Genomic DNA, 47,118 nt, shown 5'->3' on the forward strand with positions numbered 1-47,118 from the left:
GGGTTACCCCTCCACCGCTTCGCGGTCCCCCTCCCCATCGCTTCGCGACAGGGAGGAGACGTCAGGTTCCGATCAACGCCAGCCACTCGTCTTCAGTCAGCACGGTGACATCGTGCTTGAGCGCGTCGGCCACCTTTGACCCGGCCCCGGGACCGGCCACCAGATAATCGGTCTTCTTCGACACCGAGCCCGAGACCTTTGCTCCGAGGGACTCAGCCCGGGCCTTGGCCTCGTCGCGGGTGAACCGTTCCAGCGCCCCGGTGAAGACCACGGTCTTGCCGGCGACGGGAGTGTCGGCTTTCGGCAGTTCAGCGTCCTCGATCCGGTCCAGTTCGGCGACCAACGCGTCGACCATGGCCCGGTTGTGGCTCTCGCGGAAAAACAGGGCCAGGGCCCGGGCCGCGACGGGGCCGACGCCCGATACTCCGGCGATCAAACCCAGGGCCGGGGAGGGGCCCTCGGTCCGCGCGACAGCCGCCAGTCGCGTTAGTCCGGACCAGTCGTCGGCCAGTCCCGCCAGCGCGCGTCGGGCCGGGCTGGCCAGACCGGGGAAGGCGTGGCTGATCTTCATGTCCATCGGCGCGTCGGGCCACGGATCACTGGCCCGGGCCGGAGCCTCAGCCAACACGGCCAGCACCCGGGCCGAGACGCCGGGGGTGTCCGCCAGCGCCACCCAGTCGTCGCTGGGCAGGCCGGTCGAGGCGGTGACGCAGGCGGCCTCGAAAGCAGCCCAGCTTTCGAAGGCTCGCGCCAGTACCAGTGACGTCTGTTCGCCGATGTCGCGTATGCCCAGTCCATAGATGAACCGGTCCAGGCTGATGGTGCGTCGTGCCGTGATCCCGGCAACCAGATTGGTCACGCTGGTCTCGCCATAGCCGTCCTCGGTGCGCAGGACGTCCAGTTTCTCCGTGTCGCGGGCCAGACGGAAGATGTCGGCCGGCTCGTGAATCCAGCCGCGATCGACGAAGCCGATGATCTGTTTTTCTCCTAAACCTTCAATGTCGAAGGCACGGCGGCTGACAAAATGCTTCAAGTGTTCAATGCGCTGGAACGGGCAGGCCAGTTCTCCGGTGCAGCGTCGCACCACGCTTTCCTCGCCGGACGCATTGGTTTCCTTCACCAGCGCCGTCTTCAGCGGACAGACGCAGGTCGTGGGAAACACATAGGCCGGTCCGCGGCCGGGGCGGTCGGCGTCGACCACACCGACGATCTGGGGGATCACGTCGCCGGCGCGCTGCAGGGTCACGGTGTCGCCGATGCGCACATCCTTGCGGGCGATCTCGTCGGCATTGTGCAGGGTGGCATTGCGCACGACCACGCCGCCGACGGTGACCGGGTGAAGGCGTGCCACCGGCGTGTGCGAGCCGGTGCGGCCGACCTGGATGTCGATGCCTTCCAGCACGGTGGTCGCCTGTTCGGCCGGGAATTTGTGGGCGATGGCCCAGCGCGGGCTGCGGGCGACAAAGCCCAGCCGGTCCTGCCAGTCCAGCCGGTCGACCTTGTAGACCACGCCGTCGATGTCATAGCCCAGTCGCGCCCGGTCACGCTCCAGCCCGCGATAGACATCCAGCAGGCCGGCGGTCCCCTCGACCTGCCGCGAGCGGTCGTTGACGACGAACCCCCAGTCCGCCAGCCGCGCCATTGCCTCATGCTGGGTCGCGGCGAACGGGGTCGAGGTCTCGCCCCAGGCGTAGGCGAAGAACCGCAGCGGCCGCTGCGCCGTGATCGCCGGGTCCTTCTGGCGCAACGATCCGGCGGCGAAATTGCGCGGATTGGCATAGGTGCGGCGACCGGCGGCCTCGGCCTCGGCATTGAAGGCGGCGAAGGCGTCGCCGGGGGCATAGACCTCGCCGCGTACCTCGATGACATCCGGCCAGCCCGAGCCCTTCAGGCGTGGCGGAATGTCGTCCAGGGTGCGCAGATTAGCGGTCACGTCCTCGCCGGTGCGACCGTCGCCACGCGTGGCTCCGACCACCAGTACCCCGTTCTCGTAGCGCAGGCTGGCTGACAGGCCGTCGATCTTGGGTTCGGCGACGAAGACGACGGGGGCGTCGGACAGTTTCAGGAAACGCCGGATACGGGCGACGAAATCGGTGACCTCGCCGTCGTCGAAGGCATTGTCCAGCGACAGCATCGGCACGCCGTGGCGCACCTCGGCGAACTGGGTCGACACCGGGGTGCCGACGGTCTGCGACGGGGTGCCTGTCCCGCTGAACGCCGGGAACCGGGCCTCGATCGCCAGGGCCCGTCGCTTCAGCGTGTCATAATCGGCGTCGCTGATCTGCGGCGCGTCCTCGGTGAAATAAAGGGCGTCGTGACCGGCGATCTCGGTCGCCAGCTGATCCAGCTCGGCGCGGGCCTGGTCTTCGGAGAGCTGGTCGACGGGAAGCTGGGGCATGGGAATCGCGCGGGGGTCCAGAGTGAGGCCTGTTCTAGCATTCCGTCGGGCTCGTGCGAGACCGCACGGGCAGAAGGGGACTATTGCCGCTCCATGACAGCAAGTTAAGCTGACGACACGGGTGGCGCTCACTAGTCTGCCGCCCTGATCCAGGAGCCTGTATGTCCCCTTCGTTCCTTCGCCTGTCTCTGGCTCCGCTCGGCGCGGCCCTGCTGCTGTCGGCCTGTTCCGCTCTGCCGTGGATGGAGTCGCCTCCGGCCGCACCGACAGAGGCGGTCATATCGAGCGCTGACCATGTCCAGCTGCTGACCGACCTGCGGATTCTGTCGGCCGATGACATGGAGGGCCGTGACACCGGCGCGCCGGGCGGCGAGCGGGCGCGGGCCTATATCGTGTCCCGGCTCGAGGCCCTCGGCGTCGCCCCGCCGGCCACGGGGCGGTTGCAACCGTTCGAGGCCCAGGGCCGAACCCGGGAAGGGGTGAAGACTTTCAACGGCACCAATATCATTGGCCTGATCCCCGGGACCCGGGTCGGTGACCGCTATATCGTCGTCACTGCCCACTATGACCACGTCGGCGTCAATGGCGGCGAGATCTACAACGGAGCCGACGATAACGCCTCGGGCGTCGCCACCATGCTGGCGCTGGCGGCCGAACTGAAGCGCCAACCGCCCGAACACAGTGTGCTGATCGTCGCCGTCGATGGTGAGGAGCGCGGGCTGCTGGGCGCGAAACATTTCGTCGAGGTCCCGCCGGTCCCGCTCTCGTCGATCACCATGAACCTGAATTTCGACATGACCGCCCGGGCCGAGACCGACGGCAAGCTGTGGGTCACCGGCACCTGGCAGAACCCGACCCTGCGGCCGATCCTCGAACCCATTCCCGCCGACGGCGCGGTGGCCCTGGCCTTCGGCAAGGACACGCCCCAGGACACCGGCGAGGACAATTGGGTCGAGGCCTCTGACCATGCGGCATTCTATCGCGCCGGGATTCCGTTCCTGTACCTGGGGGTCAACTATCACCCCGACTATCACCGCCCCAGTGACGATTATGAGCGTGTAACCCCCTCGGTTTTCATCAGCGCCACCCAGCTGTCGATCGTTTCCTTCCGGGCCCTGGATCGCGCCCTCGATCGCTAACTGGCCGGTTGCGCCGGGCCTCAATCCGGTTCATCCCCTGTTCGACTTGGTGAAGGGGGAGCGTATGGCGGCGACACAGGGGCTGGATCTGCAGAAGGTCCAGTTGATCCGAAAGGCGGTTCTGCTTGTCGGGATTATCGCCTTGCTGGCCCTCGCGGCGGTGACGGGAACGATCGGCGGAGAGACCAGACTGCATGAAGGTCTCGAGACCTTCGGTCTGGTCCTGATCGCCGTCTGCATCGTTGGCCGGGCCTGGTGCTCGCTCTATATCGGTGGGCGCAAGAAGGCCGAGATCGTCGACCGCGGTCCCTATTCGATCAGCCGCAATCCCCTCTATGTGTTCAGCTTCATAGGGGCGTTCGGCATGGGAGCCCAGTCCGGCAGCTTCAGCATTGCGGCCCTGTTCCTGCTGGTCACCTTCGTAGTCTTTTACTCGACCGTGAAGCGGGAAGAGGCCTGGCTCGCCGGCGAATTCGGCGAGCCCTATCTGGCCTATATGAAACGCACGCCGCGGTTCGGGCCCAATTTCTCCCGCTGGCAGGACAAGGCTACGCTCGAGATCCGCCCGACCTTCTTCCTGACCACCTTGCGCGACGGCGCGGTCATGCTGCTGGCGGTGCCGTTGTTCGAATTGATCGAACGCAGCCAGACCTCGGGCTGGCTGGCTACCCTGATCCACCTGCCCTGAGGGCTGCTGTGCACCGGATTCTGCGGTCGACTGCCGTCGTTTCGGCCCTGTTGCTGGCCCTGACCGGCTGTGACCGGCCGGCGGTGGAAGGCGATCCCGCCCGGCCTGCGGGCTTCAGCCACGATATCAGTCAGGACCAGTCGGGCTATTACATTCCGCTCGCGCCGGTGCGCGCCGGGGACTGGTCGATCAATCACCTGTTTCTCGGCCAGACGGCCGACTTCACCGCCTGGGAAGCCGGTGCGCAGGGCTCGACCTTCGCGCCGGTGATGATCGAGTTCGAGGATGCGGCGGGGAGGCGGACCCGGGCTTTGCCGACCCGCTATACGGTCACCGACACCGTCGTTCACTTCGAGGGGCAGTCGGCGCAGTTGGGGACGGTGGTATTTGACGGGCGACTGGATGCGGACGCCGTGGCGACTGCGAAGCGCAATCTCGGCGACGAGGGCGCTGTCCTGACGGGAACGCTTCGCGTCGGCGGAAAATCGCTCGGTGGCGTGCGCTTCCGCTGGTGGGCGGGGGACTGAGCCCCCGCCGTCTTCAGATCAGCTGACCGTCGCCTTGACGATCTTGCCCGGCGCGCGGGGCGGCTCGCCCTTGGGCAGGGCGTCGACGTGATCCATGCCTTCGGTGACTTCACCCCAGACGGTGTACTGGCCGTCGAGGAAGGAGGCGTCGTCCAGGCAGATGAAGAATTGGCTGTTGGCGCTGTTGGGATCGGCGGTCCGGGCCATGGAGCAGACGCCGCGGGCGTGCTTCTCTTTCGAGAACTCGGCCTTCAGGTTCGGCTTGCTCGAACCCGAGGTGCCGGTGCCGGTCGGATCACCGCCCTGGGCCATGAAGCCGGGGATGACGCGGTGGAAGACCACGTCGTCATAAAAGCCTTCGGCGGCCAGCTCGGAAATGCGGGCGACATGGCCGGGGGCCAGGTCGGGACGCAGCTTGATGACGACGTCACCTTCGCCGGATCCGGTGTCGAGAGTGAAGGTCAGGGTTTGATCGGCCATCGGCACGCTCCATTTGATTGTGCGGGGGACATAGCCCGCAAACGTCGTGGGGGCTATGTGGGAACGATGAGTGAAGACGAAAAGCCCGCTGACAAGCCGCCCGAACGCCGCCGTATGGTGAAATTGCCTACGGGCGGCACCGCTGCCGGTCGCAGCATGGGCGCAAAAATGAAGACGGCCGACGACAAGTCGATGTCGAGCCAGCAGTGGATCAAGCGGCAGTTGTCGGACAAATGGTCGGTGCGCGCCCGGGCCGAGGGCTATCGCAGCCGCGCCGCCTTCAAGCTGACCGGCATCGATGACCGCTTCCATCTGATCCGCAAGGGCAGCCGGGTTATCGACCTGGGCGCGGCCCCCGGCGGCTGGGTCCAGGTGGCCCTGGCGCGGGGTGCGGCGGCCGTGGTCGGCGTCGACCTGCTGATGATCGAACCGATCCCCGGCGCGACTCTGATCCAGGCCGACTTCACCCATCCGGGCGTCGATGAGGAGATGCTCGAGCTGCTGGGCGGCCCCCCCGACCTGGTGCTGTCCGACATGGCCCACAATACCGTCGGCCACCGCCAGACCGATCACCTGAAGATCATCGCCCTGATCGAGATCGCCGCCGATTTCGCCATTCGTACCCTGCGGCCCGGCGGGCATTTCGTGACCAAGAATTTCCAGGGCGGCGACGCCGGCGGGGTCCTGGCCCGGCTGCGCGAGGAGTTCCAGACCGTCAAATACGTCAAGCCCGAAGCCAGCCGCAAGGACAGCGCCGAGGTCTTCCTGGTGGCGATGAACAAGCGCTAGGGTCCGCCCCCGGACGCGAGCCGGGAATCCCTTTCGACACGATAGATTCCAAGAGCTCTTGCGGTTCCGGGGGTGAGACCGCTATACGCGGCCCGCAAAACGGAGACTCCTCATGGAGATACGCGAAGGCCTCACCTTCGACGATGTTTTGCTTGAACCCGGCCCGTCGGACATCATGCCTGCTGACGCAGATGTGTCGACGCACCTGACTCGCGACATTCGTCTGAACATCCCGCTGACCTCGTCGGCGATGGACACTGTGACCGAGAGCCGGCTGGCCATCGCCATGGCCCAGGCCGGCGGTCTCGGCGTGCTGCACCGGAACATGACGATCGACGAACAGGCCGAGCAGGTCCGTGTCGTCAAACGCTATGAGAGCGGCATGGTCATCAATCCGGTGACCATCACCCCGCAGACCACACTGGGCGAGGTTCGCGAGATCGTGGCCCGCAAGAAGATCTCCGGATTCCCCGTGGTCGACCCTGCGACCGGCCGGTTGGTTGGTATCCTGACCAACCGGGACACGCGCTTCGATACCGATCCGAACCGCAAGGCCGCCGAGATGATGACCACCGGTGATCTGATCACCGTGCGCGAAGGGGCCGGTCGCGACGAGGCCCTGGCCCTGCTGCGCGATCGCAAGATCGAGCGGGTCATCGTCGTCGACGAGGCCTATCGCGCCACCGGTCTGATCACGATGAAGGACATCGAGAAGGCCCAGGCCCATCCCCACGCCGCCAAGGACGAGCAGGGCCGACTGCTGGTCGGGGCCGCCTCGACCGTCGGCGACGCCGGTTACGAGCGCGCCATGGCCCTGGCCGAGGCCGGGGTCGACGTCGTCGTCATCGATACCGCCCACGGCCATTCGATCCAGGTCGCGCGCGTGGTCGAGCGGATCAAGCGCGAATCCAATCGCATCCAGATCATCGCCGGCAACATCGCGACCTATGACGCCGCCCGCGCCCTGATTGACGCCGGAGCCGATGCCGTGAAGGTCGGCATCGGTCCGGGCAGTATCTGCACCACCCGCATCGTCGCCGGCGTCGGCGTGCCGCAGCTGACCGCCATCATGGAGGCCGTTCGGGCCGCGAAGGACTCCGGAGCTCCGGTCATCGCCGACGGCGGCATAAAATATTCCGGCGATCTGGCCAAGGCCATCGCCGCCGGGGCCAGTGTGGCTATGATGGGATCGATGTTCGCCGGCACGGACGAGAGCCCGGGCGAAACCTTCCTGTATCAGGGTCGGTCCTACAAATCGTACCGCGGCATGGGCTCGGTCGGGGCCATGGGAGCCGGCTCGGCCGACCGCTATTTCCAGAAGGACGTGGCCGACACCCAGAAGCTGGTGCCCGAGGGTATCGAGGGCCAGACGGCCTACAAGGGACCGATCGCGCCGGTACTGCACCAGATGGTCGGCGGCCTGCGCGCCGCCATGGGCTATGTCGGGGCCGCCACCATCGCCGACTTTCAGGACCGGGCCCGTTTCGTGCGCATCACCGGAGCCGGTCTGCGCGAGAGCCATGTCCACGATGTCATGATCACCCGCGAAGCGCCGAACTACCGGCAGGGCTAGGGAGAGCACCATGCAGATGACCCCGGAATTCATGGCCCTGGCCGGAACCCTGATCCTGGCCCTGGTCCAGATCCTGCTGGCCGCCGGGGCGCGAACCGCCGAACTGGGCCTGAAATGGAATGCCGGAGCCCGTGACGGCGAGCCCACCCCTCCGGGCAAGCTGGCCGGGCGTCTGCTGCGGGCGCAGGCCAATCTGTTCGAAACCCTGCCGATCTTCATCGCCGCCATCCTTATGGCGCAGATGACGGCCAGAGACGGCACGGTCCTGACCCTGGTCGGCAGCCACCTTTATCTGTTCGGGCGGCTGCTCCATCTGCCGCTCTACGCCCTCGGCGTGTCCTACATCCGCTCTCTGGCCTGGGGTGTATCCTTCGTCGGGCTGGTGATGGTTCTCGCCGCCCTTTTTGTTTGAAAGCCTGATTTGACCCCCGCCGCCCGTCTCGCCGCCGCCGCCTCCGTTCTCGACAGCATCGCCCAGGGCCGTTCACCGGCCGAGGTCGTGCTCAAGGCCTGGGGGCAGGCCAACCGCTATGCCGGCTCCGGCGATCGCCGCGCCGTGGCCGAGCGCGTCTATCTGGTGCTCCGGGCGCGCGGGCGGCTGGTCTGGACCATGGGCGGCCGCGAGGACGGTCGCGCGCTGGTGATCGGCTCCCTGTCGGTTCAGGACCACCTCAGCCTTGAAGAGATCGAGGCCCTGCACAGCGGCGACGGCTACGGCCCGCGTCCGTTGTCGAAGCAGGAGCGTGCCCGCCTGACGGCCGAGCCCGGTGACATGCCCGAGGGCGTGGCCGCCGGTGTGCCTGAATTCGTGGCCGAGGATTTCAAGACCACCTATGGCGACCGCTGGTTCGAGGAGGCGCACGCCCTGATGGATCGGGCCCCGGTTGACCTGCGGGTCAACGGAGCCCTGTCCACGGTCGAGGGTGCCATGGCCGAGCTGCGCGACGCCGGTCTGCAGCCGCAGCGCACGCCCTGGTCGACCTGGGGCCTGCGTCTGTCTGCGGATCCGGCCCCCAACATTCAGGCGCTGGAAGCCTTTCATGCCGGTCGTATCGAGATCCAGGACGAGGGCAGCCAGCTGGTCTGCTGGCTGGCCGGGGCCGCGCCGGGTCTAACGGTGGTCGACTATTGCGCCGGCGGCGGCGGCAAAACCGTCGGTCTGGCCCAGGCCATGGCCGGGCAGGGCACCCTGATCGGCTGTGACGTGGTGCAGAAGCGGCTGGACAATATCCGCCCGCGCCTGGCCCGGGCCGGGGTCGAGGCCGACCTGCGTCTGCTGGGTCCCAACGGCGGCGGGGTCGAGGATCTGAACGGCAAGGCCGATCTGGTCTTCGTCGACGCGCCCTGCAGCGGCGTGGGCACCTGGCGACGTCATCCCGAGGACGCCTCGCGGATGAAGGTCGAGGAAGTCGAACGCATGAACGGCCTGCAGACCCGCATTCTGGCCCAGGCCGCCCGTCTGGTGCGACCCGGTGGTCGTCTGGCCTATGTCACCTGTTCGATGCTGCGCGGTGAGAACGAGGCGACGATGGACGGGTTCGAGGAGGACTTCCCCGGCTTCCGTCCGGTGCCGATCGCCCGTCTGCTGGACGCGCCGGGACTGACCCCGGCCGCCCGCACCCGTCTGACCGAACTGGCCGACGGCGGCACCCGTCTGCGGATGTCCCCGGCCTCGACCGGCACCGACGGCTTCTTCTTCGCCCTGTTCGAGCGGCAGGCGTGAGCCCGGACTGGAGCCTCACCCGCTTCGGTCCGCTGACGGCCCTGTGTGTCATGGCTGCCGAACCGGAATACGGCCCGGCGCTGCGAGCCCGCATTCAGCCGTTGATCAGTGGCGTCGGTCCGGTTGAGGCCGCGGCGGCCACCGCTCAGGCCCTGGCGCAGCTGGCGGCGAGCAAAAGCCTGCCGGATGTGATCGTCTCGCTCGGCTCGGCCGGGTCGCGCACGCTGGAGCATGCCCAGGTCTATCGCGCCACCGAGGTCAGCTATCGCGACATGGACGCCAGCGCCCTGGGCTTCCCGAGGGGCGAGACCCCGTATCCCCGTCTGCCCGCCATACTGCCGCTGGCCGAGGGCCCGGCAACCCTGGCCCCCGTCCGCCTGTCCAGCGGTGGCGGTGTCGTCTCCGGGGCAGCCTATGACGCCATCGACGCCGACATGGTCGATATGGAGACCTTCGCCGTCGTCCGCGCCGCCGCGCGTTTCGGTCTGCCGGTGATCGGTCTGCGCGGCGTCAGCGACGGTCGCACCGACCTGTCCGTTCTGGAACACTGGACCGACGCCCTGGCCGAGATTGACCAGCGACTGGCCGAGGCGCTGGACCTGCTGCCTGCCCATTTCACGACCACGCCGATCCTGCAGACGGAGCCCGCATGACCCCGCAAAACCACCAGAAGGTTCTGATCGTCGACTTCGGCAGCCAGGTGACCCAGCTGATCGCGCGGCGCCTGCGCGAGGCCAACGTCTATTGCGAGATTCATCCCTACGCCAAGGCCGAAGCGGCGCTTGCGGCCATGCAACCGGCGGCGATTATCCTGTCGGGTGGACCCGAGAGCGTGCACGAGGCAGGCAGCCCCCGGGCCCCGCAGGGGGTGTTCGAGGCCGGGGTCCCGGTGCTGGGCATCTGCTACGGCGAGATGACGATGTGCGAACAGCTGGGTGGCAAGGTCGAGGGCGGCCACCACCGCGAATTCGGTCGGGCCGAGATCACCGTGCAGACCGGGTCCCCCCTGCTGGCCGGCCTCGCCGCCGTCGGTGAGGATGAGACCGTCTGGATGAGCCACGGCGACAAGATCGTCGCCATCCCCGAGGGCTTTGCGGCCGTCGCCACCTCGGCCGGCTCGCCCTATGCCGTTATCGCCGACGAGGCGCGCCGCTTCTACGGCGTCCAGTTCCACCCCGAGGTGATGCACACCCCGCGCGGCGCGACGATGCTGAAGAATTTCACCCATGGCATCGCCGGTCTGTCCGGCGACTGGACCATGGCCGCCTATCGCGACGAGAAGATCGCCCAGATCCGCGAACAGGTCGGATCGGCCAGGGTCATCTGCGGGCTGTCGGGCGGGGTCGACTCGTCGGTTGCGGCGGTGCTGATCCATGAGGCCATCGGCGACCAGCTGACCTGCGTCTTCGTCGACACCGGCCTGCTGCGTCAGGATGAGGCCACCCAGGTCACCACTCTCTTCCGGGAACACTATAACATCCCGCTGATCCACGTTGATGCATCTAAGGAATTTCTCGGCGAACTGGCCGGGGTTTCGGACCCAGAGACCAAACGCAAGATCATCGGCCGGGTCTTCATCGAAATCTTTGATCGCGAAGCAAACAAGATCGACGGGGCCGAATTCCTCGCCCAGGGCACCCTCTATCCCGACGTGATCGAGAGCGTGTCGTCCTCCAGCGGCAAGGCCCATGTCATCAAGAGCCACCACAATGTCGGCGGCCTGCCGGACTTCATGAAGCTGAAGCTGGTCGAGCCGCTGCGCGAACTGTTCAAGGACGAGGTCCGCGCCCTCGGCCGCGAGCTGGGGCTGACGGATGCTTTCGTGGGACGTCACCCGTTCCCGGGACCGGGTCTGGCCATCCGTATCCCCGGCGAGATCACCCCCGAGGCCGTGGCCACCCTGCAGCAGGCCGACGCCATCTATCTGGACGAGATCCGCAAGGCCGGCCTGTACGACAGCATCTGGCAGGCCTTTGCCGTGCTGCTGCCGGTCAAGACCGTCGGCGTCATGGGCGACGCCCGCACTTATGAAAAGGTGCTGGCCCTGCGCGCCGTCAGCTCGACCGACGGCATGACCGCCGACTTCTACGAGTTCCCCTGGGCCGTGCTGGGCAAATGCGCGACGCGGATCGTCAATGAGGTGAGGGGCGTCAACCGTGTGGTCTATGACGTGACCAGCAAGCCGCCCGGCACCATCGAGTGGGAGTAGGGGGCAGGGCTTTTCAGCACCAGGCTTTCTGCCACCCGTCAGGACAATGACATGACCGATCCAACCGACAGCGAACCGACGCCCGTCACCGACCCCGCGGAGACCCCGGTCCAGCGTGCCCTGCGGATGAAGCAGGCGGTGATCGACGCCCGGCCCAAGGCCCCGCGCGGCGGTCGCTTCCAGCGCGAGCAGTCGGCCAGTATCGCCTCCGGGAAATCCAAGCCCTGGATGCAGCGATAGGGACAGGCGGCTACATCCGGGTGGCCTGGTTCTGCATGATCCGGTCCGCGGTCTGTAGCGCTGCAACGCGGATTTCGCTTGCCAGATCGGCATCCGGCAAGGTCCTGGCCAGGATCATCCCGCCGACGCAAAGGGCGGCGAGCGACAGGGCGTTTTGCCGTGTTTCGCAGCCCTGCTCGTCCAGTCCCGTTTCGAACAGTCCGACCATGGACGTGAGCAGTTTCTGATAGGATTCCTGGACGGCGGGGCTCGCCCGGGCGACATCGGACGGCAGGGCGATCATCGGGCACTGGCCGTCCAGATCGCCGAGGTGCTCATTCGACAGATAGCTCTGGATCATCTGGCGCGTCATGTCGGGGTCAGGGCGGCTTGGGTCGATACCTGCATCGGCCCGCCATTCTGCACCGCGGCCCATCAGGAAGCTCGACACGGCTTCGCTGTAGAGCGCGTCCTTGCTTTTGAAATGGTTGTAGAATCCGCCGCGCGTCAGGCCGGCCGCCTCCATCAGGGCATCAATGGTGACGCCGTCAAAGCCGTGGCGGTTGAACAGGACGCGTGCGGACTCCACGATCTTCGCGCGGGTCTGTCGCTTGTGGTCATCACTGTACGGCACCGGCGTTCTCCTGCGGGTGGAGCAATAGCGGACTTCAGAATATGTTCTTTATCATATGTTGCGGGGTGCAATAACGGTGTTCTGTTTTGGCAATCAGGAGCTGATCATGAGCAAATTTGTATTCGCCTATCACGGCGGTCCGTCATCCATGACGCCGGAAGAGGGCAAGGCCCACATGGGAAAATGGATGGGCTGGATGGAAAGCCTCGGTGACGCGGTGGTTGATCGCGGTCTTCCGGTCGGAAAGTCCAAGACCGTCGGCCCGCGCGGCGTGACCGATGACGGCGGATCGAATCCGTTGTCAGGCTTCACCATCGTTCAGGCGGACAGTATCGATGCGGCCGTGGAAATGGCGAAGCGGTCCCCGCACGTTGAAGTCGGTGGCACGATTGAAATCGCGCCGGCGCTGGACATGCCGATGTAGCGGCGGACACGCCGGACTGCGAACCTCATTGAGAAGAATCCCTGCCGGTTTGACGCCCATTGTGCCCGGTGGTGTAACGATGGTCGTCGACCGGCAAGCGAGTCGGTTGTCATCAAAATTCCGACGGGGAACTTGAAGTGAACGCACCTTTTGAAACGATCCCTTTTCTCACGACCTATCAGCCTGCGCTGCTCGCTCTGGCGATCCTTGCCCTGACGGTGCTGATCCAGTCCGTTCTGATCGTGCCTCTGGCATTTTTGACCGGCAAACAGGCTCCCGGGATGCTGGTCAACGGCAGTCACGACGACTTCAGTTTCCGTGTCGTGCGTACCTATTTGAATGCCACCGAGAATCTGCCTGCCTTTGCGGCGACGGTGTTCCTGGCCATCATCGCCGGCGTGGATCAGGACTGGGTGAACTGGCTGGCCGGGCTTCATGTCGGATTCAGGATGATCTTCTGGATGGCCTATTACAGCGGCATCGGCAGGGTCGCATTTGGTCCGCGCACCTTCAGCTACGTCGGCGGTGTGCTGGCCAACATTATCCTGGCCGGAATGACCGTCTACGCGCTGATCACCTGACCGATGGCCCATGATCCGGCCACGGTGGACCGGTTCCGCAATGCCCTCGGTGCTGCGGACGGTCTGACCGAGAAGCGGATGATGGGCGGCCTCTGCTTCATGCTCAACGGCAATATGATCGGGGGGGCCGACAGGACCCGGGACGGGGTCGCGCGGTTTATGTTCCGCGTGGGCAAGGCCAATCAGGACAGGGGCGAGGCGATGCCCGGCGCGATATCGATGGTGCAGGGTGGACGCACGATGGGCGGCTTCTTCTTCGTCGAGGCGGCAGGCTGTGATGACGGGCTGCTGGCGGACTGGGTCAGGCTGGCGCTGAGTCATGCATCGAGCCTGCCCGAAAAATGACAGGCTTCGTCGAAGATGGCCCGGCCAGGCCGATCCGGGTGTCCGCCATGGCCCGTCAGCGGGACCTGAACCCCGCCGGTTTTGTCGCGCTTGGACTCCGGTCGCACGCGATGGCAAGACGCGACCCATGACCCCGACCCTCTACGGCATTCCCAACTGCGACACGATGAAGAAGGCCCGCGTCTGGCTGGACCAGCATGGCGTCGCCTACAGCTTTCACGACTACAAGAAGGCCGGCATTGACCGGGCCGTGCTGGAGCGCTGGGTGGCCGAGCACGGCTGGCAGACGATACTGAACCGGGCCGGCACGACGTTTCGCAAACTGCCCGAGGCCGAGCGTGCCGATCTGGACGACGATCGCGCCATCGCCCTGATGCTGGTCCAGCCGTCGATGATCAAACGGCCGGTGCTGGACCTGGGCGCGCGGCGTATCATCGGCTTCAAGCCCGAGATCTACGCCGCCGCCCTTGCTGACTAGCCGGTCACGTCGGTCCGGGGCCGGTCGTGGCCGTCGGCCCGTTCGGTGATCCACTCGCCCGCCGCATCGGCATATTCGATCATGGCCGTCTGGTCCGGCACCCGCTGCTCGCGCGAAGCGGCCACCGCCGCGGCCCGGGCCAGATCGTGGCTGGTGAAGGTCTCGGAGAAACTGTCGCCCAGCTTGTAGGCCCAACCTCCGTCGTGCGGGACGATGCGATAGGTGACGTGGGACATGGGACGCTCCGGTTACGGTCCCCGTTGAAGCGGTGACCGCAGATTTTGTTCCGGGACCGCATCCAATGGGCGTGTCGGCGGCGACTATCCTGTGAACGCACGGCGATCGACGCCACGCGCATGGAGGCGATGACGATGGAAGACCTGTTCCGGTCCTACTGGTGGCTGCTGTTCCCGCTGGCCTGGTTCGTGGCGGCCGGCTTTTCCAGTATGCTGAACTATCAGCGGCACAAGGACGCGCTGAACCTGATCAAGACCTATGCCGACAAGGGGCAGGAGCCGCCGGCAGCGCTTCTGAAAATGCTCGACAGCAACGTCGACGATGACGGCGTAGACTGGGAAGACGGCACAGGTCGACGCATTCGCTACCGCCGCAGACCCCGGAACTATTGGTCGATGTTCGGCCTCTTCGCCACGCTCGCCATCGCCTTTATCGCGGCCGACTATTTCAGGAACCAGGGCTATGTCTCCGGAGGGTACGTCACCGTCAGTATCGTCATGGGGGCTCTCGCTTTTTGGACCTTGATCCGGGCCCTGACCTCTCGCGGCGGGCGCCCCTGAAGCCTTCGGCAGGGACGCGGAAACCGACACCTTGACCTTCATTCAGACCGATGCCGAGCTGGTGACCGCCGCGGTCGCCGGCTCGGACGCCGCCTATGCCCGACTGGTGGCCCGGCACCAGGCGGCGGTCCGGGGATTTCTCCGACGCATGCTGGGTGGAGCCGGTTCGGCCGCAGTGGCCGAGGCCGACGACCTGGCGCAGGAGACCTTTGTCACCGGCTGGCGATCGTTGCGGTCGCTGAAGGAACCTGCCGGATTTCGCGCCTGGCTGTGCGGCATCGCTGTACGCAAGGCGCGCGACCGGCGGCGCGGCGTGCAGCGCAGCGCGGCCCGGGACGGGGCGTGGCTGGAAACGGTGTCGGTGCCGCCCGGTGTCCAGCCCGAGGACCGGCTGGCCCTGACGGCGGCGATGGCGGCCCTGCCGGACGATGTGCGGGCCTGTGTGGCCCTGTGTCTGGCCGACGGCTGGTCGCACGGCGAGGCGGCGCTGGCACTCGACTTGCCCCTCGGTACGGTCAAGTCACATATTGCGCGGGGGCGGGCCCGTTTGCTCGCCGCGCTCGGAGGACCCGATGACACCTGAGCAGAAGTTGAATGCCCTGTTCGCCACGGAGGCCCCTCCCGCCCTTGACTATCGGTTTCAGGCGGCCGTGGTCGAGCGGATTGCCCGTCGTCGGGCCTGGGCAACCGTCGCCGCCCTGGTACCGTGGGTCATCGCCGCGTCTGCCCTGCTCTGGGGCCTGCAGCCGGTGCTGGGGCCGATACTGGCCGATCTGGGCCCTGAGCTGGCCCCGGCGGCCATGGCCCTGACCATTGTCGGCCTGTCGTTGGCAGCGGCTGATCGTGTCGTTCGCTTCCTGGCCCGGATCTGACGGCGACCTTACAAAAGTTTCACCTCGCCGCCTGCATCTATACGGTCCCGCCATTGCCTCTTGTCATCATGAGGTCGTAGCAGCAGGCTCGATCGAGAGATTTAGAGGGAAGAATACAATGGAAGGATTTCAAATCCTTATTCCGCTGGCACCGTTTCTGATGGTGGTGGCGATCGTGATCATTCCGCGATGGTTCAAGGCCAATGAACGCAGGGAGATGCAGCAGACGCTGCGCTCGGCCATCGACAAGGGTCAGCCCCTGCCGCCTGAAATCATCGAGGCCATGGGCCGGGACGAGATTCGCAAGGCTCCCAGTGCCGCCCGCGACCTGCGACTGGGCATCATCCTGCTGGCCGTCAGCGTCGGCATCGGCCTGATGGGCTATGCCATCAGCTTTGACGAGATGGACGCCTTCTATCCGATCACCGGCATGGCCGCGATCCCCGGCATGATCGGGCTGGCCTTCATAGTTCTGAGTTTCTTCAACAAAAACAAGGGCTGAGTGCGGGCGGGAGGGGGACAGTCATGGCCCAGGCCCTGATCGATCGGCACGATGTCGAGCTCGCCGCCCTCGCGGCGGCGGGCGGGCGGCGCGAGTTCGGTGAGCTCGTGCGCCGTCACAGCTCGGCCGTGCGGGCCCTGCTGCGTCGGATGGGGGCCCAGCCGGCCCTCGCCGACGACATCGCCCAGGACGCCTTCATCCAGGCCTTCGAACGCTGTTCGGAGTTCCGGGGTGAGGGGACCTTCGCCGCCTGGGTCCGGCGCATTGCGGCGCGGCTCTATATCAAGCGTCGCGCCAAGGAGGCCCGTTATGTCGCCGAGGTCGAGACTGATGAGGCGGCTCCGGCCCCCGATCAGGCCGGTCTGGTCGACCTCGACGAGGCCCTGAAGACGCTCAGCGAACCCGAGCGGCTGTGCGTCTCCCTCTGTCACGGGGCAGGTCTGTCTCACCCCGAGATTGCGACTGCCCTAAATCTGCCGCTTGGTACGGTGAAGTCTCATGTCAAACGTGGTCTGGATAAACTCCGCGCGCGGCTCCAGCCGGAGCCCGCTACCCTGGGGAGGTCGTCACATGTCAGCTGACGAATTCGATCCTTTCGTCGAACGCCTGTTCAACCAGGCCCCGGTCATGCCCGACGCTGTCCTGTTTGCGGCGCGGGTCGAGACCCGCCTGCGATCGGGCTCGCGCCTGCGCAATCTGGCCCTGACGCTGGCGGGACTGGTCGGCGGCGTGGTGGCGGTGCGCGAGACCATGAGCGCCAACCTCGACCTGACCCGGTCCGGAGCCGTGGTAACCGAACGCAGTCTCGGGCAGGGTCTGGAGACTGCGGTCGCGACGACCGGCGGGCTGATCCAGTCGACGATGGAGCCGCTGGGACTGACCCGACTCGATCTGGGTTCCTTCGGCGGCATGCAGATGTTCTGGATCGCGGCGGCGGCGGTGATCGCCCTCGCGGCGGCCGGGGCGATGAAGCTGTCCGAGGAAATCTAGAGCGAAATCGGTTGAGTTGGACGCAGTCCAACTCGGCTCAGATTTCGCTCCAGTTTGAATCTGGACCATTTTTTGGATTCAGGTCGATTCGACCTGAAACAAAAATGGTCCAGGCGGACCCGGCTGCCGATTGCGTCGCCGGTAGCCGGTCCCGCCGTTTTCCTGCCGAAGTCGCGCCCTACTCATCCAAAAAGCCGGTCTTGCGCATCCGCTGCGTTGCGGGCGTCGAGCCGACCCTCTAGGGTCGCGCCGGTTAGAGAATTAGTGATTTTGGGGCGACGATTCAGTGGTTGATGTCTTCGAACAGGTCGAGGAGGAGCTTCGCTCCGATCGATACAAGCGTCTGGCGCGGACCTGGCTGCCCGTGGCCGGTGGTGTTCTGCTGCTCGCGCTCATCGCGGCCCTGGCCTGGTGGGGCTGGCAGAGCTGGCAGACCAGTCAGGGTGACAAGGCGTCTGCCGCCTATGACCACGGCATGGAGGCGCTCGAGAGCACCAATCCGGTCGGGGCCGATACCGCCTTCACCGAGGCGGCCGCCGCGGGCACCGGGGGTTACAAGGCCCTGGCCTTGATGCAGCGCGCCGGCATCGCCGTGACCGCCAACAAGATTCCCGAAGCCATCGCCCTGTTCGACGAGGCCGCCCGGGCCTCGCGCGATCCGATCATTTCCGATCCGGCGGCGCTGAAGGCGGCCTGGCTGGTCATGGACACCGGCGATCTCGCCGACATTGAGAAACGCCTTGAGCCGCTGACGGCCGAAGGCCGGCCGTTGCGGCCGTTCGCCCGCGAAGCCCTGGCCCTGGCCCGGCTTCAGCATGGCAAGATCGCCGAGGCCCGTGACATCTTCGTGCTGCTGCAGCGTGGGCTCGATGTGCCGGACCCGATCAAACAGCGGGCCCAGGTGGCGATATCGGCGATCGACGCCGGCACTGCCGCCAATCTCGCCGCCATCGTCCGGGCCCAGGCCGCCGTGCCCGCCACACCGGCACCCGCACCGGCTGATCCGAACCTGGCGACCCAGTAATCCGACCTTTCAGGAAGATCTCCATGAACAGAATGCTGAAAGTCGCCCTGTTGTGCGGTCTGGCCGCCACGGTCGCCTCCTGTGGCACAGTCCGGCAAGCGCTGCCGTTTGGCCTGGGCGGCAAGAAGGCCCCCGAGTCCACGGCCACGGCGGGACAACGGGTGTCGGTGCTGGAATTCGAACAACAGCTGGTCCCGTCGGCGTCCCTGGCCGGCCGTGACTTCTTCCTGCCCGGTCCCCAGGCGGTCACCAGCTGGCCCCAGCCGGGCGGCACGGCGGAAAACCTGGTCGAGCATGTGATTGCGGCCCCCGCCTTCACCGTCGCGTGGAAGCGCAATATCGGTGCCGGGTCGACCAATACCCGTCAGGTCATGGCCCCGGTCGTCGCTGACAACGGCCGGATCTTCGTGCTGGACGGTGAGGCGGGCGTGACGGCGGTCGATGCCACCAGCGGCGCGGTCGCCTGGAAGGTCAACGTCAAACCTGACGAGAAGGAATTCCGCGGCAGTATCTTCAGCCTTGGACTGGGGGGCGGCTCGAGCGGCGGCGGTTTCGGCGGCGGTGTGGCCGTCGGCGGCGGCAAGGTGTTCGTGGCCTCTGGCTACCGGACCATGACGGCGCTGGATCAGGCGACCGGGGCCGTGCTCTGGAAATCGACGGTCGATGTGCCGATTCACGGCGCGCCCACCGTGGCCGGGTCGCGCGTCTATGTCATCGACGTCGACAATCAGCTGTTCGCCTTCAATATCGACACTGGTCTGCAGGACTGGTCCTATCGCGGGATCACCGAGCCGGCGCGCACCATGCGGGCCTCCAGCCCGGCCGTCAGCGGCGAGACGGTGATCGCGCCTTTCTCGTCGGGCGAGATCATCGCCCTGCGCGCCGCCACCGGCCAGTCGGTCTGGCAACAGGTCCTGTCCCGGACCAGCCGCACCAGCGCCCTGTCCGAGATCCGCGACATCGCCGGTCGTCCGGTGGTCAGCCGCGGTATGGTCTATGCCATCAGCCACTCGGGCGTGCTGGCGGCGATGGATATCCGTTCGGGCGTGCCGAAATGGACCCTGCCGGTCGCCGGGGTCAACGCGCCCCTGCCGGTCGGTGAAGTCGTCTATGTCGTGTCCAAGAGCGGCGAACTGACTGTGGTCAACCGTGACAGCGGCCTGGTCTACTGGACCCGTGACCTCAATGAGGGCCGGGTGCGCCAGGAGGGCGGCTTCCTCGGCTTCTTCGACCATACGGTCCGGCCCAGCTGGTCGGGTCCGATTCTGGCGTCCAATCGACTGGTGCTGGTCAATTCGGACGGCGAGGCCGTGGCTTTCGACCCCAAGACCGGCGCACAGCTGGCCACGGTTCGTCTGGGCGCAGCGGCCTATATCGCGCCCGCGGCCTACAACGGGGCTCTCTATGTGCTGACCGACAACGGTCAACTCGTCAGCATTCGCTGACGTCTGCAGTCAATCTGGGTTAGAACGCCGACATGGCATTGAAAGTCGCCATTGTTGGCCGCCCCAATGTGGGCAAATCGACCCTGTTCAACAGGCTCGTCGGCAAGCGCCTTGCGCTGGTCGATGATCGTCCCGGTGTGACTCGCGACCGCCGCTATGCCGACGGCAATATCGGTGACTTCGATCTGACCCTGATCGACACGGCCGGCTATGAGGACATCACCGACGACAGTCTGGAATCGCGCATGCGCGAACAGACCGAGGCGGCGCTGGAAGACGGCGACCTGATCCTGTTCATGATGGACGCCCGCGAGGGCGTGACTGCGCTGGACCGGATCTTCGCCGAGCGCCTGCGCAAGCAGCACAAGCCCGTCATCCTGCTGGCCAACAAGGCCGAGAGCCGTGAGAGCGGCGGCGGTATCGGTGAGGCCTATGGCCTGGGCTTCGGTGAACCGGTGGCCATCTCGGCGGAACACGGTGAGGGCATGGCTGACCTTTATGCCGCCATCGTCGGGGCCAGCGCCGACATCTTCATCGAAGAGATCGATGAGCCGGACAAGCCGATCCGCATCGCCATCATCGGCCGGCCCAACGCCGGCAAATCGACCCTGGTCAACCGGTTGATCGGCGAGGACCGGCTGCTGACCGGCCCCGAGGCCGGCATCACCCGCGATTCCATCTCGGTCGACTGGCAGTATGAAGGCCAGAACATCCGTCTGGTCGACACCGCCGGCATGCGTCGCAAGGCCCGGGTTAACGAGAAGCTCGAGAAGCTGTCGGTCGCCGACACCATCCGCGCCATCACCTATGCCGAGGTGGTCGTGCTGGTTATGGACAAGGATGACGCCTTCGATACCCAGGACCTGCAGCTGGCCGATCTGGTCGAGCGCGAGGGCCGGGCCCTGGTCTATGTCGCCGCCAAATGGGACCTCGAGGATGAGCCCCAGGCCAAACTGGCCAAGCTGAGCCAGATGGCCGAGGACAAGCTACCCCAGCTGCGCGGCTCACCGTTCGTGGCCCTGTCGTCGCATTCGGGTCGTGGGGTCGAGCGGTTGATGCCGGCGATCCTGAAGGCCCACGCGACCTGGTCGGTCAAGGTCAAGACCAAGGACCTCAACACCTGGCTGGCCCTGGCCACCCAGAGGCATCCGCCCCCCGCCGTCGACGGCAAGCGGATCAAGCCGAAATACATGGCCCAGATCAAGGCGCGCCCGCCGACCTTCGTGCTGATGGCCAGCCGCGCCGCCTCGATGCCGGAACAGTACAAGCGCTATCTGGTCAACAGCCTGCGCGAGAGCTTCGACCTGCCCGGCACCCCGATCCGCCTCAACGTCAAGGCGGGGTCCGAGAACCCCTACGGCGAGGGTGGTTCGAAATCAGGTCCGGAACGCTTCACCGGCCCGGCCAAGACCGCGCCGCGCCGCATCAAGAAGTCCGAGGCCGCCGCCGACGCCCTGTCCAACCTGCCCGGCAAGGCGCTGGAGCAGAAGAAGACGCGTACGGCCAAGCCCCGCCCCCTGACCGGGCTGAAGTCCAGCTCGAACAAGAAGGCCGGCTCCAGCGTCGCCATCCAGAAGGGCGCCCGTGGCGGTGCCCGTCAGGTCTCGCGCTCTGGCCGCGTCCGCACTGGCCAGAAGCACGCGCCGAAGAAGTAGGGCCTTAAGCCGCTTCGACCGCGGCCCCTGGAATGGAGCCCGGGACAGCCAAACGGGCGATCGCCCCGATCAGGGCGTCGGGTCGGATTGGCTTGGCCAGATGCAGGTCCGAGCCCGCCTCAAGACTGCGGGCCACATCGTCGGGCATCGCATTGGCCGTCAGTGAAATGATGGGCGTACGGGGGCGTTCGCCGGCCAGCTCGAGCTCCCTGATCTTGCGGGTCGCCGACAGTCCGTCCAGCACCGGCATCTGCACATCCATCAGGATGATGTCGAAACGGTTCTTTGCGGTCGCTTCGACGGCCAGAGCACCGTTTTCGACGACGGTGAGGTCGATGCTCAGCGACGCGAGGATCATCGAAACCACCCGCCGGTTGACCTCATGATCGTCGGCGAGCAGGATTTTCAGCGGTTGGTCATTGGTGTCGGGAACCGGTCTGGCGGGTTCGTTCCGGATAACTTCCAACGGCACGTCGGAAATCCGGCTCAGCGGCAGATAGGCGAAGAAGATCGATCCCTTGCCGGGGGTCGAGCGCACCGCGATCCGCCCCCCCATCATTTCGGTCAGCGAGGTACAGATCGACAGTCCGAGCCCCGTTCCACCATATTTGCGGCTCACAGACACGTCCGCCTGCTCGAACCGGTCGAACAGGCGTTTTGCCGTGTCGCGGTCGAAGCCGATGCCGGAATCGCACACACTGATGCAGACGCCGCCCCGACGGTTGCGGACGGCGACGCTGACGCTGCCGGCGGCGGTGAATTTAATCGCATTGCTGATGAAGTTCGAAACGACCTGGCCGATCCGCGTCCGGTCGCCGAGATAGATGCCGTCCGCGCCGTCGGCGGTCCGCAGCTCCAGTTTGACGTTCTTGGCAGCCGCGGTCGCGGCATGCAGATCGACGATTCCGGTGACGACCTCACCCAGGCTGAACGGTGCGGTCTCGAAGGTCATCTGTCCGGCCTCGATCTTGGAGACGTCGAGGATGTCGTTGACGACCAGTTCCAGCGTGCGCCCCGATGCGATGACGGTGTCGGTCAATTCACGGCCATGGGTATCCGTCTGGCGCTGACGCAGCAGATCCATCACGCCGATGATGCCGTTCAGGGGGGTGCGCAGCTCGTGGCTCATATTGGCCAGAAACTGGGACTTGGCCCGGCTGGCCTGTTCCGCATTGGCCAGGGCGGTCTCCAGCGCCGCCTCCTTCATGAGCAGTTGGCCATTCGCCCGCGCCACCGCCAGATGGACGAGGATGATGCTCAGGACGAAGAAGGAGAAAACGGCCGACATATACAGCCATGTCCGTTCAAGCAGGGCCGTCCCGGGCTTGTGTTGTCGCCATCGGATCGCCAGCACCGGCTGACCGGCGTCGTCGGCAAGGGTGACCTCCGCCTGATGGGGCTCCGGCGGGGACGTCGGCGGGGCGAGCACCGCGTCGATCAGCTGGTATCGTCCGGCGATGTTCGCCAGAAACGTTTCGTCCAGGGCATCGGCCGCGAAAACGATCGGTGCGCGCGCACCGACGGGAAGGGCGGTCCCGAAGTCGGGCTGAACCAGGGCGGCCACAATCGCATACGGGTGCCCGCCGATCATTGAGACGGACGTCGCCTGGATCGGTGCGGCAATCATTTTCCGGGACCGGTCGCGGCGCACGAAGGCCCCGCGCTGACGTTCCTGTGCGCGGATGCTGTCGATCAACTTTGGCAGGGCGATGGACGGGTGGTCTGATGTGGTCGGGCTGACGACGTCGTCGTCAATGGCCGAAAAGACCGACCTGTCCGACCGGTCGACAATCTCGATCTGTTCAAATCCGGCTGTCTGGTTCAGATAGGTCCCGATGTTCAGGTTCGCCCACCGGGGATCAAACCGGTTATCGAGGTGGACGACGGCGTCATCCCAGATCACCTGGGGCATAACCAGCGCCGCCAATTCATCGAGTCGGGTCGAGAGTCCGGTCTGTATCTGCCGGCGCTCGAACTTTCCCGAATAGGCATCGGTGCTCCGCGCCCCCGCGACCAGCGACAGGCCAAACAGCACCATACCGCTGACCGCCAGCACGAGCAGGGAGCGGGACAGCCAGATCGTACGTCGATGGGCGTGTGAGTCGATACGCATGGCTGGAAAATCAGCGATACGTATTACGTTTTGATTAGTCACCAAGCATTTGGTTTATTTGATAATATTGTACGTTTCGGCTCGCCGTAAACATACGAGCGATCAGGGCTAAGCCTTGTGTCCCCGGGATCAAATCGCGACCCCTGAAGCCTGCTTTTGACGGCGCTCCAAAACCGGGCCGCTAATACTCCGGGACACGCCGTTGGTCCCTAGACCAGCGCCGCTACGCCCGGTCCCGACTTCCAGTCCTTGAACTTCACTTCCAGCGGCGGTGTCAGATCGCCGCGGGCCAGTTCGACGATCAGCGGACCGATCTCGGACGGGGGAGGCACGTCCTGCGGATCCTCGCCGGGATAGGCCTGGGCCCGCAGCTGGGTGCGCATCCGGCCGGGATCGACGACGGCGACGCGGATCGGCGTCGATTCGATCTCGTCGGCCCAGCATTTGATCAGGGCCTCGGCCCCGGCCTTGGTGGCGGCATACATGCCCCAGAAGGCCCGGGGTGCGGCGGCGATACTGGTGGTCAGATAGACGGCCCGTCCGGCGTCGGAAACGCGCAGCAAAGGCTCCAGCGAGCGGATCAGTCGGTAGATGGCGGTGAAATTGGTCTTCTCGACCTTGGCCCAGACCCGCGGGTCGGCGTGACTGACCGGGGTCAGGCCCGAGGCCCCCATGGTCGCCGCCGCCTGGACCCATATGTCCAGCTTGCCGAACCGTTCGAAGATGGCCCCGCCCAGCCGGTCGATGGCCCCGCCGTCAACCAGATCGAACGGCACCAGGGTCGCGTGCTGGCCGGTGGCGGCATAGATGGCGTCGTCCAGCTCCTCCAGTCCGCCCTGGGTGCGGGCGGTAGCGACAACGTGGGCACCCGCCCTGGCCAGGGCCAGGGCAGCTTCAAAGCCGATGCCACGCGAGGCCCCGACAACGAGGGCGATACGGTCTTTCAGGGGGAGATCAGCAGACATGGGGCCTGATAGCGCGCGCCCGTCGTCGGGCAAAGAGGCTTAAGCCGTGACCAGCAACGACAACTGCCGGTGCGAGTCCTCACGACCGCCCTGTTCGATTTCTCGGTCCAGCAGTCGGGTCGGGTATTCGCCTGTGAAATAGTGGTCGGTGAACTGCGGATTGACTGCATCGCGCGGTCCGGCACCCATCGCTTCGTACAGGCCGTCGACGGACAGGAAGCCCAGGCTGTCGACCTCCAGCATTTCCTTCATTTCGGCGATGGTCTTGTTGGCGGCGATCAGTTGATCCCGCTCGGGCATGTCGATGCCGTAGAAGTCAGGCCACAGGATCGGCGGACTGGCCGAGCGCAGATGCACCTCGGTGGCCCCGGCGGCCCGCACGGAACGCACCAGTTTGGCCGAGGTGGTCCCGCGCACGATCGAATCGTCGATCAGCACGACCCGCTTGCCTTCCAGTACCGAGCGGTTGGGGCTGTGCTTCATGCGCACGCCCTTCTGCCGGGCCCCCTGGTTGGGCTGGATGAAGGTGCGGCCCAGATAGTGGCTGCGAATGATGCCCATTTCATAGGGAATGCCGCTCTCGCGGGCATAGCCCAGGGCCGCCGGCACGCCGGAGTCCGGCACCGGCACGACCACGTCGGCCTCGACCGCATGTTCGCGCGCCAGACCCTGGCCCATGCGCTTGCGCACCGCGTAGACCGACCGTCCGTTCACGATGCTGTCGGGACGCGAGAAATAGACATATTCAAACAGGCAGGGCCGGGCGGCCCGGGCCGGGAAGGGCTTCAGCGACCGCAAGCCGTTCTCGTCGATGACTACCACCTCGCCGTGCTCGACATCGCGGACAAAGGTCGCGCCGATGGTGTCCAGGGCGCAGGTCTCCGACGCCAGCACCCAGGCCTCGCCGATCTTGCCCAGCACCAGCGGGCGGATACCCAGCGGGTCGCGCGCGCCGATCATCTTCTTGCGGGTCTGGGCTACCAGGGCATAGCCGCCTTCGATCCGCGCCAGGGCGTCGATGAACCGGTCGACGATCTTCGCCTTCCGCGAACGGGCGATCAGATGCAGGATCACCTCGGAGTCCGAGGTCGACTGGAAGATCGAGCCTTCCGAGACCAGCTGGTTCCGCAGGAACAGGAAATTGGTCAGATTGCCGTTGTGGCCGATGGCGATACCGCCGGAATCCAGATCGGCGAACATCGGCTGGATATTGCGCAGGAACGAGCCGCCCGCGGTCGAATAGCGGGTATGGCCCACGGCCGCGCCCCCCGGCATCCGCTTTGACAGATTGGTGCCGCCGAAGGCGTCGCCGACCAGCCCCTGGTGGCGTTCGGTGTGGAAGCGGTCGTCATGGACGCTGGCGATGCCGCAGGCTTCCTGGCCGCGGTGCTGCAGGGCGTGCAGACCCAGGGCGACGATGGCGGCCCCGCCGTCGGGCTCGGCCCCCCAGACGCCACAGACTCCGCACTCCAGGCGGGGGCGATCGTCATCAATGTCGCGATGGTGTTCGCGGTGAACGACGGGATCGGCGATCTGGTGGCGCATTGTGGCTCCGATGACCCGGGGAGGGGACTAGGGGGCGTTGCCGGGCGGGGTATGCCCTGTTTGGGGCGGGGGCAAGGCTTGTGTGTCGGAAAACCCTTCGCGGACGGACGAATTAACCACCGGGGTCAGGGCGTCGGCCCCGCGCCCGATACCGGGCAGGACGATCTGGATGACCCGGGCGGCCCCGGCGCTGACCGGATACAGCATGGCCTGGGTCAGCCAGCGTGGCGTCGCCTCGCCCGGCATGGCCGCGACGATCACCAGATGGATTGCCCCCAGCAGCACCAGTGACCGCGCCGCGCCGATGAAGACGCCGAAGAACCGGTCGATCCCGCCCAGCTGCGGATGGGCCTGGGCGCGTTTCGACAGGGCCGAGCCGAAGATGCGAATGCCGAAATAGATCAGCAGGAAGGTGCCGATGGCCGCGGCGATGGAGCCGGCCCAGTCCGGATCAATCATTGAACGACCGATTGGCGAGGTGAAGGGCAGGGCCACCAGGGCAATGAAAGCGGCCAGGACGAAGCTCAGCAGGGTGATGATTTCGCGCGTGGCCCCGCGCACCCATCCGGCCGCAGCCGAGGCGAGGATCACGATCAGGGCGAGAGCGTCAAAGCCGGTCACGCGGGCGGTGGATCCTCGGATGGCGGTTTACTGAAGACCTTCATAGCGGTTTTGCGAGATTCGATCGACCGCTTCCGTCAATCGCGTCACCGAGGTCACCGCCACCCCGCCACCCTTGACCGTCAGCGGCGGAGTCAGGGCGTGATCGAAGCCCAGTTTGCGCGCCTCGCGCAGCCGCGCCTCGGCCCGGCCCACGGCCCGCACCTCGCCCGACAGGCTGATCTCGCCGAACACCACACAGCCCTGCGGCAGGGGCTTGTCGGTGGCCGAGGAGATCAGGGCCGCGGCGGCGGCCAGATCGGCGGCCGGCTCATTGATCCGCAAGCCTCCGGCCACGTTCAGATAGACGTCCTGATCGCCGAACCCGAAGCCGCAGCGCGCCTCCAGTACGGCCAGCACCATGGCCAGTCGCCCGGTGTCCCAGCCCACCACGGCCCGACGTGGCGTGCCATAGGCCGATTTTGACACCAGGGCCTGCATCTCGACCAGCACCGGGCGCGAGCCCTCGATCCCGGCGAAGACGGCGGCTCCCGGGGCCCGGTCCTTGCCCTCGCCGAGGAACAGGGCCGACGGATTGCTGACCTCGCGCAGGCCGGTGTCGCCCATTTCGAACACCCCGATCTCGTCGGTGGCCCCGAAACGGTTCTTGCCGGCGCGCAGGATGCGGAACGGATAGCCGCGCTCGCCCTCGAAGCTCAGCACCGCGTCGACCATATGTTCGACCACCCGCGGCCCGGCGACCTGACCGTCCTTGGTGACATGGCCGACCAGGATGACAGCGACCCCGTGCGACTTGGCCAGCCGCACCATCTCGCCGGCACAGGCCCGCACCTGGGTGACCGAGCCGGGACCGGCCTCATGGGCGTCGGACCACAGGGTCTGGATTGAATCGACGATGACGATGTCGAATTTCTCGCGCTTCAGCGTCCCCAGGATGTCGCGCAGCGCTGTGGCCGAGGCCAGTTCGACCGGGGCCTTGGCCAGCCCCATCCGCTTGGCCCGGGCCCGGATCTGCTCGATCGCCTCCTCGCCCGAGATATAGGCGACCCGCGCCCCCTTCAGCGCCGCCCGCCCGGCCACGTCCAGCAACAGGGTCGACTTGCCGACGCCGGGGTCACCGCTCAACAATATGGCCGAGCCGGGCACGACCCCGCCGCCGCAAACCCGGTCGAACTCCTTGACCCCGGTGACGATGCGCGCCGGCTCGGGCGTGTCCGACTGCAGGGTTTCGAACTGCAGGCCGCGCGTCCGGGCGGTGCTGACGGCCTTCATCGCCCCGGGCGGGGCCGCGCGGCTCTCCTCGACGACGCAGTTCCACTGGCCACAGGCCCCGCACTGACCGGCCCATTTGCCGTGCACCGCCCCGCAGGACTGACAAACATAGATCGCACCGTCTCTGGCCATGACATCGGCTTACAGGAGTCGGGGACGGCGGGGCAGGGGGGACGGATTACGCTGCGTCCGGGACTGGCGTAGCCGCCGGCACCCGCCGATCTGCCGGTTGCCTGCCCCGGGTTCGCCGTGTCAGGTCTATGGGAATCGGGGGAGAACGACGATGCTGAAACGACTGGCGACCACCGCAGCCGCAATGGCTTTTGCTCTGGGCCTGATGACCGGTACGCCCGCCCGGGCCGACACCCTGGTGGTCACCGCCGCCCGGATGGTCGATGTCCAGCGCGGTCGCTACGTCGATCATCCGGTCATTGTCGTCACGGATGGCCGCATCACTTCGGTCGGTAGGGCCGCTCCCGCCGGCGTGCCCGATGACGCCCGGCGCCTCGACCTGCCGGGCCTGACCCTGCTGCCCGGCCTGATCGACATGCACGTCCATCTGGCCGACACTCCCTATGTCTCTGGCTACAACATCTTTGACTATGCCGATGATTTCGGAGCTGTCATCCAGGGACCCAACGCCTTGGCCACGCTCAACGCTGGCTTCACGACCGTGCGCAATCTGGGTGGACCGGATTTTGCCGACGTCGCCCTGATGCAGGCCATCAATGACGGCTTCGTCGTCGGCCCACGGGTGATCCCGGCCGGGGCCTATATCGGGGCCACCGGCGGCCACTGCGACATCACCGGTCTGCCGCGCTCGCTGCATCAGACCAGCGACTTTGTGGCTGACAGCCCGGATGAAGTTCGTCACGTCATCCGCGAGGTGCGCAAATACGGGGCCCAGGTCATCAAATTGTGCGCTACCGGCGGGGTCTTCTCCAGCAATACCGAACCGGGTCAGCAGCAGATGACCCTGGCCGAGCTGACCGCCGCGGCCACCGAGGCCCATATGTGGGGCCTCAAGGTCGCTGCGCACGCCCACGGAGCCTCGGGCATCGCCGACGCCATCCGGGCCGGGATCGACACCATTGAACATGCCTCGCTGATCGACGCCGAAGGTATCCGTCTGGCGCTCGAACACCACACCTGGCTGTCGATGGACATCTACAACACCGATTTTACCCAGGCGACGGGCACGCAATACGGCACCACCGAGGACAACCTGCGCAAGGACCGCGAGATCGGTCAGCTGCAACGCGACAATTTCCGCGCCGCCCATCGGGCCGGGGTGGGAATGGTGTTCGGCACCGACGCCGCCCTCTTTCCGCACGGCCTGAACGCCCGCCAGTTCGCGGTCATGGTTGAATACGGCATGACTCCGGCCGAGGCGATCCGCAGCGCCACCTGGAACGCCGCTCAGGCCCTGGGTCGCGAGGCCGACGTCGGGGCCATCGTCGTCGGTCGCTATGGTGATCTGATCGCCGTGTCCGGCGACCCTCTGGCCGACGTCCGGATGCTGGAAACGGTGCCCGTGGTCATCAAGGGCGGTGACGTCGTCCGCGACGCTCGCTGAGCGGACTCAGCCGATATAGATCCGCGGTACCCGCGGCGTGACCGAGGTCAGCAGCTCATAGGCGATGGTCCCGGCCGCAGTTGCGGCCTCGTCCAGCATCCGGTTGGCCCCGAACAGCTCGGCCCGGTCGCCGACGGCGACGTCGGCACCGGTGACATCGACGGCAATGACGTCCATCGACACCCGGCCGACGATCGACCGCAACGCCCCACCCAGCCACACCGCGCCCCACGGGCTGGTGCTGCGCAGCACCCCGTCGGCATATCCCGCGGCGCAGATGGCGATCCGCCGGGGTGTGTCCGCCAGAAATCCGCGCGAATAGCCGACGCTCTCGCCCGTCGGCACCTCGCGCACCTGCAACACCTCGGCACTCAGCGTCGCCACTGCTCGCAGGCGCGCGTCGGGTCGTCCCTCGGGTCCACCGCCGTACAGACTGATCCCGGGGCGCGCGGCGTCAAATCCGTAGTCCGGCCCCAGAAAGGCTCCGCCCGAATTGGCGAAGGAGCGGATCACCCCGGGATAGCGACCGACCACAGCGGCGAAGGCGTCGCGCTGGGTCCGGTTCATCGGCTCCAGTGGATCGTCGGCACAGGCCAGATGGCTCATCACCAGGTCCAGCCCGTCGAACATGTCCGGGGCCTCTTCAGGCCGGAAGCCTAACCGGTTCATACCGGTGTCGATCTGCAGGCCGCAGGCCCCGCCGCTGGCGGCCCGCCAGGCGGTCAGCTGCTCGCCGTGGTTCAGGACCGGTCTCAGGTCGGCCGCGATGAGGTCCCCCGCGGTCTCGCCGACACAGCCGTCCAGCACATAGATGACCGGCTCAGCCCCCAGCGCCTCGCGCAAAGCGAAGCCGCCAGACGCCCGGGCCACAAAGAAGGTGCGCGCCCCCTCGGCCAGCAGCCGCCGCACCACCGGCACGGCGCCCAACCCATAGGCGTCGGCCTTGACCACCGGATGCACCGGCACGCCCGCAGCCGCTTCCAGCGCATGAAAATTGTGCGCCAGCGCGTTCAGGTCGACGGACAGTGTAGTGGGCGAGGGCATTATGGGTTTATGCCGCAATTTTTGTGCAGCGCACACCGGAAAACGCCGGACCTACTCCGGGATGTCGCGGAAATTGGAGTAGCGGCCGTCCTTGGCCAGATTGCCGAAGCGGGTGGTGTCGGCGTCGAAGCTCAGCTTGACGATACCGATCGGGCCATGGCGTTGCTTGCCGATGACGACCTCGGCCTGGTGCTGCAGGATGTCCATGTCCTCCTGCCATTTCAGATGTTCCTCGGTGCCTTCGCGCGGCTCGGTCCGGCCCAGGTAGTAGCTCTCGCGATAGACGAACATCACGCAGTCGGCGTCCTGCTCGATCGAGCCGGATTCGCGCAGGTCGGACAGCTGCGGTCGCTTGTCCTCGCGTTGTTCGACCTGACGCGACAGCTGCGACAGGGCCAGGATCGGCACGTTCAGCTCCTTGGCCAGGGCCTTGAGGCCGCCGGTGATCTCCGACACCTCCTGCACCCGGTTGCGCTGGTTATTGCCGTCGCCGACGGTGATCAGCTGCAGATAGTCGACGATGATCAGGTCCAGACCCTGTTCGGCCCGTTTCAGGCGGCGCGCCCGGGCCGCCAGTTTGGAGATGGCCAGACCGCCGGTGGCGTCGATGTACAGCGGGCTCTCGCCGATCTCGATGGCCGCGTCGCGCACCTTGCCGAAGTCAGAGGCGTCGATCTCGCCCTTCCTCAGCCGGTCGGACGACACGCCCGACGCGTCGGCCAGGATACGCATGGCCAGCTGTTCGGCGCTCATCTCCAGCGAGAAGAAGGCGACGACACCGCCGTTGACCGTCTTGCGGCCCTCTGGCGTCGGCTCCCAGCGATAGTTACGGGCGACATTGAAGGCGATATTGGTCGCCAGCGCCGTCTTGCCCATCGACGGACGCCCGGCCAGGATCAGCAGGTCGGACGGGTAGAGCCCGCCCAGTTTCTGATCCAGATCGTCCAGATTGGTGGCCAGACCGGCCAGCTTGCCGTCGCGCTGATAGGCTTCGCCCGCCATCTGAACTGCACCGGCCAGGGCCGCGGAAAAGCTGACGAAACCCGACGACGGCTTGCCGGTCTCGGCCAGCGAATACAGCGACTGCTCGGCCTGTTCGATCTGGTCGATGGCGGCCCGCTCCGGATCGGGGGCCTCCTTCATGATGTCGCCGCCAATGCGAATCAGGTCGCGGCGCAGGGCCAGATCATAGACGACCCGGGCATAGTCGGCGGCATTGGCGGCGGGCGGGGCCCGGTCGACCAGATCGGCCAGATAGCGCAGCCCGCCGAACTCGGCGAAGGCCGGATCCTGCTTGAACCGCTCCATCAATATGGTCGGCTCGGCCAGCAGGCCCTGGCGGATATGGTCCTCGATCGCATCGAACAGGCGATTGTGGAACGGCTCGTGGAAATGCGACCCGCGCAACCGGTCCGACAGCCGTTCGAACACGGCGTTGTCGAACATCAACGATCCCAGCAGGGCCTGTTCGGCCTCGAGGTTGTGCGGCATCGAGGTCGGGGAAGAGCTCTCGGCGGGGAAGGGAGCGAAGGCGTTCATCGGTTAACGCTTAGACTCGCCCTGCGTCTAAAGCGGACGGAAATCTCGGTTCCGGATCAGATGAACGGGGACACCTCTGTGGACGGTCGGTTCAGGCCGGGCAGGGATGACTTTCGACCATCCATTCGCGGATGGCCTGGGTGACGCTGATATTGCGCCGGGCGGCCGGAACGGCATTAAGCCGCGCCATCAGATGGTCGGAGTTCACCGCCACCCGCTCGGGCATGCAGGTGGCCGGGCGGCGGCCGGCCGCACGGGCGGCCACCTCTTCCGAGCGGACCGTCTGGAAGGCTCCCTTTACCTCGTTCATCAACCGGCGGGTGTCGGACCGCAGCAGGGCGGTCGGATTGCGCGGAATGCCGGCCGCGGTGGTGAGGAACTGCTGCACCGTCATGCCGTCGGCGCTGGCGGCGCTGGCCACCAGACTGACGAACAACGCCAGCATCAGCGATGTCTTGCGGACCATGACTTCCCCCTTCGGATTACGATCCAGAATGGCCGTCAAACCATGGCCGAACTTGGGCGGGATTCCCCGGCGCATTCGGGCATGAAAAAGGGCGCACCTGCGAAGGTGCGCCCTCTTCATCTTGCAGTCTCAGTTTGGTCTAGGCTTCCGAGCCCAGACCGTCCTGTTGACCGGCACCGCCGGCGACCATGTCGCGAGCCTGTTCGAGGGCCGCGGCGCGGTCCTCGTCGTAGGCGGCCTTGATGACGTCTTCACCAGCGGCCTGACGCTCGGCCTCTTCGGCCGAACGCGCGATGTTGATCTTGACCTTGACCGAGACCTCGGCGTGCAGGCGAACCGCCACCTCGTGGACACCCAGGTGCTTGATCGGCGTGTTCAGCACGACCTGGCTGCGCTCGACCTTGCCGCCTTCGGCCGAAATGGCCTCGACGACGTCACGACCGCCGACCGATCCGTACAGCTGACCGGTCTCACCGGCCTGACGGATCATGACATAGGTCTGGCCGTCGATCTTGCTGCCGATCTTGCCGGCCTCTTCCTTGTTCTTCTCGTTGCGGGCCTCGATGGCGACGCGTTCGAGTTCGAAGGCTTTCAGGTTGTTGGAGGTCGCGCGACGAGCCTTGTCACGCGGCAGCAGGAAGTTGCGGGCGAAACCGTCCTTGACGGTCACGACATCGCCGATGGCGCCGAGGTTATCGACGCGCTCGAGGAGAACGACCTTCATTACTTCACCACATAGGGCAGGAGGGCCAGATAGCGGGCGCGCTTGATGGCCTTGGCCAGTTCACGCTGCTTGATCTGGGAAACAGCGGTGATGCGCGAGGGCACGATCTTGCCGCGTTCGGAGATGTAACGCTGCAGCAGCTTCACATCCTTGTAGTCGATCTTCGGCGCGCCATCGCCCGAGAACGGGCAGACCTTGCGGCGACGATAGAAGGGGCGACGGCCGGCAGCACCGGAACCGGCAGGGGTGCCGGGGGTCACGGGGCCGCGGGCGGGAGCAGTCGTATCGGTCATGCTGCGCTTTCCTTATTCGGCTTCGGCGACGGTGGCCACGGGGGCCTCGTCATTGCGCGGGGTGCGTTCGCGTTCACGTTCGCGCTCGCGTTCACGGCGGGCCAGCAGCGGCGACAGCTCGAGATCGAGCTCCTCGACGCGGACGGTCAGCCAGCGCAGCACGTCTTCATTGATCGACAGCTGACGCTCGACCTCGGCCATGGCGGCGGGCGGGCAGTCGACGGCGAGCAGCGAATAGTGCGCCTTGCGGTTCTTTTTGACCCGGTAGGTCAGGTTGCGCAGACCCCAGTACTCGATCTTGGCGACGGAACCGCCGCCTTGCTCGATCAAGCCCTTGATGGTGTCGTTCAGCGCTTCGGCCTGTTGCGCGCTGATATCCTGGCGCGACATGACCGTGTGCTCGTAAAGAGCCATGCGGTAGTCTCCCTTGTGGGCGTCGGCGTGGAACAGACCGGGTTAAAGTCGGATCCCACGATGGCTCCTGCAGCGGCGGCCGGGATGACTTCCCGAACCCTTTGATGTTCCGCGACAGGACCGAAGCCCTGGAAAGCGGGCGCATATAGGGGAAAAGGCCGGGCAGGGCAAGGCGTTCGCGGGGCTCAGAAGCTGCGCCGCACCGAGAAATAGGCCTGGCGGTTGCCGCCGGTCTGCGAACGTTCGGTATAGACCGGTGACCCCCGGTCGCGCGGCGCATCAAACAGCACGAATTCGTTGCCGTAATCGCCGCTGATGAACAGGCCCGCAGACAGGCTCAATTTCGGGTCGGGCCGGTAGCTGATGCTGGCATTGAAATTGGGATCGGTGCGGAACCGCGACAGGGTGCTGGGGGCATAGTTCCTCTGGTCCTGACCGCTGGAGGCACTGACGCTCCAGTTGATCCGTTTGGCGACCAGATTCTGACTCAGCCCCAGTGACCAGCCGAACGGCTGGTCGCCGCCGACCCGCCGGTTAACGAAGGTCACGGGGTCCTCCGTATCCGACCAGCGCAGGGTCACCTGTGCCGACAACAGGCCGCCGGTCAGGCCGAAGCGGTCCAGCGGCTGGCGCGTCGACAGGCTCAATTTGTCGCGGCTCGCCTCGCCCACATTGCGGGTGATGTTGTACGGGCGCGCCACCGATCCCCCGAGCGGGATCTCATAGACCACCACCGTCCCCAGCACGTCATCCTGCCATTCGTGAGTATATTCCGCGACATAGGACCCCTGGCGGTCGAACAGCCGCTCATAGCGTGCGCTGGCCTGCCACACCTGCCCCGGGCGGATGTCGGGATTTCCGCGCCCGAAGATGCCGGTTTCAAACGCGGCCGAGGCGGTGAATGCCCCGAACGACAGCTGATCGACGCTCTTTTCCAGTTTGAAATTGAGAGTTTCGCGCGGTCGCGGGGTCCAGGTCGCGGTCAGGCGCGGCTTCAGATAGCTCAAACGGGTCTCGGCCGACCCGGCGCTGCCCGCGGCGGTGATGCGCGAGGTCTCGTAGCGCAGGCCGCTCTCGAAATTCAGGTTTGCCCGCGCCGCCCAGGTTGCGGTGACGAAACTCTCCGTCCGCAATTCCTCGACCTGGGTGTCATCCCCGGCCAGCCGCAGCGGACTGTCGTTAAAGGTATAGCCGGTTTCGGTGTCGACCCGGTTCAGGGCCACCTCTGACCCTGTCTCCAGGCTCCATCGGCCCCTTGGCGGGAATTTCAACGCCCCCGACAGGATGCTTTCACGCGAAAGCTGTTGGGTCAGGGTGTCCGAGGTGAAGCGGGGCGTATCGTAACGCCCGCTGTTGTCGCTGTCGGTGACTGACTGGAAGCCGACCAGCTCGAGGTTGAGGCCGCGCGGCAGGCTGCGGGTCCAGCGCAACCCCGCTTCGCCCCGCCAACGGGTCGAATCGCTGTTGCTGCGCTCCTCACCACCGGGAATCACCAGGGTATCCAGGCCCTGATAATCGCTGCTGTTGTAATTGATCAGGACGTTGGCCCGGATCCGTCCGCCGCCCAGAGGGCCCTCATAAACACCGGTGGTCTCGCCTGAGGTGAAATCCGCCGCCGCATCGCTCTGGGCCAGAAAGAACAGGGTTCCGTCCGGCCGTCGGCGTTCGCGGACATTGGCAATGTCCTGTCCCCCGGTGGACAGCCGGATTGACCCGTCCAGCGACCGGCCGTCGCGCTGGCGCTGCGCCTGTAGATTGACGCTGGGTTGCAGTCGCAGGTCGTCGGTGATGTTCAGACTGGAAGACACGGCACCGGACACGCCCGCATCCGGTTTGCGAATCACATTGGCGACCACCGACTTGCCCTGCATGTCGATGCCGCCGACCCCGGCCCGCACGATTTCGATTCTCAGAACCTGGGCGGCCGGAATGCGCGACAGCACACTGGCCAGGCTGTCGCTACGCGTCGGGGGCCGTTCGCCGTCGATCAGCACATTGCCCGCCGTGCCGGCAAAACCGCGGGCGCTTGAGCCGCCGTCGAACTGGAATCCGGGTATCCGGCCGAGCATGTCCAGCGCCGTCACCGGCCGGTACTCGGCGAAATAGGCGGGAAGATAGGGGGTGACGTTGGGATCGGCCGTCGCTGCGGTCGGGGTCGGCTGGGCCGCGGCCGGTGCTGCCGGCCCGACGACCGACGCAAATCCCAGCAGGGGCGCGCCAAGCGCCAGGGCGCGACCGAAACTGCTGACCATCTGCCGGAATCCCGCCCCTGTTGCGTGGCGGCGGACTTTAACGGGTATTGTGTTCAAGTTTCGGCCACAATCTGTACGATTTGTAAGCTGGCTGTGATCCGGGTCCTACCGCTTGCCGCTTCCCGAGGTTCGTCCTATCGCTGCCGCCTTGATTCACGGCCCGGAAGGACCCCGCATGACCCTCGCCCTCCTGTTTCCCGGACAAGGCAGCCAGTCGGTCGGCATGGGCGTGGCCCTGGCCGACGCCTTCGCCAGCGCCCGCGAGGTCTATGCCGAGATCGACGACGCGCTGGGCCAGAAGCTGTCGGTGCTGATGCGTGAGGGGCCCGAGGACCAGCTGACCCTGACCGAGAATGCCCAGCCCGCTCTGATGGCGGTGTCGCTGGCCGCCGTGCGGGTGCTGAAGGTCGAGTTCGGTATCGACATTGACCGCGCGGCCCTCGTTGCCGGCCATTCGCTGGGTGAGTATTCGGCCCTGTGCGCCGCCGGGGCCCTGTCGCTGGCCGACACCGCCCGGCTGCTGAAGCTGCGCGGCCAGGCCATGCAGCGCGCTGTGCCGGTGGGGGCAGGGGCCATGGCCTCGCTGATTGGGCCCAAAACTGACCTGGCCCTGGCCGAGGCGGCGGCGAAAGCCGGCTCCGAGGTCGGCGTCTGCGTCGTCGCCAATGACAACAACGCCGGCAATATCGTCATCTCGGGCGACAAGGCCGCCGTCGATCGCGCCATCGAAAAGGCCAGGGAACTGGGCGCGCGCGCCATTCCGCTGAACGTCTCGGCCCCGTTCCACTGTCCGCTGATGCAGCGCGCCGCCGACGAAATGGCCGAGGCCCTGTCCGGGGCTACCCTGCTGGGGCCGCGCGTGCCCGTGGTCGCCAATGTCACCGCCCGTCCCGAGACCGACCCCGAGACCATCCGCCGCCTGCTGGTCGAACAGGTCACTGGCCGCGTGCGCTGGCGCGAGAGCATGGAGTGGATGGCGTCCGACGGCGGCATCACCCGCTTCGCCGAGATCGGCTCGGGCAAGGTCCTGACCGGCATGGCCAAACGCATCGCGCCGGATGCCGGGAGCACGGCCCTGAACACGCCGGAAGATCTGGAAGCGTTCGCGAAGAGCTTTTGACTTCCCTTCTCCCCTTGCGGGAGAAGGTGTCAGCCCCGGACCCGGTCCGGGGATGACGGATGAGGGGTCAAACCGGCCGGACCGGATGGGCTCCTTGAACATCAACCGCAGGGGTTCGTGAAACCCCTCATCCGGCCCTCCGGGCCGCCTTCTCCCGCAAGGGGAGAAGGAAGGGAGCACTCAATGTTCAATCTCACTGGCAAGACCGCCCTCGTCACCGGCGCGACAGGCGGCATCGGCGGAGCCATCGCCCGGTCCCTGCACGCCCGGGGCGCGACCGTGGTCCTGTCCGGCACCCGCGAGGCGGTGCTGCAGGATCTGGCCAAGGAGCTGGGTGAGCGCGCCTTCGCCGCCGCTGCCAACCTGTCGGACCCCGACTCGGTCGACGGCCTGATCGCCCGCGCCGAGGACGTCGCCGGGGCCCCGCTCGACATCCTGGTGGCCAATGCCGGGATCACCAAAGACGGCCTGCTGATGCGGATGAAGGACGAGGATTTCCAGTCGGTCCTCACCGTCAATCTGGAATCCTATTTCCGCCTGTCGCGCGCGGCGATGAAGGGGATGATGAAGCGCCGCTCGGGCCGGATCATCGGTATCACCTCGATCGTCGGCGTCACCGGCAACCCGGGCCAGACCAACTATGCCGCCTCCAAGGCCGGCATGATCGGCTTCTCGAAATCCCTGGCCCAGGAGGTCGGCAGCCGCGGGATCACGGTGAATTGTATCGCCCCCGGCTTCATCGCTTCGCCGATGACCGATGTGCTGAACGACGCCCAGCGCGACACCATCCTCAAGAACATCCCGGCCGGCCGCCTTGGCACCGGCGACGAGATCGCCGCCGCCGCCGTCTATCTGTCCTCGGACGAAGCCGCCTATGTCACGGGGCAGACGCTGCACGTGAACGGCGGCATGGCGATGATCTGACTTTTTTCCTTCTCCCCTGCGGGGGAGAAGGTGGCCCGTCAGGGCCGGATGAGGGGGATGCCCGACGTAAATTCCCTGCATCCGGGTCACCCCGACAGCCCCCTCAACCGAGCGGCTCCGCCGCCCACCTTCTCCCCCGAGGGGAGAAGGACGACTTTCGGAGACGACCGTGAAAATCCTGCGCATCCTCGCCACCATCCTCAGTGGCCCCCTGCTGCTGATCGGCCTGATCTGGGTGCTGCAGGGCCTCAACATCCTGCCGGGCAGCTTCATGACCGGTCAGATCATCTGGGCCGTCTATGGCGCGCCCCTGGCCCTGGCCGGCGGGGGGCTGGTATGGTGGTTGAATCGGGGTCGACCGTAGGGCGAAGTCGGCATCAAACCGGGTTACCGACTCTTCCCCACGGTCACGGCTGTGCTAAAGGGCGGTGACGCAACCGGCTGTGCAGCCTCTTTGGGCTTGCGCGACCGGCGCTGTCGTGGGACGGCAATCGCTAAGACAAACGCTGGTGCTGCGGCACCATAATGAAGGCAGAGACCCCATGTCCGATACCCTGGAACGCGTTCGCAAGATCGTCATCGACCATCTGGACGCTGATCCCGAAAAAGTGGTCGAGAAGGCCAGCTTCATCGATGACCTGGGCGCTGACTCGCTCGACAACGTCGAACTGGTCATGGCTTTCGAGGAAGAGTTCGACATCGAGATCCCGGATGACGCCGCCGAGCACATCCAGACCGTCGGCGACGCCGTGAAATTCATCGACGGCAAGCTGGCCGGCTAAACCCGTCCGACTGACGGTTTCAGTGGCCGCCGTGGTGCGCCCCTAGCGGGGCCGCCCGGCGGCCATTACTGTTTCTGGGCACGGATTCTGTTGAAGGAGCGCCCATGCGTCGCGTTGTAGTCACCGGACTTGGCCTGCTGACCCCGCTGGGTTGGGGTGTTGAGCATAATTGGCAGGGGATTCGCGACGGCCGTTCGGGCATCGGCCCGATCACCAATTTCGACGTCGAGGGCTGGGGCTGCACCATTGCCGGCGAGATTCCTTCGGTGGACGGTCGCGGTGGCGGCGCGCCCGGGCAGCCGGGAGTGTTCGACCATGAACAGGTCATGTCGCCCAAGGACCGCAAGCGGGTCGACGACTTCATCGTCTATGCCATCGCCGCGGCGGACGAGGCCCTGGCAGACGCCGGCTGGAAGCCGGAGAGCGCCGAAGACCAGGAACGCACCGGCGTCATGGTCGGCTCCGGCATCGGCGGCCTCGGCCCGATCGCCGACACCGCCATCATCCTCAAGGAACAGGGCCCACGCCGGGTCAGCCCCTTCTTCATCCCCTCGGCCCTGATCAATCTGACCAGCGGCCAGATCTCGATCCGCCACGGGCTCAAGGGCCCGAACCACTCGGTCGTCACCGCCTGCGCCACCGGGGCCCACGCCATCGGCGACGCGGCGCGGATGATCGCCCTGGACGACGCCGACGTCATGGTGGCGGGCGGGGCCGAAAGCTCGATCGTGCCGATCGGCATCGCCGGCTTCCTGGCCTGCAAGGCCCTGTGTACCGCCTTCAACGACACGCCCGAAAAGGCCAGCCGCCCCTACGACAAGGACCACGCCGGTTTCGTCATGGGCGAGGGGGCCGGGATCATGGTGCTCGAGGAATACGAGCACGCGAAAGCGCGCGGCGCGAAGATCTATGCCGAGGTCGTCGGCTACGGTATGAGCGGCGACGCGTATCACATCACCGCCCCGTCCGAGGACGGCGAGGGCGGTCTGCGGGCCATGAGGGCGGCGCTGAAACGGGCCGGGATGCAGCCGTCTGACCTCGACTACATCAACGCCCACGGCACCTCGACCATGGCCGACTGGATCGAGTTGCGCGCCATCGAGCGGCTGGTCGGTGACCATGCGAAAAACCTCGCCGTGTCCTCGACCAAATCGATGACCGGTCACCTGCTGGGGGCTGCGGGCGCGATTGAGTCGATCTTCAGCGTGCTGGCCATCCGCGATCAGATCGCGCCGCCGACCATCAACCTCGACAATCCCGAGCACGAGACCGCCATCGACCTGGTCCCGCACAAGGGCAAGGCCCGCAAGATTGATGTGGCGATGTCCAACAGCTTCGGCTTCGGCGGCACCAATGCCTCGGTCATTTTCCGGAAGGTCGACTAGATGGCGCGAGGCGGCAGGGTTCCCGCGGCACCGGGTGGGCGATCCGGCCTTATGGTCGGGTTGCTGGCCGCCTCGGCGACCTTCAGCCTGTTCCTGATCGCCGCCCTGTTCTGGGGCTGGAGCGTCTTTTATGCGCCGGGGCCGTCGGCACCGGCCGGGGACACCACCGTGGTCACCCTGCCCAGCGGTTCCGGGGTTCCGGCCATCGCCGCCATCCTGAAACAGGCGGGCGTGATCCGCTCGCCGGACATGTTCAAGGCGGCGGTCAGCCTGACCGGAGCCGACCGCAAGCTGCGCGCGGGCGAATACGAGGTACCGTCGCGCACCTCGCTGCGCTCGGTCATCATCCTGCTCGTCGAGGGCCGGGTGGTGCGCCACTATGTGACCCTGCCCGAAGGCTGGTCCTCGGCCCAGGCGGTGGACATCCTGATGCGCCAGTCCGTGCTGACCGGCGAGCCCGAGACCCCGCCCGAGGGCAGCCTGTGGCCCGACACCTATGAAATCAGCCGCGGCGAGCCCCGCGAGGCGGTGATCGCCCGCATGCAGCGCGCCCGCGACCAGAACCTGGCCCGGATGTGGGAGCTGCGCAGTCCCAATTCGGTGGTCCGTTCGCCGGAAGAGGCCATGATCCTGGCCTCCATCGTCGAGAAGGAGACCGGTATCGCCGCCGAGCGTCCGCGCGTCGCCGCCGCCTTCTCCAACCGGCTGCGGATCGGCATGCGGCTCGAGAGCGACCCGACCATCGTCTACGGAATCACCCGGGGGCGTCCGCTGGGACGCGGCATCCGCCAGTCGGAACTGCAGCGCCAGACCCCGTGGAACACCTATCAGATCGACGGTCTGCCGCCGACGCCGATTGCCAATCCGGGCAAGGAGGCGCTGGCCGCCGTACTCAATCCGCCGCGCACCGACGAGCTGTTCTTCGTCGCCGACGGCACCGGCGGCCACGTCTTCGCCCGCACCTATACCGAACATCTGGCCAACGTCGCCCAATGGCGGGCGATCGAACGCCAGAAGGCGGGCCTGCCGCCCGAACCGATCGCGCCCGCGCCGCTCGAGTCCGTCCCCGACGGCCCTGTGGTCCCGCCGGGGGCTGCGGTGATCACCGTCCAGCCCGCCCCGGCCCTGCGTCCCGCCCCGGCGACCCGATGAGCGATCTGTCGGGCATGACCGGCTTCGGCCGGGCCGACGGGGCCCTGCACGGCTGGACCTGGGCGGTCGAGGCGCGCTCGGTCAACGGCCGCAATCTCGAGGTCCGCTTCCGGGGTCCCCCCGGCTTCGACAGCCTCGAGCGCGTGGCCAGGGCGGCGGCCCAGGCGCGGTTGAGCCGCGGTCAGGTCACCGTCGGCATCCAGGCCAAACCCGACGACAGCGGCACGGCGACCGTGCGTCTCAATCCCGAGGTGCTGGCCCGCTATGTCGCCCTGGCCGCAGATCTGGTGCGCGACGGGGCCGCCCCGCCCACAGCCGACGGCCTGCTGGCCCTGCGCGGGGTGCTGGAGACCGCCGAGCCGGACGCCGACCCCGAGGCCCGCGCCGCCGTCGAGATCGCCATGGCCGCCGCGATCGAAGCGGCCCTCGACGCCCTGAAGCTGTCGCGCGACCGCGAGGGCGGCCAGCTGCTGCCGGTGATCACTGGCTTCATCGACGACATCGAGACCCTGATCGCCCGCGCCACTGAAGAGGCCGGGGCCCAGACTGATACCATCCGCGAGCGCTTCGCCCGCCGCATGACCGAACTGGCCCCTGACGCCCCGGGGCTGGATGAGCGCATCTATCTGGAGGCGGCCTCGCTCGCCACCCGCGCCGACGTGCGCGAGGAGCTGGATCGCCTCAGTGCCCACCTCGCCTCGGCCCGCACCCTGTTACAGCAACCCCCCGCCGGGCGGAAACTCGACTTCCTGATGCAGGAATTCATGCGCGAAGCGAACACACTCTGCTCCAAATCGGCTACGACGCCGCTGACTGCCGTGGGACTCGCGCTAAAGGCGGTGATCGAACAGCTCCGTGAACAGGTCCAGAATGTCGAATGAACGCACGCCCCGCCGGGGTGTCCTCCTGATCGTCGCCAGCCCCTCGGGGGCCGGCAAGACCTCGCTCTGCCGCCGGCTGATGGCCGATCACGGCGGTCTGGAGCTGTCGGTATCGATGACCACCCGCGCCATCCGCCCCGGCGAGGTCGCCGACCGTGACTATCATTTCGTCGACGAGACCGAGTTCCAGCGCCTGATCGACCAGGACGCCTTCCTCGAATGGGCCGATGTGCACGGGGCCCGCTACGGCTCGCCGCGCGCCCCGATCGAGCGGGCCCTGTCGGCCGGCCGTGACGTGCTGTTTGACATCGACTGGCAGGGCGCGCGCGACATCGCCGCCCAGTGCCCTGAGGACGCCGTGCGCGTCTTCATCCTGCCGCCCAGTCTGGAAGAGCTGCGCCGCCGTCTGGTGACCCGCTCCCAGGACGCCGAGGACGTCATCGAACAGCGGATCCAGAACGCCAAGGGCGAGATCGCCCACTGCGACGACTTCGACTATGTCTTCGTCAATGACGACTTCGACCGCTCCTATGCCGAGCTGGCCCATATCTACCACGCCGAACGCTCGAAACAGTCGCGCAACACCTGGCTCCAGGGCTACCGCCGCGCCCTGCTGAACGAGGCGGTCTAGAGCAAAATCGGTCAGGCCTGATGAGCTGACGGGCGGAGCAGGACGGCCGTGGCGACCAGGGCGGCCAGCGCGAAGATCCCGCCGGCGACGAAGGTGGCGGCGGGGCTCCACATCGACCACAGGGCCCCGGCCAGCACGCTGGCGATCAGCAGGGTCACCCCGGTCGCCAGGTTGAACAGGCCGAAGGCCGTGCCCCTCAGCCGCGCCGGGGCCCGGTCGGCGACCAGGCTGGACAGCACCCCCTGGGTCAGCCCCATATGCAGACCCCACAGCCCGACCCCGACCAGCACCCCGGTCACCCCGGGGGCCAGGGCCAGCACGGCGTCGGCGACGATCAGGGTGACCAGTCCCACCACCAGCAGCCCCTTGCGCCCGATCCGGTCCGACAGGATGCCGGCCGGGGTCGAGACCACGGCATAGACGACATTCATCACCACCAGCACCAGCGGCACCAGCATCACCGCCAGACCGGTGTCCTGGGCCCGCAGCACCAGAAAGGCCTCGCTGAACCGGGCCAGGGTGAAGACCGCGCCGATGGTCACCACGATCCAGAAGGCCTTGCCCATGGCGCGCACCTCGCTCCAGCGGATCGGCACCCTGGCCGCCCCCGTCGGGTCGGCCCGCTCCGGCTCGCGCACCGCGAACACCAGCACCAGCACGGCGATCGTGGCCGGGACGATGGCCCAGGCGAAGACGGCGCGGATGTCATTGGCCAGCACCAGCATCAGGCCGATGGCGATCAACGGCCCGGCGAAGGCCCCGACCGTGTCCAGCGACTGGCGCAGGCCGAAGGCCGCCCCGCGTGCCTCGGGGGCGGTGATGTCGGCGACCAGCGCGTCACGTGGCGCCCCGCGGATGCCCTTGCCGACCCGGTCGACGAACCGGGCCCCGAACACCTCGAACGGCGTCACCGCCAGCGGAAACACCGGCTTGGTCAGGGCCCCCAGCCCATAGCCGACCACGGCCAGGATCTTGCGCCGCCCCAGCCGGTCACTGAGCCAGCCGGAAAACACCTTGGTGATCGAGGCCGTCGCCTCGGCCACCCCCTCGATCAGCCCGACCAGCAGGGCGCTGGCCCCCAGGGTCCCGACCAGAAACACCGGCAGCAGGGCGTGGATCATCTCGGACGAGATATCCATGAACATCGACACAAACCCCAGGGCCCAGACCCCGCGCGGCACCGCCTTCAGATTCTTCAGCACCGTCGATCTCCGCCTGTAGTTGGAGCCTGTAGCAAGCCCCGGATCGACTTGACCAGTCCGGTTTCCGCGGCCCTCCCCTAAAGTCTCCGCCAGCCTTAACCCCGCCCCGCCGATCTCCCCGGTTAGCCGTGTGGTGATGCCGCGCGCGGGGGTTGCGGGTCCGCTCTCCTTCGGGTTGACGGGTCGCCCACGAACAGTAACACTGTTCGGCGACTGGGGCGTGGAGGCGGGTGACGCAGATGCAGGTCGATCGGTCTGGCAGGCTCTTCAGGATTCTGTTCGCGTTGGCCGTCCTTGGTCCGATCAGCGGTTGCGCTTCCCTGCGGGGAGAGCCAGCCGCGATTTCGGCTCCGGCCAACTACGACGACACGACCGTGCTGCAACACTACACCTCACTCCGGGACGAGGCGGCCCGCGTCGATTACCGAAACGAGGTCGCCTACCGCTGGATTGCGGTCTCGGATGCGGAATTTGCCGCGTTTCGCCATGCCCTTTCGCGCGAGATGAAGGGCGTCAACCTCGGCTCTGATCTGGCCGTTCTGGTGATGAACGGCGCGGCCGCTGTGTCAGGAGCCCAGGCCGCGCGTGCGCTGGCCGTGGGGTCGGCGACGGTTCTCGGCGGAAACGCAACGTTGAACCGCGAGGCCTTTCTCGATCAGAGCCTCGCGACCGCGTTGACGACCGCGCAGGCAAGCCGCACCCGGCGGCTCACAGAGATCAGGCGCCGACTGGTTCGGGACACGGCGCGACAGTATCCGCTTGGCGACGCGCTGATCGACATTCGCGGATTGAACGCCACGGCCAGCATCAACAATGCATCTGCGCAGATGGCGGCCGCTGCGGCGTCGGATCTGGCCGAAGCCAACGAGCAGGCAGGACGGGTGGTTTCGATCCCGCTCGCTGAAGCGGACGTCCACGCGGTGCGGGCGGCTTTCTCCGCATATGTGGTTACAGAGACCGACGTCGGGAAGCTCAACCAACTGGCTGGCGTGCTGTCGGCGGATCCGGATCCGAACCTGCGTCTCTATCAACAGAACATCATGGATGCCTACGCCCAACGGGTCGGGGGGGACCGGGCGGCGGTGAATCTGCTGGCCCCGGCCCTGAAGATGATCACCGGAAGGGATTTCAAGCTATGAGTCTGCCCCGGACCTACGCCGTGTCGGATAATCTGACGCTTGAAGAGCTGGAAGTCTGGATCAACCAGATGGAAGATATCGCCGTGTCGAAAAGCACGGCGATAAAGGCAGGCGGGTCGCCCCCGTTGACTCAACTAACCGTCGATCTCGAGCAGCCCAAGCCGACGCAGCGCGCGCGCATCCAGCTGGAGCACGTGCCCGGCGACGCGGTCATCCATGGCCAAGCATATGTCTCGATGGAGAAGAAGGACGTCTCCATCACCCGTTGATCGAATCCGATAGGGTTCGCCCGTGCCGGGCGAACCGCTTCACGCCTGACAGTGAATACGGCCCCTACCCCAACGCTCCCGCCAGTCTCAAAAACCCCGCCCCGTCGATCACCTCGGCCCGCGCATCCGCATCGACCCCGGCCGCTTCACACAGCGCCGCGCCGCCCAGTTGCTTCAGGCTGGAGCGCAGCATCTTGCGCCGCTGGCCAAAGGCCGCCGCCGTCACCGTCTCCAGCCGTTTCAGCGTGGCGCGGTCGGGCCGGTCGGGGCGGGGGATCAGATGCACCACGGCGCTGGCCACCTTGGGCGGCGGGGTAAAGGCCGCGGCCGGCAGATGCATGACGATGCGCGCCTCGCACACGGCCTGGGCGATCACCGCCAGCCGGCCGTAGGCGTCCTCGCCGGGGGCGGCGACGATGCGCTCGGCCACCTCCTTCTGGAACATCAGGGTCAGGGCCACCGGCAGCCACGGCCCGGTGATCCATTTGATCAGCAGCGGCGTGCCGACATTGTACGGCAGGTTGGACACCACATGGGCCGGCCCTGCGACCAGCGCCGCCTCATCGACCTTCAGCGCATCGGCCTCGACCGTGACCAGCCGCCCGGGGCCCCCGAATTCGGGCCTGTCCAGTTCGGCCAGCAGCGGCAGGAAGCGCGGATCCTTCTCGATCAACACCACCTGGCCCGCGTCGCTCTCCAGCAGCGCCCGCGTCAGCCCGCCGGGCCCCGGCCCGACCTCGATCACGCCGCGCCCCTCGAACGGCCCCGCCAGCCGCACGATCTTGCGCGTCACATTCAGGTCCAGCAGGAAATGCTGCCCGAAACTCTTCTTGGCCAGCAGCCCGTGGGCGTCGAGCGTTTCACGCAGGGAGGGGAGGTCGGTCATCGGGAGGATTGGGTCCGCATCACCGCTGCATGACGGTGTATCGCCTCGAGCACAACATTCGGATTGCGCAGGAAGGTCTCATTGCCGAACCGCAGGACCGTGAAGCCGGCCCCGGCGAGGCGGGCGTCGCGCTCGGCGTCCGCCTGTTCGCGCAGGCGATGGACCCCGCCGTCCAGCTCGATCACCAGCTTCAGTTCCGGGCAGGCGAAATCGGCGACCGCTCCGGCCACCGGCATTTGTCGCCGGAATTTCAGCCCATCGATCTGCCGGTTGCGCACCAGCGCCCACAGATGCGCCTCGGCTCCGGTCATCCCCTGCCTGAGCTTTCGCGCCTGCCGCGTCCTGACGCCCGACTGGAACATGCCCGCCAATCTAATCCTTCTCCCCTCGAGGGAGAAGCAACCATGTCAGTTTGGCGTGGCGGTCCAGGG

The 47,118-nt window shown here is 66.6% G+C and carries 53 protein-coding genes; 34 read left to right on the plus strand and 19 right to left on the minus strand.

All coding sequences use genetic code 11. The annotated features are described in order from the left end of the window. Positions 1-61: 61 nt before the first annotated feature. A complete protein-coding gene (ligA, locus tag AAC050_RS12635) occupies positions 62-2,398 on the minus strand; it encodes an NAD-dependent DNA ligase LigA (RefSeq protein WP_339915445.1) in 2,337 nt (778 codons plus the stop codon). 161 nt (positions 2,399-2,559) lie between these two features. Here ligA and AAC050_RS12640 point away from each other — a divergent pair, with 161 nt between their 5' ends. The 3 genes from AAC050_RS12640 (at position 2,560) to AAC050_RS12650 (ending at position 4,752) form a co-directional block, all read left to right on the plus strand. Then, positions 2,560-3,537: a M20/M25/M40 family metallo-hydrolase gene (locus tag AAC050_RS12640; protein WP_339915446.1), complete on the plus strand. Its 978-nt coding sequence runs from the start codon at positions 2,560-2,562 to the stop codon at positions 3,535-3,537. A 64-nt stretch (positions 3,538-3,601) separates the two neighbouring features. After that, complete coding sequence (locus AAC050_RS12645; protein WP_339915447.1) at positions 3,602-4,225, plus strand: isoprenylcysteine carboxylmethyltransferase family protein; 624 nt, start codon at positions 3,602-3,604, stop codon at positions 4,223-4,225. An 8-nt stretch (positions 4,226-4,233) separates the two neighbouring features. Continuing rightward, positions 4,234-4,752: a hypothetical protein gene (locus tag AAC050_RS12650; RefSeq protein WP_339915448.1), complete on the plus strand. Its 519-nt coding sequence runs from the start codon at positions 4,234-4,236 to the stop codon at positions 4,750-4,752. An 18-nt stretch (positions 4,753-4,770) separates the two neighbouring features. On the opposite strand, the gene AAC050_RS12655 is transcribed toward AAC050_RS12650, so the two are convergent. After that, complete coding sequence (locus AAC050_RS12655) at positions 4,771-5,232, minus strand: peptidylprolyl isomerase (protein ID WP_339915449.1); 462 nt, start codon at positions 5,230-5,232, stop codon at positions 4,771-4,773. Positions 5,233-5,298: 66 nt separating this feature from the next. Between AAC050_RS12655 and AAC050_RS12660 the strand changes: the two genes are divergently transcribed. From AAC050_RS12660 to AAC050_RS12690, 7 genes are all read left to right on the plus strand, one after another. Beyond that, the gene (locus AAC050_RS12660) at positions 5,299-6,021 is read left to right on the plus strand and encodes an RlmE family RNA methyltransferase (protein WP_339915450.1); all 723 of its coding nucleotides are present in this window, start codon (positions 5,299-5,301) and stop codon (positions 6,019-6,021) included. A gap of 112 nt (positions 6,022-6,133) precedes the next feature. Further along, positions 6,134-7,594 (plus strand): IMP dehydrogenase, encoded by a 1,461-nt coding sequence (gene guaB / locus AAC050_RS12665; RefSeq protein WP_339915451.1) that lies wholly within the window; start codon positions 6,134-6,136, stop codon positions 7,592-7,594. A gap of 10 nt (positions 7,595-7,604) precedes the next feature. Beyond that, positions 7,605-8,006 (plus strand): MAPEG family protein, encoded by a 402-nt coding sequence (locus AAC050_RS12670; RefSeq protein WP_339915452.1) that lies wholly within the window; start codon positions 7,605-7,607, stop codon positions 8,004-8,006. 9 nt (positions 8,007-8,015) lie between these two features. Next, positions 8,016-9,317: an RsmB/NOP family class I SAM-dependent RNA methyltransferase gene (locus tag AAC050_RS12675; RefSeq protein WP_339915453.1), complete on the plus strand. Its 1,302-nt coding sequence runs from the start codon at positions 8,016-8,018 to the stop codon at positions 9,315-9,317. Beyond that, on the plus strand, positions 9,314-9,970 hold the full coding sequence (locus AAC050_RS12680) for a 5'-methylthioadenosine/S-adenosylhomocysteine nucleosidase (protein WP_339915454.1): 657 nt from the start codon (positions 9,314-9,316) through the stop codon (positions 9,968-9,970). The genes AAC050_RS12675 and AAC050_RS12680 overlap by 4 nt, the downstream gene beginning before the upstream one ends. Then, positions 9,967-11,526, plus strand: a complete 1,560-nt coding sequence (gene guaA, locus AAC050_RS12685) for a glutamine-hydrolyzing GMP synthase (RefSeq protein ID WP_339915455.1) — start codon at positions 9,967-9,969, stop codon at positions 11,524-11,526. Before AAC050_RS12680 ends, guaA begins: the two co-directional genes overlap by 4 nt. A gap of 51 nt (positions 11,527-11,577) precedes the next feature. Then, positions 11,578-11,766: a hypothetical protein gene (locus AAC050_RS12690; RefSeq protein ID WP_339915456.1), complete on the plus strand. Its 189-nt coding sequence runs from the start codon at positions 11,578-11,580 to the stop codon at positions 11,764-11,766. A gap of 10 nt (positions 11,767-11,776) precedes the next feature. Here the strand turns inward: AAC050_RS12690 and AAC050_RS12695 are convergent, their stop codons facing one another. Further along, positions 11,777-12,379: a TetR/AcrR family transcriptional regulator gene (locus AAC050_RS12695; RefSeq protein WP_339915457.1), complete on the minus strand. Its 603-nt coding sequence runs from the start codon at positions 12,377-12,379 to the stop codon at positions 11,777-11,779. A 106-nt stretch (positions 12,380-12,485) separates the two neighbouring features. Here AAC050_RS12695 and AAC050_RS12700 point away from each other — a divergent pair, with 106 nt between their 5' ends. From AAC050_RS12700 to AAC050_RS12715, 4 genes are all read left to right on the plus strand, one after another. Continuing rightward, entirely contained in the window at positions 12,486-12,803 is a 318-nt protein-coding gene (locus tag AAC050_RS12700) for a YciI family protein (protein ID WP_339915458.1), read from the plus strand. 137 nt (positions 12,804-12,940) lie between these two features. After that, positions 12,941-13,384, plus strand: coding sequence for an MAPEG family protein (locus tag AAC050_RS12705; protein WP_339915459.1), 444 nt, complete (start codon positions 12,941-12,943; stop codon positions 13,382-13,384). A gap of 3 nt (positions 13,385-13,387) precedes the next feature. Continuing rightward, the gene (locus AAC050_RS12710; RefSeq protein WP_339915460.1) at positions 13,388-13,729 is read left to right on the plus strand and encodes a TfoX/Sxy family protein; all 342 of its coding nucleotides are present in this window, start codon (positions 13,388-13,390) and stop codon (positions 13,727-13,729) included. 127 nt (positions 13,730-13,856) lie between these two features. After that, positions 13,857-14,207 carry an ArsC family reductase gene (locus AAC050_RS12715; RefSeq protein ID WP_339915461.1) on the plus strand — a complete coding sequence of 117 codons (351 nt, stop codon included), beginning with the start codon at positions 13,857-13,859 and terminating at the stop codon, positions 14,205-14,207. On the opposite strand, the gene AAC050_RS12720 is transcribed toward AAC050_RS12715, so the two are convergent. Further along, on the minus strand, positions 14,204-14,443 hold the full coding sequence (locus AAC050_RS12720; protein WP_339915462.1) for a DUF2188 domain-containing protein: 240 nt from the start codon (positions 14,441-14,443) through the stop codon (positions 14,204-14,206). The two genes, AAC050_RS12715 and AAC050_RS12720, sit on opposite strands and share 4 nt — an antisense overlap. Positions 14,444-14,578: 135 nt before the next feature. Between AAC050_RS12720 and AAC050_RS12725 the strand changes: the two genes are divergently transcribed. From AAC050_RS12725 to der, 9 genes are all read left to right on the plus strand, one after another. Beyond that, positions 14,579-15,004 carry a hypothetical protein gene (locus AAC050_RS12725; protein ID WP_339915463.1) on the plus strand — a complete coding sequence of 142 codons (426 nt, stop codon included), beginning with the start codon at positions 14,579-14,581 and terminating at the stop codon, positions 15,002-15,004. Between the two features lie 31 nt (positions 15,005-15,035). Next, on the plus strand, positions 15,036-15,587 hold the full coding sequence (locus AAC050_RS12730; RefSeq protein ID WP_339915464.1) for an RNA polymerase sigma factor: 552 nt from the start codon (positions 15,036-15,038) through the stop codon (positions 15,585-15,587). Then, the gene (locus tag AAC050_RS12735) at positions 15,577-15,876 is read left to right on the plus strand and encodes a hypothetical protein (RefSeq protein WP_339915465.1); all 300 of its coding nucleotides are present in this window, start codon (positions 15,577-15,579) and stop codon (positions 15,874-15,876) included. Before AAC050_RS12730 ends, AAC050_RS12735 begins: the two co-directional genes overlap by 11 nt. A 118-nt stretch (positions 15,877-15,994) precedes the next feature. Then, a complete protein-coding gene (locus AAC050_RS12740; protein ID WP_339915466.1) occupies positions 15,995-16,378 on the plus strand; it encodes a DUF6249 domain-containing protein in 384 nt (127 codons plus the stop codon). Between the two features lie 23 nt (positions 16,379-16,401). Further along, positions 16,402-16,959 (plus strand): sigma-70 family RNA polymerase sigma factor, encoded by a 558-nt coding sequence (locus tag AAC050_RS12745; RefSeq protein WP_339915467.1) that lies wholly within the window; start codon positions 16,402-16,404, stop codon positions 16,957-16,959. Beyond that, positions 16,949-17,368 (plus strand): hypothetical protein, encoded by a 420-nt coding sequence (locus AAC050_RS12750; protein ID WP_339915468.1) that lies wholly within the window; start codon positions 16,949-16,951, stop codon positions 17,366-17,368. The genes AAC050_RS12745 and AAC050_RS12750 overlap by 11 nt, the downstream gene beginning before the upstream one ends. A gap of 286 nt (positions 17,369-17,654) precedes the next feature. After that, a complete protein-coding gene (locus AAC050_RS12755; protein ID WP_339915469.1) occupies positions 17,655-18,392 on the plus strand; it encodes a tetratricopeptide repeat protein in 738 nt (245 codons plus the stop codon). 23 nt (positions 18,393-18,415) lie between these two features. After that, complete coding sequence (locus AAC050_RS12760) at positions 18,416-19,837, plus strand: PQQ-binding-like beta-propeller repeat protein (RefSeq protein ID WP_339915470.1); 1,422 nt, start codon at positions 18,416-18,418, stop codon at positions 19,835-19,837. 32 nt (positions 19,838-19,869) lie between these two features. After that, positions 19,870-21,492 carry a ribosome biogenesis GTPase Der gene (gene der, locus AAC050_RS12765; protein ID WP_339915471.1) on the plus strand — a complete coding sequence of 541 codons (1,623 nt, stop codon included), beginning with the start codon at positions 19,870-19,872 and terminating at the stop codon, positions 21,490-21,492. A gap of 4 nt (positions 21,493-21,496) precedes the next feature. On the opposite strand, the gene AAC050_RS12770 is transcribed toward der, so the two are convergent. The 5 genes from AAC050_RS12770 to radA all read right to left on the minus strand — a co-directional run bounded on the left by AAC050_RS12770 (position 21,497) and on the right by radA (position 28,140). Next, positions 21,497-23,605, minus strand: a complete 2,109-nt coding sequence (locus AAC050_RS12770; RefSeq protein WP_339915472.1) for an ATP-binding protein — start codon at positions 23,603-23,605, stop codon at positions 21,497-21,499. A gap of 209 nt (positions 23,606-23,814) precedes the next feature. Beyond that, positions 23,815-24,570, minus strand: a complete 756-nt coding sequence (locus AAC050_RS12775) for an SDR family NAD(P)-dependent oxidoreductase (RefSeq protein ID WP_339915473.1) — start codon at positions 24,568-24,570, stop codon at positions 23,815-23,817. A 39-nt stretch (positions 24,571-24,609) separates the two neighbouring features. Next, complete coding sequence (gene purF, locus AAC050_RS12780; RefSeq protein WP_339915474.1) at positions 24,610-26,115, minus strand: amidophosphoribosyltransferase; 1,506 nt, start codon at positions 26,113-26,115, stop codon at positions 24,610-24,612. Between the two features lie 27 nt (positions 26,116-26,142). After that, entirely contained in the window at positions 26,143-26,736 is a 594-nt protein-coding gene (locus tag AAC050_RS12785) for a CvpA family protein (protein WP_339915475.1), read from the minus strand. A 27-nt stretch (positions 26,737-26,763) separates the two neighbouring features. Next, positions 26,764-28,140, minus strand: coding sequence for a DNA repair protein RadA (gene radA, locus AAC050_RS12790; protein WP_339915476.1), 1,377 nt, complete (start codon positions 28,138-28,140; stop codon positions 26,764-26,766). Positions 28,141-28,291: 151 nt separating this feature from the next. Here radA and AAC050_RS12795 point away from each other — a divergent pair, with 151 nt between their 5' ends. Then, entirely contained in the window at positions 28,292-29,584 is a 1,293-nt protein-coding gene (locus AAC050_RS12795; protein ID WP_339915477.1) for an amidohydrolase family protein, read from the plus strand. Between the two features lie 6 nt (positions 29,585-29,590). Here AAC050_RS12795 and alr read toward each other — a convergent pair whose 3' ends face one another. The 7 genes from alr to AAC050_RS12830 all read right to left on the minus strand — a co-directional run bounded on the left by alr (position 29,591) and on the right by AAC050_RS12830 (position 36,316). Continuing rightward, positions 29,591-30,628: an alanine racemase gene (gene alr, locus AAC050_RS12800; protein ID WP_339915478.1), complete on the minus strand. Its 1,038-nt coding sequence runs from the start codon at positions 30,626-30,628 to the stop codon at positions 29,591-29,593. A 51-nt stretch (positions 30,629-30,679) separates the two neighbouring features. After that, positions 30,680-32,167: a replicative DNA helicase gene (locus AAC050_RS12805; protein ID WP_339915479.1), complete on the minus strand. Its 1,488-nt coding sequence runs from the start codon at positions 32,165-32,167 to the stop codon at positions 30,680-30,682. Positions 32,168-32,258: 91 nt separating this feature from the next. Further along, entirely contained in the window at positions 32,259-32,633 is a 375-nt protein-coding gene (locus AAC050_RS12810) for a hypothetical protein (protein ID WP_339915480.1), read from the minus strand. 139 nt (positions 32,634-32,772) lie between these two features. Further along, entirely contained in the window at positions 32,773-33,357 is a 585-nt protein-coding gene (gene rplI, locus AAC050_RS12815; protein WP_339915481.1) for a 50S ribosomal protein L9, read from the minus strand. Then, entirely contained in the window at positions 33,357-33,650 is a 294-nt protein-coding gene (gene rpsR / locus AAC050_RS12820) for a 30S ribosomal protein S18 (protein ID WP_339915482.1), read from the minus strand. Before rpsR ends, rplI begins: the two co-directional genes overlap by 1 nt. A gap of 12 nt (positions 33,651-33,662) precedes the next feature. Then, the gene (rpsF, locus tag AAC050_RS12825; protein WP_339915483.1) at positions 33,663-34,064 is read right to left on the minus strand and encodes a 30S ribosomal protein S6; all 402 of its coding nucleotides are present in this window, start codon (positions 34,062-34,064) and stop codon (positions 33,663-33,665) included. A gap of 185 nt (positions 34,065-34,249) precedes the next feature. Next, entirely contained in the window at positions 34,250-36,316 is a 2,067-nt protein-coding gene (locus tag AAC050_RS12830; RefSeq protein WP_339915484.1) for a hypothetical protein, read from the minus strand. Between the two features lie 175 nt (positions 36,317-36,491). On the opposite strand from AAC050_RS12830, the gene fabD reads away from it, so the two are divergent. The 8 genes from fabD (at position 36,492) to gmk (ending at position 43,191) form a co-directional block, all read left to right on the plus strand. After that, positions 36,492-37,436, plus strand: a complete 945-nt coding sequence (gene fabD, locus AAC050_RS12835) for an ACP S-malonyltransferase (RefSeq protein WP_339915485.1) — start codon at positions 36,492-36,494, stop codon at positions 37,434-37,436. A gap of 183 nt (positions 37,437-37,619) precedes the next feature. Then, a complete protein-coding gene (fabG, locus tag AAC050_RS12840; RefSeq protein ID WP_339915486.1) occupies positions 37,620-38,360 on the plus strand; it encodes a 3-oxoacyl-[acyl-carrier-protein] reductase in 741 nt (246 codons plus the stop codon). A 169-nt stretch (positions 38,361-38,529) separates the two neighbouring features. Beyond that, the gene (locus AAC050_RS12845) at positions 38,530-38,724 is read left to right on the plus strand and encodes a hypothetical protein (RefSeq protein ID WP_339915487.1); all 195 of its coding nucleotides are present in this window, start codon (positions 38,530-38,532) and stop codon (positions 38,722-38,724) included. A 178-nt stretch (positions 38,725-38,902) separates the two neighbouring features. Next, the gene (locus AAC050_RS12850; RefSeq protein ID WP_300444219.1) at positions 38,903-39,142 is read left to right on the plus strand and encodes an acyl carrier protein; all 240 of its coding nucleotides are present in this window, start codon (positions 38,903-38,905) and stop codon (positions 39,140-39,142) included. Between the two features lie 104 nt (positions 39,143-39,246). Continuing rightward, positions 39,247-40,527: a beta-ketoacyl-ACP synthase II gene (fabF, locus tag AAC050_RS12855; RefSeq protein WP_339915488.1), complete on the plus strand. Its 1,281-nt coding sequence runs from the start codon at positions 39,247-39,249 to the stop codon at positions 40,525-40,527. Between the two features lie 51 nt (positions 40,528-40,578). Beyond that, positions 40,579-41,679 (plus strand): endolytic transglycosylase MltG, encoded by a 1,101-nt coding sequence (gene mltG / locus AAC050_RS12860; RefSeq protein ID WP_339915489.1) that lies wholly within the window; start codon positions 40,579-40,581, stop codon positions 41,677-41,679. Beyond that, entirely contained in the window at positions 41,676-42,560 is an 885-nt protein-coding gene (locus tag AAC050_RS12865; RefSeq protein WP_339915490.1) for a YicC/YloC family endoribonuclease, read from the plus strand. The genes mltG and AAC050_RS12865 overlap by 4 nt, the downstream gene beginning before the upstream one ends. Next, positions 42,550-43,191, plus strand: a complete 642-nt coding sequence (gene gmk, locus AAC050_RS12870) for a guanylate kinase (protein ID WP_339915491.1) — start codon at positions 42,550-42,552, stop codon at positions 43,189-43,191. Before AAC050_RS12865 ends, gmk begins: the two co-directional genes overlap by 11 nt. A gap of 11 nt (positions 43,192-43,202) precedes the next feature. On the opposite strand, the gene AAC050_RS12875 is transcribed toward gmk, so the two are convergent. Next, positions 43,203-44,393, minus strand: a complete 1,191-nt coding sequence (locus tag AAC050_RS12875; RefSeq protein ID WP_339915492.1) for an MFS transporter — start codon at positions 44,391-44,393, stop codon at positions 43,203-43,205. A gap of 239 nt (positions 44,394-44,632) precedes the next feature. On the opposite strand from AAC050_RS12875, the gene AAC050_RS12880 reads away from it, so the two are divergent. Continuing rightward, positions 44,633-45,532, plus strand: coding sequence for a hypothetical protein (locus AAC050_RS12880; RefSeq protein WP_339915493.1), 900 nt, complete (start codon positions 44,633-44,635; stop codon positions 45,530-45,532). Continuing rightward, entirely contained in the window at positions 45,529-45,801 is a 273-nt protein-coding gene (locus tag AAC050_RS12885; RefSeq protein ID WP_339915494.1) for a hypothetical protein, read from the plus strand. The genes AAC050_RS12880 and AAC050_RS12885 overlap by 4 nt, the downstream gene beginning before the upstream one ends. A 64-nt stretch (positions 45,802-45,865) precedes the next feature. Here AAC050_RS12885 and rsmA read toward each other — a convergent pair whose 3' ends face one another. Continuing rightward, positions 45,866-46,687 carry a 16S rRNA (adenine(1518)-N(6)/adenine(1519)-N(6))-dimethyltransferase RsmA gene (gene rsmA, locus AAC050_RS12890; protein ID WP_339915495.1) on the minus strand — a complete coding sequence of 274 codons (822 nt, stop codon included), beginning with the start codon at positions 46,685-46,687 and terminating at the stop codon, positions 45,866-45,868. After that, on the minus strand, positions 46,684-47,049 hold the full coding sequence (locus AAC050_RS12895) for a DUF559 domain-containing protein (protein ID WP_339915496.1): 366 nt from the start codon (positions 47,047-47,049) through the stop codon (positions 46,684-46,686). Before AAC050_RS12895 ends, rsmA begins: the two co-directional genes overlap by 4 nt. Positions 47,050-47,118: the final 69 nt, after the last annotated feature.

Source organism: uncultured Brevundimonas sp. (assembly GCF_963974615.1).
GTDB lineage: Bacteria > Pseudomonadota > Alphaproteobacteria > Caulobacterales > Caulobacteraceae > Brevundimonas.

What these genes read in the sequence shown, in the direction of transcription:
- AAC050_RS12655 (WP_339915449.1), bottom strand. Translation starts at nt 5,232, where the DNA reads ATGGCCGATCAAACCCTGACCTTCACTCTCGACACCGGATCCGGCGAA.
- fabD (WP_339915485.1), top strand. Translation starts at nt 36,492, where the DNA reads ATGACCCTCGCCCTCCTGTTTCCCGGACAAGGCAGCCAGTCGGTCGGC.
- mltG (WP_339915489.1), top strand. Translation starts at nt 40,579, where the DNA reads ATGGTCGGGTTGCTGGCCGCCTCGGCGACCTTCAGCCTGTTCCTGATC.
- gmk (WP_339915491.1), top strand. Translation starts at nt 42,550, where the DNA reads ATGTCGAATGAACGCACGCCCCGCCGGGGTGTCCTCCTGATCGTCGCC.
- AAC050_RS12810 (WP_339915480.1), bottom strand. Translation starts at nt 32,633, where the DNA reads ATGGTCCGCAAGACATCGCTGATGCTGGCGTTGTTCGTCAGTCTGGTG.
- guaB (WP_339915451.1), top strand. Translation starts at nt 6,134, where the DNA reads ATGGAGATACGCGAAGGCCTCACCTTCGACGATGTTTTGCTTGAACCC.
- AAC050_RS12660 (WP_339915450.1), top strand. Translation starts at nt 5,299, where the DNA reads ATGAGTGAAGACGAAAAGCCCGCTGACAAGCCGCCCGAACGCCGCCGT.
- AAC050_RS12740 (WP_339915466.1), top strand. Translation starts at nt 15,995, where the DNA reads ATGGAAGGATTTCAAATCCTTATTCCGCTGGCACCGTTTCTGATGGTG.
- AAC050_RS12880 (WP_339915493.1), top strand. Translation starts at nt 44,633, where the DNA reads ATGCAGGTCGATCGGTCTGGCAGGCTCTTCAGGATTCTGTTCGCGTTG.
- radA (WP_339915476.1), bottom strand. Translation starts at nt 28,140, where the DNA reads ATGGCCAGAGACGGTGCGATCTATGTTTGTCAGTCCTGCGGGGCGGTG.
- AAC050_RS12745 (WP_339915467.1), top strand. Translation starts at nt 16,402, where the DNA reads ATGGCCCAGGCCCTGATCGATCGGCACGATGTCGAGCTCGCCGCCCTC.
- AAC050_RS12715 (WP_339915461.1), top strand. Translation starts at nt 13,857, where the DNA reads ATGACCCCGACCCTCTACGGCATTCCCAACTGCGACACGATGAAGAAG.
- der (WP_339915471.1), top strand. Translation starts at nt 19,870, where the DNA reads ATGGCATTGAAAGTCGCCATTGTTGGCCGCCCCAATGTGGGCAAATCG.
- AAC050_RS12720 (WP_339915462.1), bottom strand. Translation starts at nt 14,443, where the DNA reads ATGTCCCACGTCACCTATCGCATCGTCCCGCACGACGGAGGTTGGGCC.
- AAC050_RS12710 (WP_339915460.1), top strand. Translation starts at nt 13,388, where the DNA reads ATGGCCCATGATCCGGCCACGGTGGACCGGTTCCGCAATGCCCTCGGT.
- purF (WP_339915474.1), bottom strand. Translation starts at nt 26,115, where the DNA reads ATGCGCCACCAGATCGCCGATCCCGTCGTTCACCGCGAACACCATCGC.
- rplI (WP_339915481.1), bottom strand. Translation starts at nt 33,357, where the DNA reads ATGAAGGTCGTTCTCCTCGAGCGCGTCGATAACCTCGGCGCCATCGGC.
- AAC050_RS12690 (WP_339915456.1), top strand. Translation starts at nt 11,578, where the DNA reads ATGACCGATCCAACCGACAGCGAACCGACGCCCGTCACCGACCCCGCG.
- alr (WP_339915478.1), bottom strand. Translation starts at nt 30,628, where the DNA reads ATGCCCTCGCCCACTACACTGTCCGTCGACCTGAACGCGCTGGCGCAC.
- fabF (WP_339915488.1), top strand. Translation starts at nt 39,247, where the DNA reads ATGCGTCGCGTTGTAGTCACCGGACTTGGCCTGCTGACCCCGCTGGGT.
- AAC050_RS12895 (WP_339915496.1), bottom strand. Translation starts at nt 47,049, where the DNA reads ATGTTCCAGTCGGGCGTCAGGACGCGGCAGGCGCGAAAGCTCAGGCAG.
- AAC050_RS12885 (WP_339915494.1), top strand. Translation starts at nt 45,529, where the DNA reads ATGAGTCTGCCCCGGACCTACGCCGTGTCGGATAATCTGACGCTTGAA.
- AAC050_RS12805 (WP_339915479.1), bottom strand. Translation starts at nt 32,167, where the DNA reads ATGAACGCCTTCGCTCCCTTCCCCGCCGAGAGCTCTTCCCCGACCTCG.
- AAC050_RS12795 (WP_339915477.1), top strand. Translation starts at nt 28,292, where the DNA reads ATGCTGAAACGACTGGCGACCACCGCAGCCGCAATGGCTTTTGCTCTG.
- guaA (WP_339915455.1), top strand. Translation starts at nt 9,967, where the DNA reads ATGACCCCGCAAAACCACCAGAAGGTTCTGATCGTCGACTTCGGCAGC.
- AAC050_RS12760 (WP_339915470.1), top strand. Translation starts at nt 18,416, where the DNA reads ATGAACAGAATGCTGAAAGTCGCCCTGTTGTGCGGTCTGGCCGCCACG.
- AAC050_RS12735 (WP_339915465.1), top strand. Translation starts at nt 15,577, where the DNA reads ATGACACCTGAGCAGAAGTTGAATGCCCTGTTCGCCACGGAGGCCCCT.
- AAC050_RS12645 (WP_339915447.1), top strand. Translation starts at nt 3,602, where the DNA reads ATGGCGGCGACACAGGGGCTGGATCTGCAGAAGGTCCAGTTGATCCGA.
- AAC050_RS12670 (WP_339915452.1), top strand. Translation starts at nt 7,605, where the DNA reads ATGCAGATGACCCCGGAATTCATGGCCCTGGCCGGAACCCTGATCCTG.
- AAC050_RS12830 (WP_339915484.1), bottom strand. Translation starts at nt 36,316, where the DNA reads ATGGTCAGCAGTTTCGGTCGCGCCCTGGCGCTTGGCGCGCCCCTGCTG.
- AAC050_RS12770 (WP_339915472.1), bottom strand. Translation starts at nt 23,605, where the DNA reads ATGCGTATCGACTCACACGCCCATCGACGTACGATCTGGCTGTCCCGC.
- rpsF (WP_339915483.1), bottom strand. Translation starts at nt 34,064, where the DNA reads ATGGCTCTTTACGAGCACACGGTCATGTCGCGCCAGGATATCAGCGCG.
- ligA (WP_339915445.1), bottom strand. Translation starts at nt 2,398, where the DNA reads ATGCCCCAGCTTCCCGTCGACCAGCTCTCCGAAGACCAGGCCCGCGCC.
- AAC050_RS12750 (WP_339915468.1), top strand. Translation starts at nt 16,949, where the DNA reads ATGTCAGCTGACGAATTCGATCCTTTCGTCGAACGCCTGTTCAACCAG.
- AAC050_RS12640 (WP_339915446.1), top strand. Translation starts at nt 2,560, where the DNA reads ATGTCCCCTTCGTTCCTTCGCCTGTCTCTGGCTCCGCTCGGCGCGGCC.
- rsmA (WP_339915495.1), bottom strand. Translation starts at nt 46,687, where the DNA reads ATGACCGACCTCCCCTCCCTGCGTGAAACGCTCGACGCCCACGGGCTG.
- rpsR (WP_339915482.1), bottom strand. Translation starts at nt 33,650, where the DNA reads ATGACCGATACGACTGCTCCCGCCCGCGGCCCCGTGACCCCCGGCACC.
- AAC050_RS12700 (WP_339915458.1), top strand. Translation starts at nt 12,486, where the DNA reads ATGAGCAAATTTGTATTCGCCTATCACGGCGGTCCGTCATCCATGACG.
- AAC050_RS12865 (WP_339915490.1), top strand. Translation starts at nt 41,676, where the DNA reads ATGAGCGATCTGTCGGGCATGACCGGCTTCGGCCGGGCCGACGGGGCC.
- AAC050_RS12725 (WP_339915463.1), top strand. Translation starts at nt 14,579, where the DNA reads ATGGAAGACCTGTTCCGGTCCTACTGGTGGCTGCTGTTCCCGCTGGCC.
- AAC050_RS12850 (WP_300444219.1), top strand. Translation starts at nt 38,903, where the DNA reads ATGTCCGATACCCTGGAACGCGTTCGCAAGATCGTCATCGACCATCTG.
- fabG (WP_339915486.1), top strand. Translation starts at nt 37,620, where the DNA reads ATGTTCAATCTCACTGGCAAGACCGCCCTCGTCACCGGCGCGACAGGC.
- AAC050_RS12775 (WP_339915473.1), bottom strand. Translation starts at nt 24,570, where the DNA reads ATGTCTGCTGATCTCCCCCTGAAAGACCGTATCGCCCTCGTTGTCGGG.